Annotated in this window: 57 protein-coding genes and 1 riboswitch; of the genes, 22 read left to right on the forward strand and 35 right to left on the reverse strand. The window is 41.5% G+C overall.

Annotated features, from left to right (window positions below):
* Window positions 1–207: 207 nt before the first annotated feature.
* On the reverse strand, window positions 208–369 hold the full coding sequence (locus tag AC6CHU_RS18865) for a hypothetical protein (protein WP_201306581.1): 162 nt from the start codon (window positions 367–369) through the stop codon (window positions 208–210).
* Between the two features lie 15 nt (window positions 370–384).
* On the reverse strand, window positions 385–597 hold the full coding sequence (locus AC6CHU_RS18870) for a YozQ family protein (RefSeq protein ID WP_159868409.1): 213 nt from the start codon (window positions 595–597) through the stop codon (window positions 385–387).
* Between the two features lie 209 nt (window positions 598–806).
* Between AC6CHU_RS18870 and AC6CHU_RS18875 the strand changes: the two genes are divergently transcribed.
* Window positions 807–2,162: an IS1182 family transposase gene (locus AC6CHU_RS18875; RefSeq protein ID WP_251285007.1), complete on the forward strand. Its 1,356-nt coding sequence runs from the start codon at window positions 807–809 to the stop codon at window positions 2,160–2,162.
* Between the two features lie 134 nt (window positions 2,163–2,296).
* Here the strand turns inward: AC6CHU_RS18875 and AC6CHU_RS18880 are convergent, their stop codons facing one another.
* A complete protein-coding gene (locus tag AC6CHU_RS18880) occupies window positions 2,297–2,398 on the reverse strand; it encodes a YjcZ family sporulation protein (protein ID WP_197207005.1) in 102 nt (33 codons plus the stop codon).
* A gap of 352 nt (window positions 2,399–2,750) precedes the next feature.
* Between AC6CHU_RS18880 and AC6CHU_RS18885 the strand changes: the two genes are divergently transcribed.
* The 3 genes from AC6CHU_RS18885 to AC6CHU_RS18895 all read left to right on the forward strand — a co-directional run bounded on the left by AC6CHU_RS18885 (window position 2,751) and on the right by AC6CHU_RS18895 (window position 6,397).
* Window positions 2,751–3,968, forward strand: coding sequence for a NupC/NupG family nucleoside CNT transporter (locus AC6CHU_RS18885; protein ID WP_159868403.1), 1,218 nt, complete (start codon window positions 2,751–2,753; stop codon window positions 3,966–3,968).
* A 207-nt stretch (window positions 3,969–4,175) separates the two neighbouring features.
* Entirely contained in the window at window positions 4,176–5,660 is a 1,485-nt protein-coding gene (locus AC6CHU_RS18890; protein WP_159868400.1) for an aldehyde dehydrogenase family protein, read from the forward strand.
* Between the two features lie 137 nt (window positions 5,661–5,797).
* A complete protein-coding gene (locus AC6CHU_RS18895) occupies window positions 5,798–6,397 on the forward strand; it encodes an SCO family protein (RefSeq protein WP_159868397.1) in 600 nt (199 codons plus the stop codon).
* A gap of 38 nt (window positions 6,398–6,435) precedes the next feature.
* Here AC6CHU_RS18895 and AC6CHU_RS18900 read toward each other — a convergent pair whose 3' ends face one another.
* The 4 genes from AC6CHU_RS18900 to AC6CHU_RS18915 form a co-directional block, all read right to left on the reverse strand.
* Window positions 6,436–6,570 (reverse strand): hypothetical protein, encoded by a 135-nt coding sequence (locus tag AC6CHU_RS18900; protein ID WP_268891678.1) that lies wholly within the window; start codon window positions 6,568–6,570, stop codon window positions 6,436–6,438.
* A gap of 103 nt (window positions 6,571–6,673) precedes the next feature.
* A complete protein-coding gene (locus AC6CHU_RS18905) occupies window positions 6,674–9,043 on the reverse strand; it encodes a penicillin acylase family protein (protein ID WP_498122586.1) in 2,370 nt (789 codons plus the stop codon).
* A 19-nt stretch (window positions 9,044–9,062) separates the two neighbouring features.
* Window positions 9,063–9,446, reverse strand: a complete 384-nt coding sequence (locus AC6CHU_RS18910) for a MaoC/PaaZ C-terminal domain-containing protein (RefSeq protein WP_159868391.1) — start codon at window positions 9,444–9,446, stop codon at window positions 9,063–9,065.
* A complete protein-coding gene (locus tag AC6CHU_RS18915; protein ID WP_159868388.1) occupies window positions 9,439–9,891 on the reverse strand; it encodes a MaoC family dehydratase N-terminal domain-containing protein in 453 nt (150 codons plus the stop codon). The genes AC6CHU_RS18910 and AC6CHU_RS18915 overlap by 8 nt, the downstream gene beginning before the upstream one ends.
* A gap of 180 nt (window positions 9,892–10,071) precedes the next feature.
* Between AC6CHU_RS18915 and AC6CHU_RS18920 the strand changes: the two genes are divergently transcribed.
* A complete protein-coding gene (locus tag AC6CHU_RS18920) occupies window positions 10,072–11,691 on the forward strand; it encodes an ABC-F family ATP-binding cassette domain-containing protein (RefSeq protein ID WP_498122587.1) in 1,620 nt (539 codons plus the stop codon).
* Window positions 11,692–11,732: 41 nt separating this feature from the next.
* On the opposite strand, the gene AC6CHU_RS18925 is transcribed toward AC6CHU_RS18920, so the two are convergent.
* Window positions 11,733–11,870: a YuzL family protein gene (locus AC6CHU_RS18925; protein ID WP_159868382.1), complete on the reverse strand. Its 138-nt coding sequence runs from the start codon at window positions 11,868–11,870 to the stop codon at window positions 11,733–11,735.
* A gap of 104 nt (window positions 11,871–11,974) precedes the next feature.
* Between AC6CHU_RS18925 and AC6CHU_RS18930 the strand changes: the two genes are divergently transcribed.
* Window positions 11,975–12,220: a YkuS family protein gene (locus AC6CHU_RS18930; protein ID WP_159868380.1), complete on the forward strand. Its 246-nt coding sequence runs from the start codon at window positions 11,975–11,977 to the stop codon at window positions 12,218–12,220.
* A gap of 72 nt (window positions 12,221–12,292) precedes the next feature.
* Here AC6CHU_RS18930 and AC6CHU_RS18935 read toward each other — a convergent pair whose 3' ends face one another.
* The 7 genes from AC6CHU_RS18935 to AC6CHU_RS18965 form a co-directional block, all read right to left on the reverse strand.
* Window positions 12,293–13,468: a D-alanyl-D-alanine carboxypeptidase family protein gene (locus AC6CHU_RS18935; protein WP_498122588.1), complete on the reverse strand. Its 1,176-nt coding sequence runs from the start codon at window positions 13,466–13,468 to the stop codon at window positions 12,293–12,295.
* 392 nt (window positions 13,469–13,860) lie between these two features.
* Window positions 13,861–15,060, reverse strand: coding sequence for a DHH family phosphoesterase (locus AC6CHU_RS18940; protein WP_159868374.1), 1,200 nt, complete (start codon window positions 15,058–15,060; stop codon window positions 13,861–13,863).
* A gap of 101 nt (window positions 15,061–15,161) precedes the next feature.
* Window positions 15,162–16,487, reverse strand: coding sequence for a YjiH family protein (locus AC6CHU_RS18945; RefSeq protein WP_236566294.1), 1,326 nt, complete (start codon window positions 16,485–16,487; stop codon window positions 15,162–15,164).
* Between the two features lie 62 nt (window positions 16,488–16,549).
* Window positions 16,550–17,530: an agmatinase family protein gene (locus AC6CHU_RS18950; RefSeq protein ID WP_251283040.1), complete on the reverse strand. Its 981-nt coding sequence runs from the start codon at window positions 17,528–17,530 to the stop codon at window positions 16,550–16,552.
* Window positions 17,515–18,801 (reverse strand): imidazolonepropionase, encoded by a 1,287-nt coding sequence (gene hutI / locus AC6CHU_RS18955; RefSeq protein WP_159868365.1) that lies wholly within the window; start codon window positions 18,799–18,801, stop codon window positions 17,515–17,517. Before hutI ends, AC6CHU_RS18950 begins: the two co-directional genes overlap by 16 nt.
* Before the next feature lie 105 nt (window positions 18,802–18,906).
* On the reverse strand, window positions 18,907–20,568 hold the full coding sequence (gene hutU / locus AC6CHU_RS18960) for a urocanate hydratase (RefSeq protein ID WP_498122589.1): 1,662 nt from the start codon (window positions 20,566–20,568) through the stop codon (window positions 18,907–18,909).
* Between the two features lie 173 nt (window positions 20,569–20,741).
* Complete coding sequence (locus AC6CHU_RS18965) at window positions 20,742–22,226, reverse strand: response regulator transcription factor (RefSeq protein ID WP_159868359.1); 1,485 nt, start codon at window positions 22,224–22,226, stop codon at window positions 20,742–20,744.
* A gap of 148 nt (window positions 22,227–22,374) precedes the next feature.
* On the opposite strand from AC6CHU_RS18965, the gene AC6CHU_RS18970 reads away from it, so the two are divergent.
* Window positions 22,375–22,827, forward strand: coding sequence for a cupredoxin domain-containing protein (locus AC6CHU_RS18970; protein WP_159868356.1), 453 nt, complete (start codon window positions 22,375–22,377; stop codon window positions 22,825–22,827).
* Between the two features lie 41 nt (window positions 22,828–22,868).
* Here AC6CHU_RS18970 and safA read toward each other — a convergent pair whose 3' ends face one another.
* On the reverse strand, window positions 22,869–23,495 hold the full coding sequence (safA, locus tag AC6CHU_RS18975) for a SafA/ExsA family spore coat assembly protein (RefSeq protein ID WP_159868353.1): 627 nt from the start codon (window positions 23,493–23,495) through the stop codon (window positions 22,869–22,871).
* Window positions 23,496–24,257: 762 nt separating this feature from the next.
* On the opposite strand from safA, the gene AC6CHU_RS18980 reads away from it, so the two are divergent.
* Entirely contained in the window at window positions 24,258–25,319 is a 1,062-nt protein-coding gene (locus AC6CHU_RS18980; protein WP_498122590.1) for a hypothetical protein, read from the forward strand.
* Between the two features lie 37 nt (window positions 25,320–25,356).
* Here the strand turns inward: AC6CHU_RS18980 and nadE are convergent, their stop codons facing one another.
* Together nadE and AC6CHU_RS18990 are read right to left on the reverse strand one after the other, a co-directional pair.
* Window positions 25,357–26,178, reverse strand: a complete 822-nt coding sequence (nadE, locus tag AC6CHU_RS18985) for an NAD(+) synthase (protein ID WP_498122591.1) — start codon at window positions 26,176–26,178, stop codon at window positions 25,357–25,359.
* A gap of 27 nt (window positions 26,179–26,205) precedes the next feature.
* Window positions 26,206–27,663 (reverse strand): nicotinate phosphoribosyltransferase, encoded by a 1,458-nt coding sequence (locus AC6CHU_RS18990; protein ID WP_498122592.1) that lies wholly within the window; start codon window positions 27,661–27,663, stop codon window positions 26,206–26,208.
* Between the two features lie 389 nt (window positions 27,664–28,052).
* On the opposite strand from AC6CHU_RS18990, the gene AC6CHU_RS18995 reads away from it, so the two are divergent.
* The gene (locus AC6CHU_RS18995; RefSeq protein WP_498122593.1) at window positions 28,053–29,117 is read left to right on the forward strand and encodes a glycoside hydrolase domain-containing protein; all 1,065 of its coding nucleotides are present in this window, start codon (window positions 28,053–28,055) and stop codon (window positions 29,115–29,117) included.
* A gap of 26 nt (window positions 29,118–29,143) precedes the next feature.
* On the opposite strand, the gene AC6CHU_RS19000 is transcribed toward AC6CHU_RS18995, so the two are convergent.
* Window positions 29,144–30,073, reverse strand: coding sequence for a lysylphosphatidylglycerol synthase domain-containing protein (locus tag AC6CHU_RS19000; RefSeq protein ID WP_236566292.1), 930 nt, complete (start codon window positions 30,071–30,073; stop codon window positions 29,144–29,146).
* Window positions 30,074–30,611: 538 nt separating this feature from the next.
* Between AC6CHU_RS19000 and yidC the strand changes: the two genes are divergently transcribed.
* Together yidC and AC6CHU_RS19010 are read left to right on the forward strand one after the other, a co-directional pair.
* Window positions 30,612–31,400: a membrane protein insertase YidC gene (gene yidC, locus AC6CHU_RS19005; protein ID WP_498122594.1), complete on the forward strand. Its 789-nt coding sequence runs from the start codon at window positions 30,612–30,614 to the stop codon at window positions 31,398–31,400.
* A 109-nt stretch (window positions 31,401–31,509) separates the two neighbouring features.
* The gene (locus tag AC6CHU_RS19010) at window positions 31,510–32,064 is read left to right on the forward strand and encodes a YhcN/YlaJ family sporulation lipoprotein (protein ID WP_159868332.1); all 555 of its coding nucleotides are present in this window, start codon (window positions 31,510–31,512) and stop codon (window positions 32,062–32,064) included.
* Window positions 32,065–32,103: 39 nt separating this feature from the next.
* Here AC6CHU_RS19010 and AC6CHU_RS19015 read toward each other — a convergent pair whose 3' ends face one another.
* From AC6CHU_RS19015 to AC6CHU_RS19045, 7 genes are all read right to left on the reverse strand, one after another.
* Window positions 32,104–32,307: a DUF6501 family protein gene (locus AC6CHU_RS19015; protein ID WP_159868329.1), complete on the reverse strand. Its 204-nt coding sequence runs from the start codon at window positions 32,305–32,307 to the stop codon at window positions 32,104–32,106.
* Window positions 32,308–32,354: 47 nt separating this feature from the next.
* The gene (locus AC6CHU_RS19020; protein WP_498122595.1) at window positions 32,355–32,660 is read right to left on the reverse strand and encodes a hypothetical protein; all 306 of its coding nucleotides are present in this window, start codon (window positions 32,658–32,660) and stop codon (window positions 32,355–32,357) included.
* A gap of 25 nt (window positions 32,661–32,685) precedes the next feature.
* Complete coding sequence (locus tag AC6CHU_RS19025) at window positions 32,686–33,132, reverse strand: VOC family protein (RefSeq protein ID WP_159868323.1); 447 nt, start codon at window positions 33,130–33,132, stop codon at window positions 32,686–32,688.
* 108 nt (window positions 33,133–33,240) lie between these two features.
* Window positions 33,241–34,110 (reverse strand): gamma-glutamylcyclotransferase family protein, encoded by an 870-nt coding sequence (locus AC6CHU_RS19030; protein WP_498122596.1) that lies wholly within the window; start codon window positions 34,108–34,110, stop codon window positions 33,241–33,243.
* A 562-nt stretch (window positions 34,111–34,672) separates the two neighbouring features.
* A complete protein-coding gene (locus tag AC6CHU_RS19035; RefSeq protein WP_498122597.1) occupies window positions 34,673–34,828 on the reverse strand; it encodes a hypothetical protein in 156 nt (51 codons plus the stop codon).
* A gap of 158 nt (window positions 34,829–34,986) precedes the next feature.
* Entirely contained in the window at window positions 34,987–36,639 is a 1,653-nt protein-coding gene (locus AC6CHU_RS19040; RefSeq protein WP_498122598.1) for an AMP-binding protein, read from the reverse strand.
* 211 nt (window positions 36,640–36,850) lie between these two features.
* Window positions 36,851–37,645: a VOC family protein gene (locus AC6CHU_RS19045; RefSeq protein ID WP_159868311.1), complete on the reverse strand. Its 795-nt coding sequence runs from the start codon at window positions 37,643–37,645 to the stop codon at window positions 36,851–36,853.
* Window positions 37,646–37,855: 210 nt separating this feature from the next.
* On the opposite strand from AC6CHU_RS19045, the gene sda reads away from it, so the two are divergent.
* Complete coding sequence (gene sda, locus AC6CHU_RS19050) at window positions 37,856–37,987, forward strand: sporulation histidine kinase inhibitor Sda (RefSeq protein ID WP_035330849.1); 132 nt, start codon at window positions 37,856–37,858, stop codon at window positions 37,985–37,987.
* Window positions 37,988–38,383: 396 nt separating this feature from the next.
* Here sda and odhB read toward each other — a convergent pair whose 3' ends face one another.
* Window positions 38,384–39,637, reverse strand: coding sequence for a 2-oxoglutarate dehydrogenase complex dihydrolipoyllysine-residue succinyltransferase (odhB, locus tag AC6CHU_RS19055; protein WP_159868308.1), 1,254 nt, complete (start codon window positions 39,635–39,637; stop codon window positions 38,384–38,386).
* Window positions 39,638–39,703: 66 nt separating this feature from the next.
* Here odhB and AC6CHU_RS19060 point away from each other — a divergent pair, with 66 nt between their 5' ends.
* Window positions 39,704–39,856 carry a hypothetical protein gene (locus AC6CHU_RS19060; RefSeq protein ID WP_159868305.1) on the forward strand — a complete coding sequence of 51 codons (153 nt, stop codon included), beginning with the start codon at window positions 39,704–39,706 and terminating at the stop codon, window positions 39,854–39,856.
* Between the two features lie 2 nt (window positions 39,857–39,858).
* Here the strand turns inward: AC6CHU_RS19060 and sucA are convergent, their stop codons facing one another.
* Window positions 39,859–42,735, reverse strand: coding sequence for a 2-oxoglutarate dehydrogenase E1 component (sucA, locus tag AC6CHU_RS19065; RefSeq protein WP_498122599.1), 2,877 nt, complete (start codon window positions 42,733–42,735; stop codon window positions 39,859–39,861).
* Between the two features lie 839 nt (window positions 42,736–43,574).
* The gene (locus tag AC6CHU_RS19070) at window positions 43,575–43,814 is read right to left on the reverse strand and encodes a hypothetical protein (RefSeq protein ID WP_159868299.1); all 240 of its coding nucleotides are present in this window, start codon (window positions 43,812–43,814) and stop codon (window positions 43,575–43,577) included.
* A gap of 157 nt (window positions 43,815–43,971) precedes the next feature.
* On the opposite strand from AC6CHU_RS19070, the gene AC6CHU_RS19075 reads away from it, so the two are divergent.
* From AC6CHU_RS19075 to AC6CHU_RS19100, 6 genes are all read left to right on the forward strand, one after another.
* On the forward strand, window positions 43,972–44,151 hold the full coding sequence (locus AC6CHU_RS19075; protein WP_159868296.1) for an H-type small acid-soluble spore protein: 180 nt from the start codon (window positions 43,972–43,974) through the stop codon (window positions 44,149–44,151).
* Window positions 44,152–44,320: 169 nt separating this feature from the next.
* A riboswitch (SAM riboswitch) is annotated at window positions 44,321–44,436 on the forward strand.
* Window positions 44,437–44,512: 76 nt separating this feature from the next.
* Window positions 44,513–45,625: a methionine biosynthesis PLP-dependent protein gene (locus tag AC6CHU_RS19080; RefSeq protein ID WP_251283050.1), complete on the forward strand. Its 1,113-nt coding sequence runs from the start codon at window positions 44,513–44,515 to the stop codon at window positions 45,623–45,625.
* The gene (metC, locus tag AC6CHU_RS19085; protein WP_159868293.1) at window positions 45,622–46,806 is read left to right on the forward strand and encodes a cystathionine beta-lyase; all 1,185 of its coding nucleotides are present in this window, start codon (window positions 45,622–45,624) and stop codon (window positions 46,804–46,806) included. The genes AC6CHU_RS19080 and metC overlap by 4 nt, the downstream gene beginning before the upstream one ends.
* 4 nt (window positions 46,807–46,810) lie before the next feature.
* Entirely contained in the window at window positions 46,811–48,661 is a 1,851-nt protein-coding gene (locus tag AC6CHU_RS19090; RefSeq protein ID WP_251283049.1) for a bifunctional homocysteine S-methyltransferase/methylenetetrahydrofolate reductase, read from the forward strand.
* Window positions 48,654–52,100, forward strand: coding sequence for a methionine synthase (metH, locus tag AC6CHU_RS19095; RefSeq protein WP_251283031.1), 3,447 nt, complete (start codon window positions 48,654–48,656; stop codon window positions 52,098–52,100). The genes AC6CHU_RS19090 and metH overlap by 8 nt, the downstream gene beginning before the upstream one ends.
* 87 nt (window positions 52,101–52,187) lie before the next feature.
* Entirely contained in the window at window positions 52,188–52,742 is a 555-nt protein-coding gene (locus tag AC6CHU_RS19100) for an HAD hydrolase-like protein (RefSeq protein WP_251283030.1), read from the forward strand.
* 53 nt (window positions 52,743–52,795) lie between these two features.
* On the opposite strand, the gene AC6CHU_RS19105 is transcribed toward AC6CHU_RS19100, so the two are convergent.
* From AC6CHU_RS19105 to AC6CHU_RS19115, 3 genes are read right to left on the reverse strand one after another with little or no spacing between them, the layout of a single operon-like run.
* Window positions 52,796–53,131 carry a DUF3889 domain-containing protein gene (locus AC6CHU_RS19105; protein ID WP_159868281.1) on the reverse strand — a complete coding sequence of 112 codons (336 nt, stop codon included), beginning with the start codon at window positions 53,129–53,131 and terminating at the stop codon, window positions 52,796–52,798.
* 24 nt (window positions 53,132–53,155) lie between these two features.
* Window positions 53,156–53,299, reverse strand: coding sequence for a hypothetical protein (locus AC6CHU_RS19110; RefSeq protein WP_201306580.1), 144 nt, complete (start codon window positions 53,297–53,299; stop codon window positions 53,156–53,158).
* Between the two features lie 4 nt (window positions 53,300–53,303).
* Window positions 53,304–53,822 (reverse strand): hypothetical protein, encoded by a 519-nt coding sequence (locus AC6CHU_RS19115; RefSeq protein WP_159868278.1) that lies wholly within the window; start codon window positions 53,820–53,822, stop codon window positions 53,304–53,306.
* A gap of 165 nt (window positions 53,823–53,987) precedes the next feature.
* Here AC6CHU_RS19115 and AC6CHU_RS19120 point away from each other — a divergent pair, with 165 nt between their 5' ends.
* Window positions 53,988–54,287: a hypothetical protein gene (locus AC6CHU_RS19120; RefSeq protein WP_498122600.1), complete on the forward strand. Its 300-nt coding sequence runs from the start codon at window positions 53,988–53,990 to the stop codon at window positions 54,285–54,287.
* Between the two features lie 31 nt (window positions 54,288–54,318).
* Here AC6CHU_RS19120 and AC6CHU_RS19125 read toward each other — a convergent pair whose 3' ends face one another.
* A complete protein-coding gene (locus tag AC6CHU_RS19125; protein WP_159868272.1) occupies window positions 54,319–54,891 on the reverse strand; it encodes a hypothetical protein in 573 nt (190 codons plus the stop codon).
* 161 nt (window positions 54,892–55,052) lie between these two features.
* Between AC6CHU_RS19125 and AC6CHU_RS19130 the strand changes: the two genes are divergently transcribed.
* Complete coding sequence (locus AC6CHU_RS19130) at window positions 55,053–55,253, forward strand: hypothetical protein (RefSeq protein WP_159868269.1); 201 nt, start codon at window positions 55,053–55,055, stop codon at window positions 55,251–55,253.
* 41 nt (window positions 55,254–55,294) lie between these two features.
* On the opposite strand, the gene AC6CHU_RS19135 is transcribed toward AC6CHU_RS19130, so the two are convergent.
* Together AC6CHU_RS19135 and AC6CHU_RS19140 are read right to left on the reverse strand one after the other, a co-directional pair.
* Complete coding sequence (locus AC6CHU_RS19135) at window positions 55,295–56,122, reverse strand: aldo/keto reductase (protein ID WP_498122601.1); 828 nt, start codon at window positions 56,120–56,122, stop codon at window positions 55,295–55,297.
* Window positions 56,123–56,239: 117 nt separating this feature from the next.
* Window positions 56,240–56,446, reverse strand: a complete 207-nt coding sequence (locus tag AC6CHU_RS19140; RefSeq protein WP_159868263.1) for a zinc ribbon domain-containing protein — start codon at window positions 56,444–56,446, stop codon at window positions 56,240–56,242.
* A 150-nt stretch (window positions 56,447–56,596) separates the two neighbouring features.
* Here AC6CHU_RS19140 and AC6CHU_RS19145 point away from each other — a divergent pair, with 150 nt between their 5' ends.
* The gene (locus AC6CHU_RS19145; protein ID WP_498122602.1) at window positions 56,597–56,980 is read left to right on the forward strand and encodes a globin domain-containing protein; all 384 of its coding nucleotides are present in this window, start codon (window positions 56,597–56,599) and stop codon (window positions 56,978–56,980) included.
* Window positions 56,981–57,005 lie beyond the last annotated feature (25 nt).

Here is a 57,005-nt window from a genome sequence, read left to right on the forward strand (position 1 = left end):
AATAAAAACAAATTCCGCTTCATTTTGTGATTCTCTTTTCGGTTTGAACATGCCATCCACCATCCTAAGTAAAATTAATTATATTATATCAAATTAACGCGGTGAATTAATAAGGTTAATGATAAAAATAAAAGCTGTCGAGAGTTTCTCGACAGCCTGAGAAGATGTTTTACATCTTCTCTTTTCCAATTCAATTAGCGGTGCAGATTAATTTTCTTCATCCGTCCTCTTTCCTGCTTCGGGTTCACCAGGTGTCTGATTGCCTGTTGTAGCCTGATAACCCACCCGGTAAGAAGAAGTCCTCTTTTTTCGAAGAACTTCCGGCATTTTGTACTGACTCAGATCATCTTGAGCATCTCTCGGCGTCAAAGAAATGCCTCCTTTCTATTCTTCATCATACCCTTTACGGGGAATGGAAATATCCACCCCAACTACATCCTCAATTACCGCATCCGCCTGGCCTTCCATATAGGTGTCACTTACCTGCTCATGAGTTGTTGCGAGTCCGGATGAAAGCTGATCATTTCTTTTATAATCCTCAGCCTCATAATATCTGCCTGCAATATTTGTTCCATCGTTATTGTCTTTTTTAGTCATGCAAGATCCCTCCTTCTAAAATAAGAACTGTCCTTATTTTGGACATTAAACCGATTATCATACGATTCAAATTAAACTGATTGCCAGAAAACAAAAAATCTGCCCTTATAAAGGCAGATTCAGCTTGTAGACAAAGTCTGCTTTGCAGACCACGTCTACAAGCTTTTTTTGTATAATTAGATTGAAAAGATTTTTTGTGGGGGATTCAAATGTTATCAAAACACGTAGAAGATGGAAGAAATCAAATAGAAATGGTCGCTCTTGACCAATTAGTGCCTGAAGATCACCTGGTTAGAAAGATCGAACAAGCTATTAATTTTGAATTCATTTATGACCTAGTAAAAGATAAGTATAGCTTAGACAATGGGAGACCTAGTATTGACCCTGTTGTCCTTGTTAAAATGGTGTTCATTCAATATCTATTTGGCATACGCTCGATGCGTCAAACAATTAAAGAGATTGAGACCAACGTAGCCTATCGTTGGTTTATTGGGTATGGGTTCACAGAGAAAGTTCCTCATTTTTCAACCTTCGGTAAAAACTACGCACGACGCTTTCACAATACGGACCTTTTTGAACAAATCTTCTATCGTATCTTAAAAGAAGCCATGACAAAGGGATTGGTCGACCCATCAGTTGCTTTTATTGATTCTACCCATGTAAAAGCGAATGCGAATAAAAAGAAGTTTGAGAAGAAAATAGCTCGTGTTGAAACAAGAAGTTACCAAGCTCAGCTAGATGAAGAAATTAATATCGACCGTGAGGAACACGGAAAAAAGCCCTTCCCCCCACAGAATAAAGAAGAGTCAAAAGAAATAAAGGTCAGTACAACAGATCCTGAAAGTGGCTATTATGTAAAAGATGAACGGGAGAAATTATTTGCTTATTCATTTCATACAGCATGTGATTCTCGTGGGTTTATCTTAGGTTCTCTTGTCACTGGTGGAAATGTTCATGATAGTCGCATGTTAGACCAACTCGTCACTCAAGTCAGGGATAAAGTTGGAAAGCCTGAATCTATCGCAGTTGATGCTGGATATAAGACACCCCACATAGCAAAATTCCTTATGGATCAAGAGATTAGACCCGTTATGCCCTACACTCGTCCGAGAACAAAAGACGGATATCTTAAAAAGTACGACTACGTATATGATGAACATTTTGATTGCTATATTTGTCCTGAAGGACAAATCCTTCCTTACCGCACAACGACTAGAGATGGCTACAAACAGTACACTTCAAATCCACAAAAGTGTAAAGAATGCCCTCTTTTAGAACGTTGTACTCAAAGCCAAAATCACACTAAAATGATTCATCGGCATTTATGGCAGGGTTACATAGATGAAGTGGAACATCTGAGACATACCGAACTGAATAAAACGTTATATGCAAAGCGCAAAGAAACGATCGAACGTGTCTTTGCGGATGCAAAAGAAAAGCATGGCATGCGTTGGACGACCCTAAGAGGGCTTAAAAAAGTTTCAATGCAGGCGATGCTTACTTTCGCTGCTATGAACCTTAAGAAACTGGCAAATTGGACATGGCGAGGACCATGTCCAGCTTAATTATTGAGGTATGCCAACTGAAAAATATGATAAAACCCCAGTTTCACAAAATGAAACTGGGGTTTGTCTACGGTCTGAATCTGCCCTTATAAAGGCAGATTTTAAGCAATTTTATTTTACATGGTCATTATCCATTAATATCCCCAGCCGACGTAAGCAGCACCTACAATGATTAGAAGTATAAACAGGACAACGATTAAAGCAAAACCGCCGCCGCATCCTGCACCTGCACCCATTCCAACACCTCCTGACATCTAGTGACAGTGTATGAACATGATGTTTGTCCCGAATGGGCAGTTGTAACAGAGGAATAAAATAAAACCGAAAATTTTTTACTTTGCGGAATGAAGAAATGATTTGGGAAGAACGTTAAATAGCTGAAATTGTGAACAAAAATGGGAGATTTATCATGCAAACAAATTTGGAATGAAAAAAACTCTTTACTGCAAACGGATTCATGTTAAAATGGACATATACCAAGTTAGATGTCTGACGTCTATTCACAAACCTCTTTCTGCAGAGGTCTATATTTTTGATGTTTCGTAAAAACGTTTTCATTAATCTAAAATCAACAAATGAGGTGTCAACATGAGTTTTATCTGGGGTTTATTCGGTATTTTTACTGTACTGGGTATTGCTTTTCTACTTTCATCAAATCGTAAAGCGATTAATCTGCGTACAATTCTTGGCGGTCTTGCCATACAGTTTGCCTTTGCTTTTGCTGTACTAAAATGGGATCTTGGGAAAAAGGCACTGGAAAAATTAACTTTTGCAGTAAATGATATTGTAAGTTACGCCAATGAAGGTGTTAACTTTCTATTCGGAGGATTATTCCAGGAAGGTTCAGGTGTTGGGTTTGTATTTGCATTTCAGGTTCTGACAGTTGTCATTTTCTTCTCTTCCCTTATCTCTGTTCTATACTATACAGGGATCATGCAAATCATTATTAAGGTGATTGGCGGAGCCCTTGCTAAGCTGCTTGGGACAAGCAAGGCAGAATCCATTTCTGCAGCTGCCAATATTTTTGTCGGACAGACTGAGGCGCCTCTAATCGTTCGCCCTTTCATCAGCAAAATGACAAAGTCGGAATTATTCGCTATCATGACCGGCGGTTTAGCTTCCGTAGCCGGTTCTGTTCTGATTGGATATTCACTGCTTGGTGTTCCGTTGGAATACTTGCTTGCAGCAAGCTTTATGGCAGCTCCTGCCGGACTTGTTATGGCTAAAATGATGATGCCTGAAACTGAGAAATCTGAAACAACTGATGATATCAGCATTGAAAAGGATACACAATCTGTCAATATCGTAGATGCTGCTGCCCGTGGTGCAAGTGATGGTTTAATGCTTGCCTTAAATATCGGTGCCATGCTTCTCGCTTTCATCGCGCTGGTTGCTCTAATTAATGGCATTATCGGTTTTGCAGGCGGACTTTTTGGACTGGAAAACCTGACACTTGAAATGATCCTTGGCTTTATTTTCTCCCCAATTGCATTTGCAGTTGGAGTTCCATGGGCAGAAGCTGTACAAGCTGGCGGATATATCGGCCAAAAGCTTGTTTTGAATGAATTTGTTGCATACTCAGCATTTGCTCCTGAAATCAGCAATCTTTCTCCTAAGACTGTTGCAGTAGTAAGCTTCGCGCTTTGCGGATTTGCGAATGTCTCCTCTATGGCCATCCTGCTTGGAGGTCTCGGCAATCTGGCGCCTGACCGCAGGAATGATATTGCCAAGCTGGGAATCCGCGCTGTAATTGCTGGAGCGCTTGCTTCTCTATTAAGTGCAGCGATTGCAGGAATGTTAATTTAATAGTCTGATAGCATACTGGATAAAATCAGTATGCTATTTTTTTGGTATAAGGCGAGAATTGTCGAACATTATCTGAAAATTACTTTAATTCAGAGTTGATTTTATATTTTTATTAATGTTAAAGTAGTGATGTAAGCGTTATCAATAGTATTCTTCTAAAGTTTTGCAGCATGAAATACATAGACTACTATTTTGAGGAGGAATTATATGAGTCAGTTAACTGCAGGGTTAAAAGAAAAGGTAGAAAAGTTCTTAAGCGGAAAGAAGAAATTATATATCAATGGTGAATTTGTTGAAAGCAAATCACAGAAAACATTCGATACGTACAATCCGGCTACAGGAGAAGTTCTTGCTTCTGTTTATGAAGCTGGTGCAGAAGATATTGACCTGGCAGTAAAAGCAGCCCGAAAGGCTTTTGATGAAGGCAAATGGTCTAAAATGAGCGCTTCTAAGCGCAGCCGTCTGATGTACAAGCTTGCTGATCTTATGGAAGAAAACAGTGAAGAATTAGCACAGCTTGAGACACTGGATAATGGTAAGCCAATCCGTGAAACAACAAATGCTGATATTCCTCTGGCTATTGAGCATATGCGCTACTATGCAGGCTGGTCTACGAAGATTGTCGGACAGACTATTCCTGTCAGCGGGCCATTCTTCAACTATACCCGCCATGAAGCTGTTGGGGTTGTGGGACAAATCATCCCTTGGAACTTCCCTCTTCTTATGGCAATGTGGAAGCTGGGTGCTGCCCTTGCAACGGGATGTACGGTTGTTCTTAAACCAGCTGAGCAGACACCACTTTCTGCTTTATATCTTGCCGAATTAATGGATGAAGCCGGCTTCCCTCCTGGAGTTGTTAATATCGTTCCAGGCTTCGGAGAAACAGCAGGCCAGCCGCTTGTTGATCACCCGTTAGTAGATAAGATTGCATTTACTGGTTCTACTGAAGTCGGAAAACTGATCATGTCCAATGCTTCTAAAACATTAAAGCGTGTTACGCTAGAGCTTGGCGGTAAGTCTCCAAACATTATCCTGCCAGATGCTGATTTATCAAAGGCAATCCCTGGAGCTCTTAACGGTGTTATGTTCAACCAGGGACAGGTTTGCTGTGCCGGCTCCCGTGTTTTCATTCAAAAGAAGCAGTTTGACAATGTTGTAGCTGACATGGCTTCACATGCTAAAAAAATCAAGCAAGGTGCCGGACTTCATGCTGACACAGAAATTGGACCACTTGTGTCTGCTGAGCAGCAAAACAGAGTTCTCGGATACATTGAAAAAGGCCTGAGTGAAGGTGCTCAGCTTGTAGCCGGAGGAGATAAGCCGCAGGAGCAAGGCTACTTCGTCTCCCCTACTATCTTTGCTGATGTTAATGATGACATGACAATTGCAAAAGAAGAAATCTTTGGACCGGTCATTTCGGCTATGCCTTATGATGATATTGACGAATTAATTAACCGTGCCAATAACAGCGAATATGGTTTAGCTGCAGGAGTTTGGACTCGTGATGTGGCAAATGCACACTATGTAGCAAATAAACTCCGCGCTGGTACAGTTTGGGTGAACTGCTACAACGCGTTTGATGCTGCTTCTCCATTTGGCGGATACAAACAATCCGGTATTGGCCGTGAAATGGGATCATACGCTCTGGATAACTATACAGAAGTAAAGAGTGTTTGGATCTCAATGAAATAATAGCTGATTCAAAAAAGGAACCCCGCGGGGTTCCTTTTTTAATTGCATCTCCTTTTCCCTTTAATAAGTATAAGTTCACAGATTATCCATAGGATTTTTGATGGATATTATTTATCCTTATATTAGGAGGGGAAATAATGAAAAAAGTTTACATGGTTTCCGCTATTATCGTAATATTAGGCATTGCTGCAGGCATTTCTTTTTTTCTTATACGTGATATGACAGCAAAAATACCTGATCATATCACTCTTTTAACAGATGATGAAAAGGCATTCAACTTTGCAGAATCTGAGGATAAACTGAAGCTTGTTGAATTTATTTATACCCACTGTCCGGATATATGTCCGACAACTACCCAAAGAATGAATCTCCTGAAAAGTGATCTTATTAATGAGGGGGTATTCGGGGAGAAAGTGCAATTCATTACAGTAACGATCGACCCTTATAGGGACACCACAGATGTTTTAAAAAAATATAGAAAAGCCTTTGAAATCGAAAATGATGAAAATTGGCTCTTTCTTACTGCCAATCCAGATACACTAAAAAAAGATCAGGCAGAAATTAAAGAGCTCGCAAACACTTTCCAATTTCAATATCGTGATCCCGGTGACGGTTTCTATGTTCATAGCACTTTTGTGTATTTGCTTGACGAAAATAATAAATTTATCAAGAAATTCCCTATGGGAGAAGATTTTAACAGGAAAGAAGTTTTCAAAAAAATCATGAAGCAAATATAGAAAAAATGGCGGATTTTAGATCCGCCATTTTTTTAAACCTAGTTCGCAGAAGAAGATAAATTTTTGTTTTGGTCAATGAGCATTAAAGTTTTGGATCTTGGCTTTGAAAAGCTTACTTTAATACCGGATTTCTTTAATCGGTTTACTAAATCAACCAGCTGTTTTTTAGCCATCTAAAAAACTCCTTTTTCCCTGCCTGTATGTTTATTATTGTACATGAAATTTATGAAAAAACTATGAACAAAAAGAAACATTTTATGATATTTGGGTGTTTTTTCAAGGTTTTAGCAAAAGTGTATGCCTGGCTTTTTCTTCGGCGAGAGCTGTTTTATGATAAGAACCTTCTGCCCAGTCGGTCATCTGATCGTGGTACCACTGACTTAAAGGATGCCCTGATTGCCCTGGTCCCACCAGGTGAAAGGCAGTACTCATATTTTGTGTATCAATCACAAATCTCCAGGATCCTCCATGATTCACAGTGCCATCATCTTTATTGGCTGCTGCCTGGACAGTGACTGAGCTGCCGCCAACAGGAATCCGGCCCTCTCTATTAAACAAGTAGTTTAAAGGTTTGACACTTGAAAGAGGATGGGAAAAAGCTAATTGATGATAGTTACCCCATTTCCACTTAGACGGGCTGTTACCTTGCAGCTTTACGGCTTCCTTAACCGCATTACTCAATGATAGAGACAGGACTTTCTTAAGTCCCCCCTTCTCTTCAATCCAGATGCTTTCCCTGCCATTTGCTTCATTTCTCAATAATTCATCCACTGCCTGTTTTTGCCCTTTAAAGAGCTTCCTCATGTCCGATGAAATCTCTTTTTCAAAAAGAATATCGGATATGCTTTTCATCCAAAGATTGAAAATGAGAGGGGCTGCTTCATCCTTGCTGTCATAATAATCCCATTTACTGAGGATGAATAAAGCCTCTTCTTCAATAGCTGTTGAGGGTTCTTTCAATACAGAAAGAAACATCGGGATAAATTCCTCTGCCTGCAGGTTTTTCAGATCCATTTGCAGAGCCATCATGTCTTCAGCTGAAAGATCATCTTTGCTTTTTAGATATTCCTGAATGCGCATTTGCCGAAATGGCTGGGCCCAATCATGACTGATATGGTAAGGATAGCTGTCACCCGTAACCTTATTGTTTGCCGTTGAGATAAATCCTTCTTTGGGATTGATCACTTTAGGCAGCTGATCATAGGGGATATAGCCTTTCCATCCATATTCATCCGTCCAGCCAGGCACTGGAAGTAATCCGTCTCCTTTCTTTCTGATGGGGATTTTACCATTGGCTTTATACGCTATTGTTCCATCCGGTGAAGCAAAAACAAAGTTTTGGGCGGGAGTATGAAAATTCTCCAAAGCTTCCTCAAACTGATTCCAGTCTGAGGCTTTGTTCATTTTCAGAATAGCTTCGAGCTCTTTTGAAGGCTGAAGTGCCGTCCATTGCAAAGAAAGTAGGGTATCCTTGCCGCTGTCTGCAGCAAATTCTGAAATGACAGGTCCATGGCGGGTAATCGTTACTTTGTACCTGATTGTCTCATTTCCTTTTACCTTAATTGGTTCTTGTATTACTTCAGCCTTTTCCCATTTTCCATTAAAAAGAAACTCATTTTTATTGTCAGGATTCCTTTTTTCAATATATAAATCCTGAACATCAGGTCCTGTATTGGTAACTCCCCATGAAATATCTTTATTGTGGCCTAGGATGATACCTGGAATGCCGGCAAAAATAACGCCGCTGACGTTCATTTCCGGGGACTGCAGATGCATTTGATACCAAATGGAAGGTGTGCTGAGTGATAAATGAGGGTCGTCCGCCAAAATTGGCTTTCCGGATGCCGTTTTACTGCCGGCTGCCACCCAGTTATTGCTTCCGTTGAATTCTGGAGGTGTGGTGACAGATGCAAAGCTTTCTTCGATATTTAAATTTTGTTTTCCAATTATGTAAGGGGCTTCTTCCGGATAGGAGGGAAATAATTCATATGCTTTATCTTCCGGAAAATGCTGAAGGAGATAATAGCGGAATGCCTGGCTCTCCCAATGTCCGCCAAGATCATATGCCATGTATTTGCCAATAGTGAGCGAATCCACTGGAGTCCATGGTTCGGGATTATAGCCAAGTATGGAAAATTCAACAGGTAATTTTCCGTTTTCGGCAGCTTCTTTAATAAAAAGGTTAACTCCTTCCGCATACCAGCTTAAAATCTTTTTGGCATCGGGAGAGTATGCCTCATAGGATGCTTCTGCAGCTCTTCTAAGCCCAAGGGTCCTGAAGTATTTATCATTATCTACTGTAGCCTCTCCGATTACTTCGCTCAGCCTTCCCGATGCCTGGCGCCTGCTTAAATCCATCTGAAAAAGGCGATCCTGAGCCTGCACATACCCCTGTGCAATAAAAAGATCCCTTTCATTTGCAGCAAGTATGTGCGGGACCCCGTTGTCATCGCGATTGACTGTTACTTGATTAGAAATTGAACCTATTCTGATTTCACCCTCTATCTTAGGCAGAGAACGGGACAAGAACCCATAGGTAATGAAAAAGGCTGCAGCCAATACAACGAATATGATTGCAATGCTCCACAGCGAGTATTTCTTCCACTTTGATTTTGGCTGGTGCTGGACACTGATTTTGCCTTCCATATACATTCCTTCCCTTTTATTAAATTTTTACTTCGAACCGGCCGGAAAGCTTTTGCTCACCAGCTTCATTTTTTACTGATACTTCTCCTGTCACTCTTTTTTCGTCCTCCTCCCATCTTTCGCCGGTCAATTTGCCTTCAATTGTCAGCTTCTCGCCGGGGCGTGTCATTTTGCTGAAGCGCACTTTAAATTTTCTCAGGTCTTTTCTTGGAAACCACTCAGCCAGTGCTTCACCTGCCATTCCCATGATGAGCATCCCATGGGCAATGACTCCATCCAATCCCGCTTTTTCTCCTACCGGAACTACTGTATGAATCGGATTAAAATCTCCGGATGCCCCGGCATACTTGACTAGCTGTGTATGTGTGATTATGGGTTTTTGAATTTTTTTAAGCTCACTCATTTTTGTTTTCCCCTCTTTCTATAATGGTAGATTCTGAATATAGAACATCCCTTCCATCACTGTTTTTGTAATGAATACCGATTGTGATAAACCGAAGCTTCCTTTTTTCAAAAGAAGATATTAATTGAGGGGTCGCAGTTACTGTATCGCCAGCATACATTTCCCCTAAATAGCGGTATTCCTGACCGCCGTGCAGCACCTTAAGCGGGTCCAGTCCGAAAAGCTCAATTAAGGTTTCGAAGTCCAAGCCTCCCCACATCTCGATAGCTGTCGGAAATGTAGGAGGAATGGGAATATCCCGGTACCCCTCTTTTCTGGCAGCGCCGGCATCATAATAAATAGGATTGCTGTCTCCAATGGCTATTGCAAATTCCCTGATTTTCCCCCTTTCAATTGTGAAACTGAAAGGCTTTAACTTTACATCAGTTTTTAAAAGAGATTCCATAAATAATGCACGTCCTCTCGTTTTTTATAATCTTTATGTATTCGACTTTTTTCATCGGCTTCCTGTTAATTCTCAAAACTTTATTTAAGTCGTTACGCGATATTAGGAAGAAGGATTCGCGATTACGCGCTGAAAGTGGTATAATTTTAAGGATTATGTATTTGGAGGAATAAAAATAATATGATAACTGTCAGTAATGTAGGTCTTCGATACGGTGACCGCAAACTTTTCGAAGATGTTAATATTAAATTCACACCTGGGAATTGCTATGGCTTGATTGGAGCAAATGGTGCAGGCAAATCAACTTTTCTTAAAATTTTATCAGGTGAGATTGAGGCGCAATCAGGCAGTGTTCACTTAGGACCTGGTGAGCGTCTGGCTGTCCTGAAGCAGAACCATTTTGAATACGAGGAGTTTGAAGTATTAAAAGTAGTCATTATGGGACATGCCCGCCTTTATGAAGTAATGCAGGAGAAAGATGCCATTTATATGAAGGCTGACTTCACTGATGAAGATGGCATGAAAGCTGCCGAACTTGAAGGTGAATTTGCAGAGTTAAATGGATGGGAAGCAGAATCTGAAGCAGCTATTTTGCTGAAGGGACTTGGAATCGAAGAAGAGCTTCATGACAAAAAAATGGCTGATATTTCCGGTTCTGAAAAAGTAAAGGTTTTACTTGCACAGGCCCTTTTTGGCAAGCCGGATGTTCTTTTGCTGGATGAGCCGACTAACCACTTGGATATCAAAGCAATCCAATGGCTTGAAGAATTTTTAATCAACTTTGAGAATACGGTTATTGTTGTATCCCATGACCGTCATTTCTTAAACAAAGTATGTACCCATATTGCGGATCTTGACTTTGGAAAGATCCAAATCTATGTGGGTAACTATGACTTCTGGTATGAGTCAAGCCAGCTAGCACAAAGGATGGCTCAGGATGCCAATAAGAAAAAGGAAGAAAAAATCAAGGAGCTGCAAAGCTTTATTGCCCGCTTTAGTGCAAACGCGTCAAAATCCAAGCAGGCAACTTCACGTAAAAAGCTTCTTGACAAGATTTCATTGGATGACATTAAACCGTCCTCCAGAAAATATCCATATGTCGGCTTTTCACCTGACCGTGAGATCGGGAATGACCTGCTCCGGGTGGATGGAATCAGCAAGACGATTGATGGCGTTAAAGTCTTGAATAATGTCAGCTTCATCATGAATAAAGATGATAAAATTGCGCTAGTTGGCACGAACGAATTAGCGAAAACTATCCTATTTAAAATATTGACTGGTGAAATGGAGCCTGATGAAGGCACATATAAGTGGGGTGTTACTACCTCCCAGTCCTATTTCCCGAAAGATAACTCGGAGTTTTTCGAGAACTCTGATCTGAACCTTGTTGATTGGCTGCGCCAATTCTCACCTGCTGATGACAGTGAAAGCTTCCTGAGGGGCTTCCTTGGAAGAATGCTGTTTTCCGGTGAGGAAGTTCTAAAAAAAGCAAGCGTACTTTCCGGTGGAGAAAAAGTCCGCTGCATGCTTTCTAAAATGATGCTTAGCGGTGCAAATGTGCTTCTTCTCGATGAGCCGACCAACCACCTTGATTTGGAATCCATTACGGCATTGAATAATGGACTGATTAATTTCAAAGGCTCTTTGATTTTTGCATCACATGACCATCAATTCATTCAAACCATTGCCAACCGCATTATTGAAATTACACCTGCTGGCATTGTCGATAAGCAAATGACTTATGATGAGTATTTAGAAGACTCAGCCATTCAGAAACAAGTAGCTGAAATGTATCAGTAAACTGTAAAAGCAGGAGGAATAGCCTCCTGCTTTTACGTTTGTCAAAAGTCCTGTTTTTTGTTTTTATGGCGTGCAGAGGAAGCCTTTCTGCTGCCTGTTTCCATATTGGTTGTCCCCTGCCCTTCAACGTTTGGAGAACTCAATCCAGCATTTGAAGGGTCTTTTTTTCGTTTGCTCATCGTTAAACACCTCCTTTCTTACTTTTTCGTGTTCAGGCGATTTTTATCCATGGAATAAAAATCGGGTGCAAAAGCCAATCTAACAAACGGAGGAGGTGTTAACATTGACGAAAAGAGTAGCTGTTGAACAATCCTTAACAAATGTTTCTGAAGCGCTTCGCCAAAAAGGATATGATGTGGTTGACTTGAAGTCGGCGCATGATGCTGAGAACTGCACATGCTGTGTAGTGAGCGGTGTTGATTCAAATGTAATGGGTATGCAGGATGTTTCTACAAAGGCTTCTGTTATTGAAGCCAGCGGCCTGTCAGCGGAAGAGGTATGCAGCCAGGTTGAGCAAAGAATGCAATAACGGGTGATCCAAAGACTAAAGAAATATTCTTTAGTCTTTTTCAATGGTGCCTTCAATTAAAAAAGACGGGCTTTATACCCGTCTTCTCCTTCTTCTTGCTTTTTCTTTAAGGTTTTTCCTTAAAACAAGGATAAAGACCCCAAATAAAAATAGGGTTAATCCTGCTTTTCCATAATACCCAGTGGTTTCTTTTTCAGGCTCATCAGCTGTATTATTCAGCTGACTTGAAACCACTTCATCCTGTTTGTCCTCTACAAGCTTTACAGACTGAATAATCCTCCCGGTCTCATCCTTTATCTGCAGCTTTCCTTTTGCTGTAATGTTATCCTCGTAGTCCCCTTTAGGCAAAGTGATGGGTATAGTCTCACCGCCTGTCGTATAGGTTTTTCCATCAGAGGGAAAAACCTCAGTGCTGCTCAGTGCCGCAGTTTCAAAGTTGCTGTATCCATAATTCAAAAGGTTTTTCGTATCATTATAAATATCCCGCTTGTAATCAGCTTTTAACACAATGGCGGTTAACTTGATTGAATCATTTTCAGCAGAGGTAGCAAGAGTCTGTTTGGCTTCATCCACAAAACCGGTCTTTCCCCCTGTCACTCCCTCGAATGGTACCTCCCCTTTAAGCATTCTGTGATGAGTAAAAATGGTGGTATCCCACGACTTTCCTGTCCACTTCAATTCCTTTGTTCCGTAGATCTTTCTAAAGGTTTCATTCTTTAGGGCATAATTAGTCAAATTCGCAAGGTCTGCTGCGGTTGTATAATGGTTGTCATCATACAAACCGTGCGGATTAATAAAGTGGGTATTTTTTAAACCTGCCTTTTCTTCCAGATAGCGATTGAGATTCTCTGAGAAGGTTTGAATATTGCCGTCAAGATGCTCAGCAATCCCCCAGGCAGCATCATTCCCTGAATTAATAAGCATGCCCTGAATGAGTTTTTTTAAGGGAACCTGCTCCCCTTCCTCCAAATACACTCGTGTTCCTTCAGTCTCTGCAGCTTTTTTGCTGATTGTCACCATATCATTCAGATCGCCATTTTCAATGGCATAAATGGCTGTTGCTATTTTTGTCAAACTGGCCGGGTACATCTTTTTATCTGCGTTTTTGCCATATAAAACAGCTCCTGATTCAGAATCTGTAACAATGGCCGCTTCACTGATAATTTCAGGTTCTGCTGTTTCTTCAGCAGCAGTATATGAAGTTGGATAACATAGAAAAAGCAGTATAAAAGCAAGGAGTTTTCTCATAAATACACATCCAATTCAAGCCGATAATAAATCCATACTGATTGTATCAAACAATAGATGCATAGCCCTATCATATTTATAAATTGTTACATAATTGAAAATTTTATGCCGGAATTTGAGAAGTTTGATAATGAAAGGAAATTTTTTAAGTGGAAATGGTAGTTGATCGGGGGTGATAACGCCTATACAGGCGGGCTCTCAAGGGTATAGGTAATTAATCGGGAGAATAACGCCAGACTGGCGGGGTCTCAAGGAAAATGGTAACTAACTAACCGGGAGGAATAACGCCCAAAAAGCGGGCATCAACGAAAAATGGCAGTTAATTGAAACTAATTACCGGGTCTTCAAGAAAAATGACTGAATCTACAAAAAAAAGCAATCCAAACGGACTGCTATTTTTGCTGCTTTTTTTCCTTCATATAAAAACGCTTCAAGAATTCAACATAAATATCATCATGAACCAGCCATGCCTGGTACTTTCTTTTAATGTAATTTTCTGCTGTCTGGAAATCAGGGTAAGGTTCCTGCATTGGCTTTCCATTCAATTCAAGGATCCATTTGTTGTCCATTTCAGCAAAAATAAAAAATTTGTCTCCTTTCTTATTTTCGTATAGTGAGCCCTGCTTGGCGTTTTTATTATTGTATTTGTTTTTGAATGCATCCTGTCTCAAAGGGTCCAGGGGAAATATGTCTTGAACAAATAGTTTAAAAGCATCCTTTCCCATTGAACAGCCCGATGCTTTGGCATGTCCTCCCCCTCCATATTTTCCTGCCACGGCAGATACATCAACATGGTCATGGATTGTTCTGAAGCTGATTTTTTTGCCTCCGAGGTTTAAGATTGCAATGTAGTCCAGATGCGGATACTCTTTACCAAGTTCATTTCCCAGTTCTGAATGATAAGACTCTGCATGGACAACTCCTGCGCAATGTTCTCCGATGAACGTTTGTACAAGTTCCCGCTTCTTCCGTCTTACGTAACGCTCAATCTTTTCCTCTTCCATTTCAAGCAGTTTTTGTTCAAAATCATCAAATTCGAAAGTATCAGAGTTCATGATTCTATCGGTCATTTTTTCCTCAAATTCATCAATGGAAACCATGAAAAACAAATCATTCAAATTTTTTGCCTTCAAATTATCATTTTGGTCCCATTCCCAAGTGTCATACTGCCGCACAAGCTCGACAAATTCATCGAGGGCCTGCGATGGCTCAATCAGTTCATGCTCCTGAAGATACTCATACAACAAAGAAGTGGCAGCCGTGAGCCTGCCATCTTCATATTGCACCTTCACTCTCCCCCAGCTGTAATCATTAAAGTGAAGAGCTGTTTTGTGATGGTCAATCAATCTGACTTTTCCCCCGCTTTTTGCCAGATCATCAAGCCGGATCAAATTTTCGTCATTAACAGATAAATCCGTGATAATTAAGAAATCATCTTTTATATTTTTTTCGTTTTCCAGTAATTTTTCAATCTGATAATCAAGTCCCATTACAGAGTTATAGCGTACCTCAACATCTTTTCCAAACGCGATCTTGGCCACTATGCCGCAGCCGACGCCATCAAGGTCATTATGTGTATACAGCCTGTACAAATTCCATCACCTGCTATTCTTAGACTCATTCCTCTGTTAGTTTGGTTGTGGAGGAAAATTCTATGCGAAAAATCCCCGCTGAAGTGAGCGGGGATTTCCAGTTAAAGCAGCAAATAGGCTAGTGGAGCAGTAATCAGTATGGTCAGAATGGTTCTCTCTGTCCAGATGACAAGGAGCTGCGGAATGGTTATAGGAATTTCTGTTGATAAAATACACGGAACAAGTGCTGAAAAGAATATTATGGCTGATACAGAAACAACTCCGATTACAAATTTAGTGACCATTGCAGCCTCAGCTGCCAGCAAGGCTGGGAGAAACATCTCAGCAATTCCCACTGCACTTGCCTTGGCTGCCAATAATGGTTCGGGGAGTTGTACCAGAGCCGTAAAAGGATAAAAAATATATCCCAGCCAATCAAACACAGGGGTAAATTCAGCAAGAACGAGGCCGAATAAACCGACAGACATAATGGAAGGCAAAATGGACATTGTCATAACAAAGCCGTCTTTTAGATTATCCATGATGTTTTTCCATAATGAAGGTGACTGGGCAGCTGTATCCATCGCTTCTTTCCAGGCTGCCTGCAGACGGCTCCCCGTGAAGGATTCAACTGGAGGCTCCTGGCCATTGTAATATTCTTCGCTCATAGATTTTAGTGGCCAAATCCTAACGGTTATAGCTGTAACGATGAAAGTGACAGCAAACGTTGTCCAAAAATAGGTATTCCAGATTTCCATCAACCCCAGTGTTTTGGCCACAACAATCATAAACGTTGCGGAAACCGTAGAGAATCCTGTAGCAATAATGGCTGCTTCTTTGATAGTATATTTTCCTTCTTTGAATACCCTGTTGGTTATGAGCAGTCCGATTGAATAGCTTCCAACAAAAGAAGCAACTGCATCAATCGCTGATTTTCCGGGTGTTTTCCAGATCGGCTTCATGATCGGCTGCATGATGACACCGAAAAATTCGAGTAATCCATACCCAACAAGCAGTGCAAGAAATACAGATCCGATGGGAACAAGCAGTCCTACAGAGATAACGAGTTTGTCAAACAAAAAGGGTCCCATGCTCGGGTCAAATAGCCAGGCAGGACCAAAACCGAAAACAATCATGAAGGCGGTAATAAATCCGATCACTTTAAAAATGGAGAATACGATGTTTACCTTGTTTTTGTGCCAGGTTTTTGTCCAGAAAGGATAAATGGCGCCAAGCAGTATGACAAGCAAAGCATAGTAAGGAATTGCAGATGGTATGAAAGTTTGAATGGCAGAGACGAAATGGTCCAGCATGATAGAGGATTTATCATCAATGGTAACGGGAACAAAAAACATAAATAGGCCAATGGAGCTGAAAAGAAAAAACTTAACTTTGTTTTTAAAAGTGGCGTTGTGATTTAGTGCCGGCTGTTGAGATTGCCTTAACATTGTTTCTTTTTCCATTCTCATTCCCCCTCTTCAGTTTAAAGGCAAGGAGCAGTGTGTGCCCCTTACCTTCTGTTCAATAAGGCAGTCAAAAAGGTCAGAAATGTGTATGTGCCTGCTTTCACGGTTGGCTGTGCCTGGTGATCTCTTGTTGGGTCAAGGCAGACAATATCCATGGCTTCCGTTTTAGAGGAAAGTCCCGCAGTGTAAACGGCTGTAAATAGTTCTTCAGTAGTCATGCCGCCTGGTGTAGATGCGGGTACCCCTGGCGCAAAACCAATATCCAGCACATCCATATCAATCGTGACATAAATTTTATCCACTTTTGTTTCCAGCTGCCGGAGTGATTCTTTAACCGTTTCTTCCATTCCCCGTCTTCTGGCTTCCTTAAGGGTAATATAATTGAGCTTGTGCTCTTTAGCATAGTGGACGAGCGACTGGGTGTTGAAAAAGCCATGCAGGCCTATATTGTAGACATTTTCCCCTTTGATCTTATTATTCTGAATCAAATTTCGGATAGGAGTCCCATTGGTCGGTCCATGGTCTTCAAGACTCCGGAGATCAAGATGCGTATCCAGCTGGAGAATGCCGATTTCTTTTTCAGGCTCCAGTTCCTTCAGGCCGCTGACAAGCATGGCTGTGATGGAGTGATCTCCCCCGATCGCAATAGGAAATGAATCTGGAAATTGAGTCCTTACGTCTTTCATCGTTTGCTTAATATTGGCATGGCATTGCGGAATATCCGTGAAATGCATTTTCACGTCACCAAGATCAGCCACCTTCAGTTCTTGAAGATCACTTTCAAAATCCAAATTATATGTGGAAAAGCCTTTCCAGGACCTCCTGAAGGATTCAGGGAATTCAGATGCTCCTGATGCGCTTATCGATGAGCGGGAAAGAGGGACACCGAAAAGCACGACATCCCAGTTTTCTGCCTTCAAATCACCTTCCCGCTGGATTTGGCGTATCCATTCATTCACTTTTACGTCGGTTCCTAATTCGGATTGGGGCCAAAAAAACCCGGGAGGATTTATTGTTGGTAGCATAAACTTCCTCCCTTAACCACTACTTCCCCATTTTTTATCACAGTGTCCGTATGGTTCATGCCGTAGTGATATTGCATTTGCATGTAGTTCGGTACATTGAGCAAAAGCAGATCAGCCTTTTTGCCGGGCTCTATGCTACCCACTTCTTCGGCACGATTGATCGCATGTGCTGCATTAATGGTAGCGGCCGTAATGGCTTCAGCCGGTGTTAACCCCATATGCATACATGCAAGATTCATCATAAAAGGCATGGAGCAGGTTGGCGAAGAGCCTGGGTTGCAATCTGTTGATAATGCAACTGGCACGCCCTTATCAATCATGCGGCGTCCCCTGGCAGCTTCAGCCATTAGAAAAAATGCTGTGCCTGGAAGCAGCACACCGATTACTCCTTTTTCAGCCATCATTTCCATGCCTTTATCCGATGCTCTAAGCAAATGATCTGCAGAGATGGCTCCAACTTCAGCGGCAAGCTCTGCCCCCTCATAAGGTTCGATTTCATCCGCATGGATTTTCGGAGTCAGGCCGTACTTCTTTCCTGCTTCAAGAAGTTTTCTTGACTGTTCAGGTGTAAACACGCCTCTTTCGCAGAAAATATCGTTGAATTCAGCAAGCTTTTCTTCCGCGACTTTTGGTAGCATTTCTTCAATGACCAAGTTAATAAAAGCATCAGGATTTTCTTTGTATTCTGCAGGTACCGCATGTGCCCCCATAAAGGTGCGGACAACCTCCACCGGATGCAGCTCATCCGCTTTCCGGGCTGCTGTCAATTGTTTTCGCTCTGTTTCCCAATCTAATCCGTATCCGCTTTTTGCTTCAATCGTGGTAACTCCGTGCTTTAGAAAGCGATCAAGGCGTACAAGACTTGCATCTACCAATTCTTCTTCAGATGCAGTTCTGGTCATAGAAGTGGTGGCATGGATACCTCCGCCATTATTCATAATTTCCATATACGTCGCCCCGTTCAGGCGCATATTGAATTCCTCTTCTCTGCTGCCTGCATAAACAAGGTGTGTATGCGGATCAACTAATCCTGGAAGGAGGATTTTCCCTTTGGCGTTAATGATTTCAGCTTCGTTAAGCCTGTTTTGATATTCTGCTTCAAGTTCAGCAGTTGTCCCTGCGGATTTGATTCTTCCTTCTTCAACCCATACCGCCCCATCTTCAATAATAAAAAGCTCACTCATTTTTTCTTTAGTCAGCGGCTGTTTGGAGCTGCCCTTCATAGTAATCATTTGATTTGCCTGTTTGATAAAAATAGGTTTTGAGTGCATTTTTGTAGTGCCTCCTTAAAAAATGGAAGATCCAATCCGCACAAATATCGGATTGGAGAGCTTCCTCATCGAATAAATTATGTCGTATTTGCTAGTGTTAGAGCTTTATTTCATCATTGGAATGTTTACGCCTTTTTCTTTGGCCGTTTTAATAGCGAGATCATAGCCTGCATCTACATGTCGTACGATTCCCATTCCAGGGTCAGTAGTGAGGACACGTTCAAGACGCTGCTCTGCTTCCTTTGTGCCGTCTGCCACAATAACCATTCCTGCATGAAGGGAATAGCCCATTCCTACGCCGCCTCCATGGTGGACGGAAACCCAGCTTGCACCGCCGACTGCATTGATCAGCGCATTCAGGATTGGCCAGTCTGCCACTGCATCACTGCCGTCCTTCATGGCTTCTGTCTCACGGTTTGGAGAGGCAACTGAACCAGAATCCAGATGATCACGGCCGATAACAATCGGTGCTTTAAGTTCTCCGCGAGCTACCATATCATTGATGATTTTTCCAAATCTTGCGCGCTCCCCATAACCAAGCCAGCAAATTCTGGAAGGAAGTCCCTGGAATTGGATTTTCTCACGTGCCATTTTGATCCATTTGCAAAGGTGTTCGTTATCCGCAAATTCACGCAGGATTACTTCATCTGTTTTATAGATATCCTCAGGGTCTCCAGATAATGCTACCCAGCGGAAAGGCCCTTTTCCTTCGCAGAATAGTGGACGGATATAGGCAGGCACGAATCCAGGAAAATCAAAAGCATTCTCGATGCCTTCATCTTTTGCGACCTGACGGATATTGTTGCCGTAGTCAAATGTAACGGCGCCCTTCTTCTGCATATCCAGCATAGCCTGAACATGGACAGCCATGCTGGCTTTTGATTTCTGAACATATTCAGCAGCATCCTCCTTCCGCAGAACAGCTGCCTCCTCTAAAGAGTAGCCAATTGGAACATAGCCATTTAAAGGATCATGTGCAGAAGTCTGGTCAGTCAGGACATCAGGAATGAAGTTCATTTTAAGCATTTTTGGAAGAATTTCAGCTGCATTTCCTAATAGACCAATAGAAAGCGGACGGCCTTCCTGCTTTGCCTCTGTTGCCAATTTAATAGCTTCTTCAATTGTATAAACCTTTGTATCCAGATATTTAGTTTCTAGCCTGCGGTCAATGCGGTATTCATCCACATCAATGGCAATGCAGACACCATCATTCATGGTCACTGCAAGCGGCTGAGCTCCGCCCATTCCGCCAAGGCCTGCTGTCAAAGTTATCGTTTGTTTCAGTGAGCCGGAGAAGTGCTGTCTGCCAAGCTCTGCAAAAGTTTCATATGTTCCCTGAACGATCCCTTGGCTTCCGATGTAAATCCAGCTTCCGGCTGTCATTTGCCCATACATCATAAGGCCTTTCTTATCAAGCTCATGGAAGGTATCCCAGTTTGCCCAGGCAGGCACCAGATTTGAATTGGCAATCAATACTTTTGGTGCATCTTTATGTGATTTAAAGACGGCAACCGGCTTTCCGGATTGAACCAGAAGTGTTTCATCGTCCTCTAATTCATGCAGAGTTTTCACAATCGCATCATAGCAATCCCAATTACGGGTAGCCTTCCCAATGCCTCCGTAAACAACCAGTTCTTCCGGAATCTCTGCAACCTCTTTGTTTAAGTTATTCATTAACATGCGGAGTGCCGCTTCTTGGATCCAGCCCTTTGCATGAAGCTCACTGCCTTGATAATTTTTAATTTCTCTTTTTGTTTCCGCTTTCATTGTTATCCCTCCAATGTTATCTCATATTTAGATTTTATAATGAGAACTATCTGAAAAGTAGGATAATTAGGTTTGATTTTTTATAAAAATATAAGATTTTGGCAGTTGATTTTAATATTTTTTATACTTATATTGGTGTTTTTATAAATTAATACAAAAATAATAACCTCCCTTTACAAGGAGGTCTTATGCAGGCTTTTCCTAAATTGATTAGGCGGCATACCTTTAATTTTACTGAACACTTTATTGAAATATTGCTGATTTCGAAAACCGCAGACGGCTGAGATTTCTTTTATACTCATTTCTGATTCCAACAGCAGCTTGGCAGATTGCCTGATTCGGGTTTCATTGAGAAGCTCCCGAAATGACTTGCCGCATTTTTTTGCAAGTATTGAGCTAATATAATTGGGGTTTCGATCTGCGTATTCAGCTGCCCTTTCAAGGGTGACTGAAGAATCCCAGTAATTTGTCTCTATAAAAAATTGGACTCTGTCAGATAGATCCATCTTCAGCTTCTTATCAGATCGAATACTTTCAAAAATATAAGAAATGAAGCTGATCATTTCGTTAATAATCCGGTAAATCAATGGTGAATACAGGATCGTCTGGAATAAACGAAGGTATTCTTCCTCCATTTCTCCGTCGGCAAGCCGAAATGTCTTCATATGCCTGCGGATCTGTGCGAGAATACTGGTCAGCCGTATTCTGATAAGGCCTGGTTCCGGGTACGGATCTTCCAAAATAAGAAACTCTTTGGAAAACCATGATTTGATCGTTTCCAGATCAGCCTGATTCAGGAAATCAATCCAGCTGCTCTGTTCCTCGGGAGTTAAGAACGGATCTATCGATAGCCATTTAGGTATAGCGGCTTCCTCAATTACCTGATTGAACCCTCTGAAAAAAGTTAACTCCATCAGTTTTCGATTCGCATCATAATGGCTTTTGAGCGTATTCGGCCCTTCCTGAGCTGTATAAATGCTGATGGCAATTGGTTCTGCAGAGGTTTCCTGCCAATTCCTCATAAATCTGACGCTCTCCTCTTTCCAGGATACGCCCGAGTTTTCAGCAATGATCAGTACCATGTCACTTAAAATAAAATAATCGACCTGTTTATGGAAAGCATAGCTTTCCAGGAAATCATATAACTTTGGAAGCTCGAATATATTCTCCGTTTTTATTCCTATTGACAGAAAAGGCTCTTCCGGTTCCGGTGATTCTAAAAATATATCCTGATAATTAAAGGTTTTTTCCGTAACTATGGTGGAGTTATTTACAGCAGCTGCACTTTTCATCATTTGACGCCTATAAATGTTTCTTGCAGATTTTAATAAAATATCCGCTGAAATGGGCTTAAGTATTAAATCTGCTACACCCATGTCAATAGCTCTCTTTGCCTGTGAAAAGGTCGCTTCCATTGTTAGTGCAATAAGATCAGGCCCTATAATTTGAATCGTTTTTAAGAAAGAGCTATAACCATCTTCCTTTATCAGATCAAGTTCAAAAATCAGCAGATCGGGCTGAAACGTTTCGAGCTTTTTAATAAGCCCTGCTTCATCTTCGGCAGACTCCAATTCCCATGCGTTCATTGAAGATTTCAACAGCCACTCTATACCCTTTGTATCATACTCATCCCGATTGGCCACAAGTACTTTGTACATGCTGCCACATCCTTTTTTAATCTATTATGAAATAATATTTCAGCAGCTGTAAAGAATAAATCGGAAAAATCCTTCAAATAGTAGACAAGTTATGATGCCCTTCCTGCATATCTATATATGGACAACTATTTTTGGAAGGAGCATGAGCATGCCTTTTCTTGTATTAAAGAAACGAAGCATCATTGCATTTGTCATCATATTTTCAGTCATTGTTTCTGCATCTGTATGGTATTTTTCAAAGTCTGACAGTATGACGGTATTCAACCAGAATGAAACTGAAAAAGTCCGGGAAATTCATATGGTGACAGGAGAATTTAAAGCCAAGCTACCTGATGGAAAGGAAATTGAAGCCTACCGCTGGGATCCGGGAACCATTTTTCTCAAGAAAGGTGAAAAGGTAAACCTGAAAATTTGGGGAGTCAATGGAATGGAGCACCCTTATATTATCGAAGGAACTGATATCAAGGGTGTTGTAAAGAAAGCTGAGGAAACAGTAGTCCCACTTCAATTTGATAAAAAAGGTATATACCGGCTGATTTGCCTTACTCATCCGGATAAGGATAATAGCGGGCCTATGATTGCTTATATTGTGGTAGATTAATGCACAAAAAAGCACCGGATATTCTTCCGGTGCTTTATTATTTACCTCCCTATAAACATCTGTGTCCAATAGTGGCCATAACTTCCGCCCTGTGCATATCCCACACCGATTTCTGTGAAATTGGCGGAAAGGATGTTCTTGCGGTGACCTTCGCTGTTCATCCATGCCGTTACAACTTCCTGAGGTGTTTTTTGACCTGCAGCAATGTTTTCTCCAGCAGTTCTGTATGTAATTCCAAAGCTCCTCATCATATCAAACGGGCTTCCGTATGTAGGAGAGTTATGATCAAAATATCTCTTATTAATCATATCCTGAGATTTGTATCTTGCTACTCTCGCAAGCTCCCAATTTGATTTAAGCGGCTTTAATCCGTACTTTGCTCTTTCCTGGTTAACAAGCTGAACCACCTGCTCTTCAACACCTGTTGTGGCTTTTGAAAGAGTAGGGATATTCACCTTTTGCCCTGGATAGATGAAGTTCGGATTTGAAATCTGCCCATTGGCATTGATGATTTCAGGAACCCCAACCTGATACTTCATGGCAATCTTCCACATCGTATCCCCTGACTGAACCGTATGTACTGTTGATGCTTTTGCATCGAAATTGAATCCAAAGACAAGTGCGACAGACAACATTAAAATGAATGAAAGTTTTGATAGTGTTTTCATATTTATATTTAATCAGAAACTCCTGTTCTATTAAACAGGTAATTGTTGGGGCGGAATGTAAGAATTTCATAGTGTATGTTTTTGATGCGAAAACAATTCCAGTGAATCGGTTTAACGTGTGTGCGGTTATACACAATACCGTAAAGAGGTGTATGTTTGAGTATTAAGATGGCTTTGGTTCTGACGTGAAGCCGCAAACTGGTACTCGTAGAGTCTTATGTTGGACTGGGTTCTGACACAAATCTGCGATTTGCTTCATTTTGAGTTAAAAGTGTGCCGAGGTTCAAACACAAACTAGCAATCTGCCGCATTTAGAGTCCGAAGTTGCCCAATGTTCAGACACAAAACGGGGCTACGAGTCATTTTGTGTCAGAAGTTACCTAGGGTTCTGACACAAAACGGCGCTCTGAGTCATTTTGTGTCCAAAGTGGCCCGAGGTTCAGACACAAAACGGGGCCCTGAGTCATTTTGTGTCCAAAGTAGCCCGAGGTTCTGACACAAAACGGGGCCCCGAGGCATTTTGTGTCAGAAGTTACCTAGGGTTCTGACACAAAACGGCGCTCTGAGTCATTTTGTGTCCAAAGTGGCCCGAGGTTCTGACACAAAACAGCGACCTGCTGCATTCAGTGTCCGAAGTTGCCCAATGTTAAGGCATAAAACGGCGCCTCGCTTCATTTGGAGTCAGAAGCAGGCATTAATTCAACCTGATTTCCATATCACTCCACCCTCATTTAAGCTATAATTAAACCGAGGTGGATAATTATGACAAATGCTTTGAAAAGGCCAAAGTGGCTAGTGTTTGGTGTCCTTTTATCTATGATTCTATTTTCCAACTACATTCTGTACAGGACCACGCTCTTTGGTCCGGTGCCGGACGGAGCGGCGGTTGGCTCCCTGTTTGATTTGCTGGTTGTTGTCCCGCTGTTGACGTATTTCCTTATCCTTCGCAAAAGGTATTCGCTTAAGTATGTAGGGGCAGTTATTTTAGCAGGATACGCAGCTGCTTATTTTATTATCCCTTCCAGTCATTTTTCGCAGTTTGCCTTTCTGCCATATGTAATTGTTGTTTCCGAAGCGCTTTTTATTGGACTGGAGCTGTTTATTGCCTATAAGATACTTACCAAGCTGCCTGTACTATTAAAAGAATACCGGAGGCTAAACGGTATAAATTCTCTATTCCTCTTTAATGTTAAGAAGGCAGCCGAATCGCATTTTCCAAATAATAGGTTGGGAACTGTATTAATCACTGAGCTCGTGATGTTTAAATACGCCTTGTTTTCATGGAAAAAGAAGCTGTCTATAAAGAATGGAGATTGTTTCACCTATCATCAAAAAACAAGTGTAAATGCTGTGTACATTATGCTGATCCATGCGATAGCCATTGAATCCATCGGACTTCATTATTGGCTGCATTCGTGGAATGCCATTGTGGCTTATCTCATCTTACTGGCTAATATTTATGGCATTTTGTACTTTTTGGCAGAGATAAACGCCACCCGCTTAACCCCATTCGTACTTTCTGATTCTCATTTGCTGCTCCAGACAGGGTTCTCAAAAAGCATGTATCTTCCATTGGAAGATATTAAAGAAATCAGCTATTATGATGGTCCTGAAAAGTTTAGCAGACAAGAAATGAATGAGATATTTGATGCCAGAGCTCCAGATCTTATTCAGGAAAAGCCATTGTTCGAGATTGTGCTGAAGGGGCCGGCAGAATATGAGCTGATGTACGGAATAAAAAGAAAGGCAAGCCGCATTGTTTTAAATGTGGATGAACCTGAGAAATTTTTTCAGGAAGTTTCAAACAAATTAGCTCAAAAGTAAAAGGAAAATCCCTGAGGATTTTCCTTTTTGCATAGGCTTATTTCCACCAGTTATCGTGCATGGATGCAGGCATCTGGCGCTTATGTTCGGAAACGATGTAACGTTTTTCAATTTTTTCTGCGGCTTCCGGGCTTACTGTTTTGCCTTCGAGGTAGTCATCCAATTCATCATATGAAATACCCAGTTCCGTTTCATCAGCCTGTCCGGGCTTCTGGTCGAGAAGATCGGCAGTTGGCACTTTTAAGTAAAGTCTTTCTTCTGCCCCAAGCTCTTTTAGAAGAGCCTTTCCCTGTCTTTTAGTCAGGCCTGCCAATGGCAGGACATCTGCTCCGCCATCGCCATATTTTGTATAGAATCCTGTCACTGCTTCTGCTGCATGATCTGTTCCGATGACCAGCAAGCCGTATTGGCCGCCGATTGCATATTGGGCGATCATTCTCATGCGGGCTTTTACATTGCCTTTGTGATAGTCCTTTAACGGTTCTTCCGGTAATATGCGATCATATTCAGTTTTTACCTCATCAACTGCATTTTTAATGTTAAATACAACTTCACGGTCAGCCTGGATAAAAGAGAGCGCCACCTGTGCATCCTCTTCGTCCTGCTGTACACCATAGGGCAGGCGGACTGCCATGAAAGTTGCCTCTTTGCCTTCATTTCGCAGCTCTTCAACGGCAAGCTGCGCAAGTCTTCCAGCAAGAGTGGAATCCTGCCCTCCGCTTATGCCTAGTACATAACCTTTGGCATTCGTTTTGACAAGGTAATCTTTTAAAAATTGGATTCTTTTTTGGATTTCTTCTTTTGGGTTGATCACTGGATTTACATTTAAAGCTTCCATAATTTCTTTTTGTCTGTTCATTGCAGGTTCCTCCCTCTTCTTAAAGCTTCAGTTCTTTATATTTTGTTTTACCTGGCTGATCATGTTCATTTTATTATCCCAGCACTCCTGGCTCAGGTCGACCGGGTATTCCTCCGGATTTAGAGAACGGCGGTACTCATCCCATAAGACATTAAGATTTTCTTTAGCAAAATTCTGCATCTCTTTTAAGGATGGAACTTTATAGATAAGCTTCCCTTCCTGAAAAATCACTTTATGCAGTTCTCTCGCTTCGAAATTTGTAACAAATTTGCTTACAAACGTATGAACCGGATGGAACATCTTAAGCCTTGGCTCTGCTTGAGGATTCTCATGATCGAGTGCAATATAGTCTCCCTCTGATTTGTGGTTGTCTTTATTGATAATCCGATACACTCTCTTCAGGCCGGGGGTGGTCACTTTTTCCGGATTTCCGCTGATTTTTATTGTATCAGCCATCTTGCCGTCCTCATCTTCTATTGAGACGAGTTTATAAACAGCTCCTAATGCAGGCTGCTCATAAGCCGTGATCAATTTCGTACCTATGCCCCAAATATCAATTTTCGCTCCTTGTGCTTTAAGGTTAATGATGGTGTATTCATCTAAATCATTCGATGCGATGATCTTAGTATCAGGGAAACCTGCAGCATCCAGCATTTTTCTTGCTTCTTTGGACAAATATGCCAAGTCCCCGCTATCCAGTCTTATGCCTTTAAAGTTAATTTGATCTCCCATTTCCTGTGCCACTTTAATGGCGTTCGGTACTCCGGATTTGAGCGTGTCATACGTATCGACGAGAAAAACACAGTCTTTATGTGTCTGGGCGTATTTCATAAAAGCAGTATACTCGTCCTTATATGCCTGTACAAAAGAATGGGCATGGGTTCCTGCAGCTGGAATCCCAAATTTTTTGCCCGCTCTTACGTTTGATGTGGCATCAAAGCCGCCAATGTATGCTGCTCTTGTTCCCCAGATGGCAGCGTCCATTTCCTGAGCCCTTCTGGAGCCAAATTCCATTGCTGTCCCATCGCCAATGACTTCTTTTATTCGTGTGGCTTTTGTGGCGATCAAAGTTTGGTAATTTATTATATTTAATAGTGCTGTTTCAATGATCTGAGCTTCTGCCAGCGGAGCTTCTACACGCATAATTGGCTCATTGCCGAAGACAAGCTCTCCTTCTTCCATTGATTTAAGGGTTCCTGAAAAAGTCATGTTTTTCAGATAATCAAGGAAATCATCAGCATAATGCATCTCGTTTTTTAAGTACAGCAGGTCACTTTCGGTGAATCTGAAATTCTCAATATACTCGATTACCCGTTCGAGGCCCGCAAAAACACCATATCCATTCCCAAAAGGGAGCTTCCTAAAATAAACTTCAAAGACCGCTTTTCGATTATGTATCTTGTCTTCCCAATAAGTCTGAGCCATATTTATCTGGTACAAATCAGTATGTAAAGCTATGCTATCATCTGCAAATTCCGTGTGCATAATCGCAACCTCCTGTGACAAAACATCCTGAAAAATTTCCTTTTACTATTTAATATCCCCTATTCACACATTTCTCAACTTAAATGGCTGAAAAATTTGCCTATTATTTTAATAGTAGTGAAGTTCATAGCCTTAAGCAAATTTTTCAGCCTGAATATATACGGATATTTACCCATTCAGGACTTTTTTACACATTCTCCAATCGCCGTTCGTTTTATAGAACTACTGATATTATCCTGTTATAACACTCAAGAATTATTTCCCGAGGGTCACCTACTTCAGTGTTATATTAAAATAAGATACCATTCAACACTCCCCTTTTGATGCCAATCACCATCCCTCCGCCCTCCGCATAAGATGTCATGAATTGACAAGGAGGGCTGTGAGATATGGAAAGACGGGGCCTGTTGCCTTTCGTTGTGACCGCATTTTTTGCCGTAATGATTTCTCTCTTTGCTTTTTCGCTAATGGATTCAAAGGATGCAAAGACGCAAAAATCAGAAACCATTCCGGATGTCCAAAGCAAAAGCCATGACAGTGATATTTCGAATGAAGTAAAAAATAATATCAAAGGCAATAAAGCTAATATTAATAACTCAATCGACAACGATTTAAATAATGGCGAAGATAGCCAAATCGATAATAATGTGACGAATGATATTGAAGTCAATGTGGATGTTAATGTAACAAATACGATAAAAAATAAGGCTGATAAAAATCAGGACTCCAGTCAAAAAGGAAATGAAAAGGAAACCAGCAGCAGCGAAAAGAGTAAGGAAAATGACCGAAACGGCCAGTCTGGAGATGATGAAGTCGTTTGGGGTGTAGACTCCGCAAGTCTCACTACAAGCGACTTGCTTTCTTGTGTTCGTGAAAACTTTGGATCTCCTAAAGTATGGGGACGTTATTTAGGTGAAAAAGAAGGCGTATCAGCAGGTATTACACCTGAAGAGGCTGAACTGCTGAAGGAGAATGATATTAAATTACTTGTGATATGGAATCGATTTAATGATGCCACAGGGCTTGAAAATGGACAGAGTGAAGCAAAAGCAGCTGTTCAATTGGCAAAGGAGCTGGGAATCCCTGAGGGTGTCGCAGTTTTTGCGGATATCGAGCCTGATTATTCTGTAGACGCTTCTTTTATAAAAGGCTGGTATCAAGCCATGTCGGAATCACCTTATGAGCCTGGCATTTATGGAGTTTTTGAAAAGGAAAAGGACTTGAGAAAAGCTTTCGACCAGGCTGCAGCCGGAAACTCTCCCCTTCTTGAAAATACACTCATATGGACTGCTGCACCGAATAAAGGAATCACCGCCCAGACACAGGCACCTGAGTATAAACCTGAAGCTCCGGAAAACTCACTTATTGCAGGCTGGCAGTATGGAATTGAAGCAAAGGCATGCAATATTGATACAAACTTATTCAACAAAGACATTTTAGATATTCTTTGGTAAATAAAAAAGAGCCCCTTTAGGCTCTTTTATAGTTTAAAGCTGTTCTTTAGCATCCCGTTATTCCAAAACTGATTCATGATAAACGGCGTGCCGATAAACACTGGAACGATATAATAGCTGAGCCGGTAGAACATGAGAATTAGAAGACCCAGTTCTGATGGGACTCCCTGAGATTCCAGCCCTATCAAAAATACAAAGTCAAAGGATCCTATTCCCCCGGGGATCATACTTGCAATTCCAGCACAAGCAGAGATGATGACAATCGGGAATAAAACCAAAAATGGAATCGATACTTCCAGGGCTCTGGCGATTCCCCAGATACATATGATAATAAATAGCCACTCCAGCAATGAAACCGTCAGAAGTTCCCCTGCAAACCCCTTTTTGATGTGCTTCGTATTCCAAAAAGACGGCTTAAAGAAGTAGACGCCAAGCAGCAGCGGTGTGTAAGCAGCGACAGCCCATACTGCGAATTTTATTAGTTTTACGTCATCGTATAAATGTAAATCGGTAAATAAAACGACCCATGATAATATGGACAAGCCTGTTAGGTAAAACAGTGACAGCTTGGCAATTACTTTTATATAGGGTGTACTGCCTGTCAGGTAATCTTTATAAAAATAGGACCTGAGTGTAGCTCCTGCCACACCTCCCAGTCCGATAAAGTTAGAGAATGCGTTTGCAGATAGTGAATAAAATAAAAGCTTTTTTTTAGGAACTCTAATTCTGAAAAGCCTTTGCAATATTTCATCATAAAAATACATTGGAAAAAGGGCAACGAGCCCTAATAGAAGGATCAAAAATATTTTGCGCACCGTTAGCCGGTCAACATATAGCTCAAGGAGAGCCCAATTAAAATCAGTGAAAATCCCTTTTGCTTCAAGCATAACAAACAGCAAAATGAATAAGGGTACAAGGAGTTTGGCCAGCGTAATCATTGTTTTTTGTTTGAACAAGGACAAAATACCCCACCATTCATTTAGAGAACTAGAGATAATTTAATCTCCCTGATAGAGTGTATCATATAAAAGCTTAATATATATACTTTTTTACTATTATATTCCTATTTGGTGACAATAGAATGGACAAGAATTAAGATTTTTATAAATAGTTCGGTATCTGTGATTGTTAACAATACAGCGTTCAATTATACTTATTTATGTGAATAGAGGTGAACTTACATCTTTGAATTAGTAATTGAATCGTCTTTTATTTCATCAGACTATACTCTTTATTTAACCTATATCATTGGTTTAGCTGCAAAACTGTTAATCATATGGAAAATTAAGTCTGCATTCTATAATCCCGGATATTTTGGAAATGAGCAAAAGGAATTTGAAAAACTTCCGAAGTTTTGCATGAACCGGTCTTTAGTATGCGATTCGATTCAGTCGTGGATGGCAAAACTGATCCTGAAAAAAGGCGATCAAAGTGATGAGCCGGAAGGTCTTTCTCCTATTTTTTAAAGAAAAAATAGCGGGAGGTTTGCTCTTAATGAGAAAATATAAACTGTTGCTGGCAGTTGCCATGATCACCATATTGCCAATATTCTTATCTGCCTGCCAGGCTCAAGGAGGACAAGGAACAAGCTTTTTCCATCATTATTTTGTCAATCCGTTTGCATTGGCTATACATGGAACAGCTGTCTTCTTCCATGGCAATTTTGGTTTGGCCATTATCTTTATTACCATCATTATTAGAATGGTATTAATGCCATTAATGCTTAAACAATATAAAAATCAAAGCGTTATGAAAGAAAAAATGGATATGTTAAAACCGGAACTTGATAAAATACAGCAAAAGCTGAAATCAGCGAAAAAACCAGAGGAGAAGCAAAAGCTGCAGCAGGAAATGTTCGGCTTGTATCAGTCGCATGGAGTGAATCCTTTAAATGCAGCGGGATGTCTGCCAATCCTTATCCAAATGCCCATTTTAATGGGGTTCTATTATGCTATAAGAGGAAATCAGGAAATTGCGGCACATTCATTTCTCTGGTTTAATCTGGGTCATTCAGACATTTGGATCACAATCATTGCAGGCATAGTGTACTATCTTCAGTACCGGTTTACGCTAAGCAATATGACTGCACAATCACCGAAGCAAATGAAATTCATGGGTCTATTATCTCCAATAATGATTATGCTGGTTTCTTTAAATGCCCCGGCAGCTTTGCCGCTATATTGGACTGCAGGTGGAATCTTCTTAGTTTTTCAATCATGGCTTGGCAAGAGATTATATTCAAAAGAAAAAACGGATAATGTGCAGTTTATGTCAGAGTCATAAATACACAGGGAGCGGGCTTAATGCCATGCTCCCTTTTTGTTTAAATAATTGTGAATAACAGTGCCTCTTCTTGGAAAGATAAGGGTGAAAATGATAAGGAGGTAAGTGGATGATTAAGCGTAAATTACTAATCGCAGGCGCACTGTCAGCAGTATTACTTGGAGGCTGTGCCACGAATGACACGGATATGGATGAAACTGCTCAGAGAAACAGAGACCTGACAGAGCCGACGAAGGTGAACGACAGCAACTATGGCGAAAACGGACGCACAACCGAACCGGGAATTGATCTTACCCGTACCCGGACCGGCAATGATAATCAAAATGATTCTCCGAGAATGAAGGTTGCTGATAAAGCTGCCGATAAAATTACTGCTATACCAGAGATCGAGTCTGCGAATGTTATCGTGACAGACAATAATGGCTATGTTGCCGCACGCTTAAATGATGGAAATGGAGAATTGACAAAGGATATTGAAAAGAAGATTTCTGATCAGGTGAAAGCAGTCGATCAGGATATTGATAATGTATATGTTTCTGTTAATCCTGACTTTTATGACCGAATGGCAGGATATTCAGAGGACATTCGGGCCGGTCAGCCTGTAGAAGGGTTTTTTGATGAATTTACAGAAACTGTCCGCCGAATCTTCCCGACACAAAGGTAAAAAGAAAACGGCCCATTACAGGCCGTTTTCTTTATGTGCTTAAGCATCTTGGAAGTAGTCTTTATAAAAACCGCTTACTTTTCCTGAATTATCTACTATGAAATAAAATTCTTCCGTTTCATTTTTCACATCATAAATATTCCCTGCTGTTAAAGCCCGGTTTACAATGTATTTCGCTGCATCTGTGTGCACACATTTTACCTTTTTTAATGTTTCACGTTCCTGCCAGTTTAAATGAATCACCGTTGCCACTCCTTCAAAGTCTGCATTACTTATATGTTTAGTTTTTATTATAATGAATAGGAGCGGTTGTCTGCAACCGGATTATCGTTAGCAGCTGGCATTATTTTCATTATTTTTCTATATTGCTTGATTTTATCTGTCTCAAATGTATAAACTTCACCAGTTAGCGAGTTTTTCATTGTTACATAGTTAATTTCACAGATTTGGTCTATTCGTACAAATTCTAAATGATCATAATGGTCATTACCATATTCCACTTCATAAAAGCCATTATCTGCTAAAATTTCCATTTTGATGACCCTCTTTCTAAGATGATGGCAAAGGTTATATACCACCCGCTTAGCCTGTTTCAAACCACCAAATACAGTTTTGCACGATTTAGCTTATTTTTTCCCATTTACTCAGGTGCATTGGATTTAAGTAAGGTTTTGCCTTCCCCTCCAATACAGCGATATATTCTAATGAGTGGCCGTCCGGATCATAAAAGTAGACTGAGGCAGCCGGCATCCATGTATGGACTATCGGTTCTTCCGGTGATAGGCCAAAGCTTTCCCTGACTAGGATGCCTTTTTCCGTTAAAAACGGAATAACTTCCCGCAGCCTTTCAGCTGAAACAGAAAAGGCAATATGAATTTTCCTTATTGGGGTGTTTTTAGTTTCCCAGATCCCCAGCATGTTCTCTTTGTTTTCGCCAAGAAAGAAAAATGCTGCTTTTCTGTCTCCAATTGTATGCGCTAATTTAAAGCCGATTTTTTCATAAAACTTGATGCTTCTTTCCAGATTTCCTGAGTTGAGATGTGCTTCATATAATTTTGCACCCTGCATCGTAAGGTCCTCCCATTCATATTTAATCTGACTTTATTGTATTAAATATGAAAACCCTGCCATACAGAAAAAAGGATGAACTTGTGCTCATCCTTAAGTCTTACACTATTATGCATCCAACGAAATCTTAACTCCCAGTTTTTCCAGCTGCAGTTCTAGCTTTTTGTAATATTCATCACTTACTCTGCCTCTTGCGCCGCGGAGAATTTCAAAAGCGTAATGGTCTGGGGGTGGCAGCTCCCCTTTTTTATTATAGACATGGAAAGTCAGGACATCTTTGTACCATTTATCCCCTGCCCGGACATTTACAAAGGCAGGACGGTACCATTGCCCGTAAAAGCCTTCCCTTTGGAACAGGTATTCAACAGCTTCATAGGGAAGTTCATATAATACCCCTTCCGTGACTCCGCCATTTTCTATAATGTCTGCCCTTCCTCCATCATCCCTGGAGAACAGGTATTGCATTGAATAACCTTCCAGCACACCACCGCCGATAATCGTTTTGAAATGGTGATCTACCTTTGCCAGGCAAAACCGTTCATCATCCATGCAGGACCCATAAGCAAAATAATAGGTCTTCTCCGGTTTATCCTTCATTAGGCGGTAAAGCTTCCAATCTCCGTGAAGAATTGGTTCAGCCAGCAGGTCATCCCGTGACGAAATATAGACAAGGGCATTTACTTCTCCTTTATCCGTATGGACAGTCTGTTCTGCCCGATCGTACAAATTGTCTTTTCTGCCAGGAATATAATCCTCCAATTCATCCAGATCGGAAAAATGATCCAAATGGACTTCATAAAGCTCCCCATACACTTTTTGTTCCAGAGATGGCTTCATGGAGGGATAGCCAAGTCCAGTATCAAATAATTCACCGTATACCCATGCTTGCTCGGCAATGCAGGGACTTCCTTTTAGTACAAAGTGATTTGATTCATGCATTCTTAAGGTTCCATAAACAAACAATTTTTGTGAATTCATTTGCACATATTCCCCCTAAATTCTCTTTTTTTTTCTAGGCTTCCGTATAAAAATGTTTTTTTTCACTTATCAATGTTGTCTATTGATTGCAGCGAAGGGAGGCTCAAGCTTTCCGCGGAGCGGGCGCCCGAGCCTCCTCGACGCTGCGCGTCTGCGGGTTCTCACCTGTCCCGCTACTCCCGCAGGACATTGATTAAGCTTCCTTGAGTACACACCGCACGAAGAAAATGCGCATGCATTTTCGAGGATCTCGCACCTTCCGCTCCAATCAGCTCTGTAGATATAATACAAATAGCATCAAACATTACGAAAACAGCTTTTTTCTATTATAATAACATTTTTCTGAAGATTCTTTCCAAAAGTATTATTTCGTATTTTTTTTTAGTCTATCAATATTGCCCGTTGATTTCCATCCAGGCTGCTAAGCGTACTGGGCGGGGCGGTGAGTCTCATTGGCGCTGTGTGTCTGGCGTGTTCTCACCTCCATCCTGGATAATGAACATCAACTCAGAAAGCAACAAACTCTGCGAACAAGCCGAAAAAAAGACGGAGAACATCTCCGTCATCCTTGGCATTGGCAGGCATCCAATTTTTTAATTACCGGAAGCCTGCAGCAAATTGGTTTAGTTTTTGAGCTTTTAGGATGTGGCGTTATTGAATCCAATCCCCTCTGTTTATCCTTTAATAAAACTTCCGTTACATACATTTCATCATACATATACTCTCTCTCCTTTTCGACTATCTTTAATATCATTTTAGTTTCCCTTAAGCTTTATCACATTGGCTATGAGGAGGAGATATTTTGAGCCTTTTGAATGAAAGAAGATGGAAATCAAAAAACCTGCGGGAGGATTCCCCGCAGGTTACATACAGCTATTATTTTAATGTATTAGCATTCTCAATAACTTCTTTAGCTTGTTCACGCAATCTGAACTTCTGGATTTTGCCTGAAGCTGTCATTGGATATTCTTTTGTAAATTCTATATAGCGTGGGATTTTATGGCGAGAGATTTTCCCTTTGCAATAATTGCGAAGTTCCTCTGCTGTTAAGTCAGATCCTTCTTTAGCGATTACCCAGGCGACCACTTCTTCCCCATACACAGCATCTGGTACCCCAACCACCTGAACATCCAAAATCTGCGGATGTGTATAAAGGAATTCTTCTATTTCACGCGGATAGATATTTTCTCCGCCGCGGATGATCATATCTTTTAATCTGCCTGTGATTTTACAGTACCCGTTTTCATCCATTACAGCAAGATCCCCAGTATGGAGCCAGCCATCCCCATCAATGGCTTCTTTGGTAGCATCCGGATTTTTATAATACCCCTTCATGACATGGTATCCCCTCGTACACAATTCCCCCTGTACGCCAAAAGGAACCTCGTTATTGGTGCCCGGTGCTACAATTTTCACTTCCACATTTGGCAAAGCCCTGCCGACTGACTCTACTCTCAGCTCAATAGGATCATCTGTCCGAGTCTGGGTAATGACTGGTGATGACTCTGTTTGTCCATAGGCAATGGTTATTTCACTTGCTCCCATCTTTTCAATAACACCTTTCATAACCTCAATAGGACAATTGGAGCCGGCCATGATGCCCGTCCGCAGAGTGGACAGATCATATTTGCTGAAATCAGGATCATTTAATTCTGCGATAAACATTGTCGGCACTCCATGAAGGCCTGTACATTTTTCATCCTGGACCGTCTGCAGAACAGCTTTAGGACTGAATTCCTGCACTGGTAAAATGGTGGCGCCAACAGATATGCATGCCATCGTTCCCAGCACACAGCCGAAGCAATGGAAGAATGGAACAGGAATGCATAGGCGGTCATCTGTAGTTAATCGCATACAATTTGCGATATTATATCCATTGTTAACTATGTTATTGTGGGTCAGCATTACCCCTTTTGGGAATCCTGTCGTTCCTGATGTATATTGCATATTTATGGCATCGTCAGGGTCCAGGCTTTCCAGCCGCTCATCAAGTTCTATGTCTGAAACTGATTCACCCATCCGGATAATATCTTCCCAGCTGTAGGTTCCCGGAAAGCGTTTTTCCCCCATGACAATAACATTTTTTAAGAAAGGAAGTCTTTTGCTTTTCAGCTGCCCAGGCTCGGAATCCCTCAGTTCCGGTACGATACTGTACAGCATTTCTATGTAAGAGGTGTCTCTGAATTTTTCCATCAAAACAATCGTCGTACTGTCGGATTGCTTCAACAGATATTCCAGTTCAGCAGCTTGATAATTTGTATTTACAGTTACAAGGACAGCCCCCATTTTGCCTGTTGAAAACTGGCATGTGAGCCATTCTGGCGTGTTTGTTGACCATGCGGCAATATGCTCCCCTTTTTCAAGGCCCAGCTTCATAAACCCTTTGGCAGCGAGTCTGCAATAGTCATTAAATTCTTTATAACTCATGCGGAGCCCGCGATCGGCATAAACAACTGCTTCATGATCAGGGTGAAGGGCTGCTTTCTCCTCCAGGAGCTTCCCTACTGTTAGATTCAATAATTCCGTCATCCAGAAATCCTCCTTGGTATATGATAAAATCATTCTGCAAAAGATTCCTCTAAGATGCTGATATAAAACGCTTTCATTTTATGTTATCATATATTGCTGAATATTCAATATTTTCATATAGTTAGATTTTATAATTTTTTATAACCTGAAATCAAAAAAACTGCCCTTCATTAAGGAGCAGCAGGTTAAAGCAGAGACTTCGCTCTCAGTATTAAAAATAAAGCCCATTATATAGCGATATTTCCTTGCCAAGGCCTGGAGCTAATTGAACAGCAAAGGGCTTTTCACCCCTTTTTAAAAGGACCTCGCTTGTCCTTCCGACCCCGGATAATGGCTGGCAAAATATCATATTTACTGAACCAATAAGAATGGAGGCTCTTTTTTCTTTTCCGTCACTGCTAATGTAAACATCAGCTTTGGAAGCAGGAAGGATGTCCTGCCATCCTGATGCAGATTTTTCACAGTCATGTGAAGCGATATAAACGGCTGATATTTTTTTATTGCCAAGCTTCTCATCAATGAGACCGAGTTGTCTCAGTTCTTCAAATCGTTTATCATCTTCCATGCCCCAGTCAATGAAGAAAGGGTATTTATAATCGTGATTTTTCTTAATGAAGAGCATTTTCCAAGAAAGGATGCTTCCGTCCCCTCTCTTTCTGCTTCCATCAAAGATTGGAAGCGTCTCAATGCCCTTTTCCGTTAATTCAGCCTGAAGCTTTTCAATATTATTGGTTCGAAAACAAATTTGGCCGATCCCTTCTCCATTCGGGATTTCTTCAAATAGCTGTTTAATAAGCGGATTATCCGTTCTTGAGGCAATATCATTCTTTTCAATTGATAAAAACTCAAGGTATGAATGACCAATGTACAAAAGACTATTATAAGTCCCCCAGTTTTCATGGCTTCCCCCGGGGATTGCCATATATCCATAATCCCTCCATTTTTCAGCAGCAGCAGCCGGCTCACCCTTTATAAAATGCACAATATGATCAAGCGTCAGATTCATATGCAGTTTCTCCCTTTGTTCAAAGTTATAATAAATTTTACCTCTATGGGAAAACACAGTCTACTCTCAGCAGTTAAGAAAAGAATTTGCAGAAAAATGTCATCAGAATGTAATAAATCTTTTCTTTACAAGGGGTTCACAAAATCTTAATTAAGCTTTACAATAATAAAAAATAGAATATTCAATCCATTTAACCAGGAGGTATGCATAATGAAAATTATGAGTAATGAACAGCTGGTCGTCTCGTATCGTGATGCATTGAAATCGGGGTCTGAAAAGGAATGGATTAGGATATTAAAAACGGAGATTCAAAAACGGGGTTTAAGACCGTTTAAAGAGTAAATCTCAAATTCCATATTAGTTTGCCAAATACTTAGTGTATATGTAGAGCGGGAGCTATTCCCGCTTTTTTTATTATCTTCGGATGTATGCTGAAAGTTTATTTGCTTTCTTTATATTTTCATAGTCTTGTTCACTCAACACCCCTAATTTTTTCAGCACCGTACTATACTGCAGTATTTTCATCTGCCTTCTTGTCAAGTTTATCACCCGCTTTTTAATATACTATTCATAACCTGTACTTTGTTTCCTTAATGCAAATAATTTTCCATAGTAAAAAGCGAAGTCTTCCACAAACTGGTCCGCTGCAGTTAGCCGGCTGATATTAATGCTGCTTCACCCTATATATTGATATCTGTACAAAAAAACCAGAGCGTGACTCCGCTCTGGTTTAATATTTTATGCTTCGAATAGAAGGCTTTCCGGATCTTCAATCAGTTCCTTAACACGTTTCAGGAATGTAACTGCTTCTTTTCCATCAACAATACGGTGGTCATATGATAATGCGATATACATCATTGGACGGTTTTCCATTCTTTCAGCATCGATTGCAACCGGACGCAGCTGGATGGAATGCATTCCAAGAATACCAACCTGAGGCCCATTCAGAATAGGCGTTGACATCATGGAGCCAAATACACCGCCATTTGTGATGGTAAAGCTTCCTCCCTGAAGATCTGAAAGGGCAAGCTTATTGTCTCTTGCCTTAACAGCAAGGTCCATGATATCTTTTTCGATTTCAGCAAAGTTCTTGCGGTCTGCGTCACGGACAACCGGAACGACAAGACCTTCAGGAGCTGAAACGGCAATTCCAATGTCATAGAATTTTTTCAGTACGATCTCATTGCCTTGAATTTCAGCATTTAAGTAAGGATTTTTCTTAAGCGCTGCAACGACTGCTTTTGTGAAAAATGACATGAAGCCAAGCTTAACATCATTTTCTTCAAAGAATTTATCTTTCCGCTTCTTGCGAAGGTTCATAACATTAGTCATGTCCACTTCATTGAATGTTGTCAGCATGGCTGCCGTTTGCTGAACTTCTACCAGGCGATTTGCGATAGTCTGGCGTCTGCGGGACATTTTGATACGTTCCACTTCTTTTCCGCCTGAAGACTGTTCAGCAGGTTTGGATGCTGCTGCCGGTTTTGGTGCTGGAGCCTGCTGTTTTGCCTGATTTGGATTGAAGGATTCTACATCCTGAGTTCTGATACGGCCCAGTGGATCTGCTGTCGGAACCTGGCTCAGGTCAATGCCCTTTTCTCTTGCCAACTTGCGTGCTGCAGGTGAGGCGATTGGACGCTGTCCACCTGTTTTTTCTTCAGCAGCTGGCTCTGCTGGCTGCTCCTCTGCCTTCGGTTCTTCGGCCTTTGGCGCTTCAGGCTTTTCTTCCGCTTTTTCCGGTGCAGGTGCAGCTTGTCCGCTTTCGTTAACGACAGCGATGGTTTCACCAACATTCACTGTGTCGCCTTCCTGGGCTTTAATTTCCTGTAAAACTCCGCTGTGTTCAGAAATAATTTCAACATTTACTTTATCCGTTTCAAGTTCGACAACATAGTCACCTTTAGTAACTGTGTCGCCAGGCTGTTTCAGCCATTGTGCCACCGTACCTTCTGTAATGGATTCTGCCAATTCTGGAACTTTGATTTCTGCCACCTTAATTTCCTCCTTCTTGCTTGCATGTCAAAGTGAAAGTCAATCAGCGGGGGTTTTTCCCGCAGTTTGTCATCGCGTTCTCGTGTCGCTAGATCTCTGCCAGCGCTTCGATTAATCAAAGCTAAAAACCCGATTGGCTCAACTAAGCTGCTGCTCGGCATTGGCAAGTCTTACTTTATCTCACCAATCGGGCCCATACGGGATGCTGATTCCCGCTAATTCTATTTCGATTCAATTGTTTGAGTATTAATTTGGGAAGCTATCTGCCCGTTAAGCTTCGATAATGTTTCATCAATTATGCGTGCTTGTTCTTTCTTATGAACAGTCGGGTCACCCTCTGCCGGGCTGGATCGGCGTCTTCTGCCGATGTAGCTGACCTCGATATCACTGCCTGCAATTTCTTTCAGTCTAGGTTCAATGAAATTCCATGCACCCATATTCTTAGGTTCTTCCTGTACCCAAACCATTTCTTCCACATTCGGATAACGGGTTAAAATTTCTTTAATCTGATCCATAGGGAACGGATAGATTTCTTCTACACGTAAAATATGGAACCAGTCCTGCTCCGGATAGTTTTTCAGATTTTCAGCTAGATCAATTGTGATCTTGCCTGTTCCAAGAATTATGCGTTTCACTTTTTCATGATTTTGGCCTAATCCAGGCTGTTCAATTACGGATCGGAATTCTCCTTCGCTCAATTCCAGTCCATTTGATGCCACAGTCGGATTGCGCAGCAGGCTCTTCGGTGACATGATCACTAACGGACGAACTTCCTCTTTGCCAAGTATGGCAGCCTGTCTTCTTAGAATATGGAAGTACTGAGCTGATGAAGAAAGATTAGCAACAGTCCAGTTATTTTCAGCTGCAAGAGTCAGGAATCGTTCCAGACGCGCACTTGAGTGTTCAGGTCCCTGTCCTTCATATCCGTGCGGAAGGAGCATGACAAGACCTGATTTCTGTCCCCATTTGGCACGGCCGGCAGCAATAAACTGGTCAAACATTACCTGCGCTGCATTGGCAAAGTCACCATATTGAGCTTCCCATAAAACAAGCGTTTCAGGAGCAAAAACATTATATCCATATTCAAAGCCTACAACAGCCGCTTCAGATAAGGGACTATTATGGACAGCGAATGAAGCCTTAGCAGTTGAAAGTTTATGCAAAGGTGAATACGCTTTACCGGTTGTATGATCATGCAGAACAACATTTCTTTGAGCAAATGTTCCTCTCTCAGAATCCTGGCCAGTCAGTCTGACAGGTGTACCGTCAGATAAAATGGTTGCAAATGCCAGCGTCTCTGCAAGGCCCCAGTCAATCTTGCCGTCCCCTTCAAGCGCTTCCAGTCTGCGCTTCAGAATTTTGCCGAGTTTATCAAATACCTTGAAATCCTCCGGCCATTTTAACAATTCTTCATTAATTTGCTTTAGTTTATCAATTGGCACTGCTGTATTAATTTTTGGCAGGCCTTTTTCGACAGTTTCAGGAGGATCGGTTAACTCAGCCTGCTTCTTTTCTTTTGGCACTTTTTCATAGGCAGCCTTCATTCTTTCCAGAACTTCGTTTTGAACGCTTTCAGCTTCCTCTTTGCTGATGATCTTCTCATTTAGAAGCTTATCAGCATACAGCGCTTTCACGGTTGGTCTCTTGCGTACAATATTATACATAAGCGGATTCGTCGTCATTGGCTCGTCCATCTCGTTGTGTCCAAAACGGCGGTATCCGATTAAATCGATCAGGATATCTTTCTGGAATTTAGCACGATACTCGCAAGCAATTCTTGCCGCTGCAACGACTGCTTCTGGTTCGTCAGCATTTACATGCATAATTGGCATTTCATATCCCTTGGCCAGATCACTTGCATATCTGGTAGAGCGTGAATCATGAGATTCTGTAGTGAAGCCGATTGTATTATTGGCAATGATGTGAATCGAACCGCCTGTGTTATACCCGGTCAGCTGTCCGAGATTAAGTGTTTCAGCTACAATACCCTGCCCTGGGAATGCTGCGTCTCCATGAATAATAATGGATAAAGCAGCTTTTGGATCTACCTCCGGGTAACCGGCCTTTGTTCTGTTGTCCTGTGAAGCTCTTGTATATCCTTCAACAAGGGAGCCTACAAATTCAAGGTGGCTTGGATTGTTAGCTAATGTCAGTCTGGCTATGGTTGTATTCTCATCTTTGATTTGTTTATCAAGACCCAGATGGTATTTAACGTCACCTGTCCAGCCGTAATTGATTCCAATGGATCCTTCAGAAGGAACCAGTTCCTTATTTGGCGCATGCTGGAATTCCGCAAAAATCATTTCATAAGGCTTTCCAAGCACATGGGCAAGAACATTCAGCCTGCCTCGGTGAGCCATGCCGATGTTAATTGTTTTCGCACCGTCAGAAACGGATTCAGAAACAATTTCATCCAGCAGCGGAACCATTGTATCAAGGCCCTCAATGGAGAATCTTTTCTGACCGACAAAAGTTTTATGAAGAAACTTTTCAAATTCCTCCACTTCTGTCAGTCTTTTTAATACTTTTAGCTTTTCCGCTTTTGGCATAGACAGCTTGTGGCTGTTGGCGCCTATTTTGCGGCGAAGCCAGTCTTTTTCGTTTTCATCAAATATATGCTGGAATTCAAAAGCAATGGGTCCCATATAAGCGCTCTTCAGGAATTCGATTGCTTCAAGTCCGTTGCGTAAAGGATATGTGGCATCTTTAGTTATGACACCAGCAGGGATCTCTTTTAAGTCATTTTCAGTTAAGCCATATTTGCTTAATTCAAATAAAGCAGTTTCTGATTTATTGTTTCCCAGCGGATAAATATCGGCAGCCAAGTGGCCATATGTACGAATATTATCAGCCAGGCGAATAGCAGCTAGTGTTTTTTCAATCTGTCCGGCATTCATTTGCTGATTTGCTGATGAAGACAGTGGTGCGGTTTCTTCGCTCATAAGAGGGGAACCGTTTTTTTCAAAGTACTCTTTCATTTCAGGATCAATCGACGACGGATCCTCTAAATATCTTTCATAAAGCTCAATAACGTAGCCAAGGTTCGGGCCATGAAATCCCTGTTCAAAAGGTCCCTCACCATTCGTTGGCTTTTTCATGGAAAATTACCTCCATAACTGTTTTGTAAGTAAATAATTTAATACGTTTTTTCTTCCTAAAAATACAATACCCATCATTTGAACGCATTAACAATTCATTTTTACGAATAATAATATTTTTCAGAGGATAAAACGTTTCCATAGTTATTCTAACACGGAAAATCTACTTGTACAAAGATAAAAACATGAATATAGTGGAAAACTATTAAAAAATTTTTTTAGCAATTACTTATTCTAAAAAAATAATTTGTAAAAGGTTACACCTTTATAAATATGAAATAACCGGGTGGCTTTTTGATTTTTGGAGTTCATTTATTTGTTTAGGCTCTTTTTTCAAAAATTGTTGTTTTTTGTTTATGAATTCTGCCCGTTGATTTCCACTCCAGTCACTTGCTTTCCGCGGGGAGGAAAGTGAGCCTCCTCGGCTGCGCCTCCGGGGTCTCACACTTCCCTCTCCTACCGCAGGACATTGAACAAGCTTCTTCGAATCAACAACGCACGAAGGAAATGCGTCAGCATTTTCAAGGATCAAGTGCCCACAGCGAAGATCAACTCAGCAAATTATACTAAGTTATGCAAAAGCAACAAACTTTAAGAAAACAGCCTTTCCTTAAAATAGTCCACGCTGATTTAAAAAGCAACCATCTGCTTTAAGTGGGAAGAATCTTAGCTCCTTAAGCTTTGCTTTCAGAGTCTTCTGCTCCCTCTTTTCCTGCAGAACATTGAATAAGCTTATAAGACATCCCGCTAAGAAATCCAATGCTTTTTATAGGGTCAAGTGCCATTCAATACCAATTACTAACTGAAGCCAAAATAAAAAAGCCGACATGGCGTCCGGCTTAAAAAGTCTCAACTAAGTTAATGTAAATTTGTTTTGCTGCATTTGCTTTTTTTCTGTTTTCTTTTAGGGAAGATTCAATTGCTTCTCTCGTTTCCACAGGAAAATCAAAATGGCCGCAAGTTGTACATTTTTCAAACATTGAACCAGAAACATTTACTTCAATGCCATCCAGGGTCTGGAAAACTGCAGGACCTTCGGATTCGGCAAACCGGTGGCGGCAGTGGCTATGTTCGCGCATATTAGCTTCCCTCCAAGAAAAATGTCATTTGTTCCATTATAAAACAAATATTCTGAACTTTAAAGCGATCTACCTATAACAGTTTATGCCAGATAAAAAGAATAATTTGTATCTTTTTTAGACACATTAAAGTTATTCAAATTCAGGAGGTTTTTCCATGAACATTGGCAGAGCCAAAGAGATTGCTGAGTCTGCTGAAATGCACAATGTTACTTTAAATGGAGTTCCGATCATCATTCAGCATGTAGATGAGCAGACTAAGACAGCACGCATTTACACTAAAGCAGATTCTGAAAAAGAAATGGATGTGCCGGTTAACGATTTAATTGAAGAATGAATAGCCTAAAAAAACTTTCCGATCTGTTAAGGAAAGTTTTTTTAGTCCAGGACTTTGCTTACCCCCCCTGGACTCTTGCTGAATATTTTTTATAACATGAAATATTCAAAAAAGTATTGACTGTTAACGGTTTACTGTAGTAAAGTTTAGAGAAAATTTAATAATTGATTTCTTATCCAGAGAGGTCGAGGGTAAGGCCCGACGACGCCTCAGCAACCTTCAATCATTTTTTTGATTGAAAAGGTGCTAATTCCTGCAAGTTTTCAAAAACTTGAAAGATAAGAAGAATGGCTGTTCACATTAAAAAGTCTTCTTCTTATAGAAGGCTTTTTTTTATTATGACGAAGGAGTGTTTATGAGCATGTATAATATTGACACCAAATTAGCGCAAATTGGAAACAGAAGCGAATCCGCAACAGGTGCAGTCAATCCGCCTGTTTACTTTTCCACCGCTTACCGCCATGAAGGCATTGGCCAGTCTACTGGCTTCGACTATAGCCGAACAGGCAATCCGACCCGCCAGCTGCTTGAACAGGCAATCGCCGATTTGGAAAAAGGCGATCAAGGATATGCCTGCAGTTCAGGAATGGCGGCTATACTTACTATTCTCTCACTCTTTCAATCAGGTGATGAATGGATTGTATCCAAAGATCTATACGGTGGTACCTACCGCTTGCTTGAACAGGGCTTCAAAAAGTGGGGACTGGAAAGCAAATATGTGAATACCAGCAATCCTGAAGTTGTTGAAGAGCTTATCACTGAAAAAACAAAAGCTATATTTCTGGAAACCCCAACTAATCCCTTGATGGAAGAGACAGATATTGGGCTGATAGCTGACATCGCAAAACGGCATAATGTTCTCCTGATCGTGGATAACACATTTTATACCCCCCTTCTTCAGCAGCCGCTAAAGCTTGGAGCTGATATTGTCATCCATAGTGCTACAAAATACCTTGGCGGCCATAATGATGTCCTTGCTGGGTTAATTGTCGCAAAAGGCAAGCAGCTATGTGAGGAGCTTGCTATGAACCATAACGCTGCTGGTGCAGTCCTTAGCCCATTTGATTCATGGCTTTTAATCAGAGGCATGAAGACACTTTCTCTTCGCATGGAACGGCATGAGAAAAATGCCAGGGAACTGGCGGCTTTCTTATCAGGACATGAATCCGTTACGGATGTTCTATATCCAGGCAAAGGCGGCATGATTTCGTTCCGGGTACAGGATGAATCCTGGGTGAATCCTTTTCTGCAGAGCCTCTCCCTTATCTCCTTTGCTGAAAGCCTTGGCGGAGTCGAGAGTTTTATCACCTATCCCGCAACACAGACGCATGCGGACATCCCTGAAGAAATCCGCAAGGAAACAGGTGTCTGTAACAGGCTTCTGCGTTTCTCGGTTGGAATCGAAAATGCAGAAGATTTGAAGGCAGATCTAGAACATGCTTTTGCAAAGGTTGTAAAGGAGGCAGTGCGATGAGCTCAAACTATACATTCCAAACGAAATTGCTTCACAATAATCATAAATTCGATCCGGAAACAGGAGCTGTCAGTGTACCGATCCAGCATGCCTCCACCTTTCATCAAAAAGATATTGATGTATTTGGAAAATATGATTACAGCCGCAGTCTGAATCCAACAAGGGAAGCTCTTGAAGAGGTCATTGCGGAGCTTGAAGAAGGAGTCAGAGGATTTGCCTTCTCTTCAGGAATGGCTGCCATTTCTACAGCTTTTCTCCTCTTATCACAGGGAGATCATGTTGTCATAACAGAAGACGTATATGGCGGGACCTATCGCATGACTACCGAAGTCCTGTCCCGTTTTGGCATTGAGCACACATTTGTTGATATGACAAACCTGGAGGAAGTGAAGGAAGCCATCCGTCCCAACACAAAGGTTTTCTATGTTGAGACTCCTTCCAATCCCCTGCTGAAAGTAACTGATATACAGGCCATCAGCCAACTTGCCAAGCAGCATGGAGCCCTGACATTTGTGGATAATACCTTTCTGACCCCTGCCCTGCAAAAACCGCTCTCTTTAGGTGCAGATATCGTGCTTCACAGCGCTACCAAATTTTTATCCGGACATAGCGACGTCGTGGCAGGCCTGGCGGTTGTGAAAGACCCGGAATTAGGAGCAAGACTTTCCTTCCTCCAGAATTCCTTTGGAGCTGTTCTGGGTGTTCAGGATGCCTGGCTTGTCTTAAGAGGCATTAAAACGCTCCAGGTAAGGCTTGACCAGTCTGTGAAATCAGCTGAGAAAATTGCCCGTTTCCTTCATGATCATCCGGAAGTAAAGAAAGTTCATTACCCGGGCTTTGCCGAGCATCCCGGCTATGAAATCCAGAAAAAACAGGCTGTGAATGCAGGTGCTGTTCTTTCTTTTGAACTTGAAGATGAACAGGCAATGAGAGCATTTGTGGAAAATGCAAAAATTCCTGTTTTTGCAGTAAGTCTGGGAGCAGTTGAATCCATCCTCTCCTACCCTGCCAAAATGTCGCATGCAGCCATGCCTGCACCTGAAAGAGAACAGCGCGGAATTACAGACAGTCTTCTCCGTCTGTCTGTTGGACTGGAGAGCGCAGATGATATTATAGAAGATTTCAAGGCAGCGTTATCTGCTGCAGAACAATCAAAACAATCGATTTTACAGCGGGGGTGATACGATGAGTTTCCTGGATAAATTAAAGAATGAAATCATCATAGCAGATGGCGCGATGGGAACTCTCCTCTACTCCTATGGCACAGACAGCTGTTTTGAAGAATTGAATCTTTCTCAATCAGAACAAATTCAGCATATCCATGAAGCGTACATAGGCGCGGGGGCTGATTTGATCCAAACCAATACGTATGCGGCCAATTATCTTAAACTGCAGCGATATGGCCTTGAAGACTCTGTGAAAGAAATAAACGGTGCTGCTGCCCGGATCGCCAAAAAAGCTGCCGGTGGCCGCGCGTATGTTGCAGGTACAATTGGCGGGATAAGAGGGTTTAAGCCAAACATGATCACACTGGAGGAAATAAAAAGAAGCTTCCGTGAGCAGCTTTATTGTCTGCTGCTGGAAGGTGTGGACAGCATCTTGCTGGAAACGTATTATGATCTTGAAGAACTTGAGACGGTTCTGGCTATTGCCAGAAAAGAAACCGATTTGCCGATTATCGCACAGGTTTCTCTTCAGGAAGCAGGTGTCCTGCAGAACCAGACTTCCATTTCTGATGCGCTGGCAAGGCTCGACGGCATTGGCGCGGATGTAGTGGGAATCAATTGCCGGCTTGGTCCCCATCATATGCTGAAAACACTCGAAAGTGTACCTTTGCCAAAGCATGCCTATCTGTCTGCATATCCAAATGCCAGTATTCCTGCTTATACGGACGGCAAATTCCATTATGAAGGTGATGCAGAATATTTCCGGCAGTCTGCAATTGAATTTCGGAATCAGGGCGTCCGCCTGCTTGGGGGCTGCTGCGGAACAACACCTGATCATATCAAGGCATTTGCTGATGTTCTAAAAGGACTTCCGCCAATCGAGGAAAAAGAGATCAAAGCAGTTAATAAGGTTATCGTTTCAGAAAAAACGGAATCATCAAGAGAGCTCCCTCCCCTTCAGGATATTGTCAGAGAAAGGCCATCGGTGATTGTTGAGCTCGATCCGCCAAGGAAGCTTGATACTGCCCGCTTTTTTGAAGGTGCCAAAGCATTGAAGGAAGCTGGTATTGATTCTATTACTCTTGCGGATAATTCTCTTGCTTCCCCAAGGGTATGCAACTCTGCACTTGGCTATCTTGTCAAACAGCAGACAGGATTGCGCCCTCTTGTGCATGTAACCTGCAGAGATCGAAACATTATCGGGCTTCAATCCCATTTAATGGGACTGCATGCCCTTGGTTTAAATGATATTCTTGCTGTAACAGGAGACCCGGCCCGTGTCGGTGATTTTCCGGGAGCCTCTTCCGTGTATGATGTATCTTCATTTGAATTGATTAATATGATCAAGCAGTTAAATGAAGGATTATCTTTTTCAGGGAAAGACTTAGGCCAGAAAGCAGCCTTTTCTGTTGCGGGTGCATTTAACCCCAATGTCCGTTCATTGGAAAAAGCTGTTGGAAGGCTGGAAAAGAAAATTGAACACGGTGCAGATTATTTCATTTCACAGCCTGTTTTTTCTGAAGAGAAGCTGCTTGAGGTTCATGAAGCTGTGAAAGATTTAAAAGCACCTGTTTATATAGGCTTAATGCCTCTTACCGGCAGCCGTAATGCGGAGTTTCTTCATAATGAAGTTCCGGGAATCAAGATCTCAGACAGTATTAGAAACAGAATGGCCTCTTTAAAGGATGATCCTGCAAAAGCCGGCGCTGAAGGCATTGCCATTGCCAAGTCGCTTATCGATGCTGCGGCAGAGCTGTTTAATGGCATTTACCTTATCACTCCATTTATGCGCTATGAAATGACTGTCGAGCTATCAAACTATGCCCGTGAGACAACCGAACGGCTTTCAAGGAGGAAACAACATGCGTAAACCATCACTGCAGGAGCAGTTAAAAAAGAAAATCCTGATTATGGACGGAGCAATGGGCACCATGCTTCAGAGAGCCAATCTTTCGGCAGATGATTTCGGCGGCGAGGAATATGAAGGCTGCAACGAGTATTTAAACGTAACGGCACCCTCTGTGATTGAACATATTCATCTAGAATATTTAAAAGCTGGTGCAGACATTATTGAAACCAATACTTTCGGTGCAACCAGCATTGTTCTCGCAGATTATGATCTGGAAGAAAAAGCATATGAATTGAATAAAATTGCTGTAGAAATTGCCAGAGAAGCCACAGACCGCATGTCAACTCCTGAATGGCCGAGATATGTTGCTGGCGCCATGGGACCTACGACGAAAACGCTGAGTGTAACAGGCGGTTCTACATTTGAAGACATGATAGCAGCTTACGAGGAGCAGGCCAGAGGATTAATCGAAGGCGGTGCAGACCTTCTCCTCCTGGAAACCAGCCAGGATATGCTGAATGTAAAAGCTGGATTTATCGGCATCGAAAAGGCATCAGAAAAGACAGGAATTAAACTTCCTCTGATCGTTTCCGGAACGATTGAACCGATGGGCACAACCCTTGCAGGCCAATCGATTGAAGCCTTTTATATTTCGCTTGAACATATGCAGCCGCTGGCAGTTGGACTCAACTGTGCGACAGGACCCGAGTTCATGCAGGACCATATTCGTTCCTTGTCAGGATTGGCTTCTACAGCTGTCAGCTGCTATCCAAATGCCGGATTGCCTGATGAAGAAGGACAGTACCATGAAACACCCGAATCATTGGCGAGCAAGCTTGAGGGGTTTGCCAAGGAAGGCTGGCTGAATATTGTCGGCGGCTGCTGCGGTACCACCCCGGAACATATTCAGTCAATTGCTGAGTCGGTAAAAAATTATAAACCACGTAATTATGAGGGCAATTCCCTTCATAAAGTGTCCGGAATCGAACCTCTGATTTATGACGACCCGACCTTAAGGCCCATTATGGTCGGAGAGCGTACAAATGTTATTGGCTCACGCAAGTTTAAAAGGCTGATTGCTGAAGGAAAGTTCGAGGAAGCGGCTGAGATAGGCCGAGCCCAGGTTAAAGGCGGAGCCCATGTTATTGATATTTGCCTGGCAGATCCTGATCGTGATGAAATGCAGGATGTTGAAAACTTTATCAAGGAATTAGTAAAGAAAATTAAAGTCCCTCTTGTCATTGATTCAACTGACGAAGCAGTTATCGAGAAGGCACTCACCTATTCACAGGGAAAAGCCATCATAAATTCGATTAACCTCGAGGATGGCGAGGAAAGATTCGAGGCAATCGCACCGCTTATCCAACGCTATGGTGCGGCTGTAGTGGTAGGAACAATTGATGAAGAAGGAATGGGTGTTTCGGCGGAACGCAAACTCGAAATTGCAAAGCGTTCCTATGATCTGCTTGTAAATAAATATCATATCCCGCCCCAGGATCTAATTTTTGACCCTCTCGTCTTCCCTGTCGGCACAGGAGATGAACAATACATCGGGTCTGCTAAGGCAACGGTAGATGGAATCAGACTTATTAAAGAGGCTCTTCCGGAGGTACAAACCATTCTGGGTATCAGTAATGTATCATTCGGCCTCCCTCCTGTCGGCAGAGAGATATTGAATTCGGTATTTCTATATCACTGCACCCAGGCGGGACTGGATTATGCGATAGTGAATACGGAAAAGCTTGAACGATTTGCTTCCATTTCCAAGGAAGAGGTTTTAATGGCCGAAAAACTTCTTTTTGAGACTACGGATGAATCACTTGCTGTCTTTACTGATTTTTATCGTGATAAGAAAAAAGAAAGCAAGAGTGTTCTGCCGGATATGACATTGGAGGAACGACTCGCCTATTATATTCTCGAAGGAACTAAAGAAGGGCTCCTGCCTGACCTTGATTTGGCACTGGAAGCATACCCTGCTCCTCTGGATATCATTAATGGGCCTTTAATGAATGGCATGAAGGAAGTAGGAAGATTGTTCAATGATAACCAGCTGATTGTTGCAGAGGTTCTTCAAAGTGCAGAGGTAATGAAAGCTTCTGTTGCTTATCTGGAGCCGCATATGGAAAAAGATGCTGCACAATCTTCGTCAAAGGGTAAAATCATCCTTGCAACCGTTAAAGGAGATGTCCATGATATCGGTAAAAACTTAGTTGATATCATTCTCAGCAATAATGGTTATGAAGTGATAGACCTGGGAATTAAGGTAACTCCTGCTGAACTTATTGAAAACATCAGGCGCGAGAATCCGGATATGGTCGGCCTTTCAGGTTTGCTTGTTAAATCTGCTCAGCAGATGGTCATTACGGCACATGACATGAAGCAGGCTGGAATTGATATTCCGATTTTAGTTGGGGGGGCTGCACTCTCAAGAAAATTCACAGATACAAAAATCTCCAAGGAATACGATGGGCTTGTCCTGTATGCAAAGGATGCCATGAACGGGCTCTCATTAGCCAATCAGCTTCAGGAGCCCGAAGAGGCGGAGAAACTGCGAAGCGAGCAGGCTGAAAAACAGGCAGCCCTGCTGAATGCAGTACCTTTTGACCGGGGATCGGTTGCAGTTGCAGTAAGGCCTAAACCAACTGTCAGCACAAAGGTGCCGGTTTTTGTTCCAAAGGATTTAAAGCGGCATCTGCTGAAAGCATACTCCCTTTCGCATATCGAGCCCTATATTAATAAGCAAATGCTGATTGGCCATCACCTTGGCTTAAAAGGAAACCTGCAAAAGCTGCTTGCTCAAAAAGATGAAAAAGCCATTAAAATTAACACAATGGTTGATGAATTGATTGCTGAAGCTAAAGAAAACAACTGGATAGAGCCAAAAGCCGTTTATCAGTTCTTCCCTGCCCAGTCTGATGGCGATAAGGTTCTTATTTATGCAGAGGATGAAAAAACGGTCATCGAAACATTTGAGTTTCCGCGCCAGGAAACAGAGCCATTCTTATGTCTGGCAGATTTCCTTAAATCAAAAGAGAGCGGTCAAATGGATTATGTATCGTTCTTTACTGTGACAGCCGGGAAAGGGATCCGCAATATAGCAGATCGATTAAAAGCTGAAGGCCGATTCCTGGAAAGCCATGCCCTGCAGTCCCTGGCTTTAGAGACGGCCGAAGGTCTTGCTGAGCTGATCCATCGCCAGATCCGTGATCGCTGGGGTTTCCCAGATCCGGTTGAAATGACGATGAAAGACCGTTTTGCAGCGAAATACCAGGGGCAGCGCTTTTCGTATGGCTATCCTGCATGTCCTGAGCTTGAGGACCAAAAAAAGCTGTTTAAGCTTATTAGCCCTGAGGATATAGGTGTTCAGCTTACTGAAGAATGTATGATGGAGCCTGAAGCCTCGGTATCTGCGATGGTATTTGCCCATCCGGAAGCCAGATATTTTAATGTATTGAGATAATGGGATACCCGGCAAAAAATTGCCGGGTATTTGCCTTTGCCCTTTCTCAGACTTTACAATGTATACATAGCAAGGAGGTTGATTTTTATGAATGTTCTTTGGGATTTAGATGGCACGATTCTGGATACTTGGCCTACTTTGGTTCAGGCTTTTATCGGCATTTCCGGCAAAGAACTCAAACCCGAGGAAGTTCTCTTGCCCCTTAAAAACGGGACAGCTTATCAAAGATTTGATGTTCCTCCTGAAAAAATTAAAGATTTTCGTAAATTGGAAGCAGCTATTAAGCATAATGAGAAGCCATTATTCCCATATGTAAGAGGTATATTAGAACGAAATAACGTAAACGTGCTCGTTACCCATCGAAACCGTCATTCCACAGAGGAGCTGTTGGAGTATTGGAATCTCACAGCCTATTTTGAAAAAGTGATCTGTCCGGAGTATGATGGTTTTTCCTTAAAGCCGCATCCGGAATCTTATGAATATCTTCACCGGCGTTATCATATTGATTTGGCCATTGGCGACCAGGATACAGATTTAATTCCTGCCAGACAAATCGGCATAAAAACCTGTGCGTTCCGCAATCCGAACCCTTATGCAGACTTCTCCATTGATTGTTATTCAAAATTTGAATTTGAGAATTAAAAAACCAGGGACTTCTCATTGAAGAAGTCCCTGGTTATATTCTGAGGGCAGGTTTAATTGGCCGATTTTCGAGTATTAATCCTGATAACTCTTTCTGTTTTTGAATCAAATTCAATATCAATATACAAACCGAACTCTTTGCCGCCATCCTCTATCCACAGCTTGAACTTTTCGATCTCTGTCGTCTGCCTCTTTTCTCTGCCAATATGCAAATAATCAAGGATTTTAGCCCTTGGGTATTTCTCTTTCGCTGTCTCCATAGCCAGTCTGCCCCATTTTGCATATGCTGGTTCCGGTCTCTCTGCATAGGCTTCTCCGGTCAATGCCCGTATGGGAATGTATTCTGTTACAAGCATTAATACCATAAGACTGATCATTAATTTCTTCATCTTAAACCTCTTTTCGGAAAGCTTCTAATCGCTATTGATGTTATTCATAGTTTCTTCCTTCATTCGTTCTTCCTCTTCTTCTACACAAATATAAGCAATTTGCTCTTCCATAAGATGGTGGAGAATATCTTTATCATCCGTACAGGAAACGTCTTTTCTTTTTTCCATTACTTCACTCCTCGCTTTCATTGTAGGTGGATTTACTGAATGAGTTTTTAATGGCTTCAGCTGACGCAGATAACACCTTTTTATCCAAAAATGCCAAATGAAAAACATACATTAATATTGACTTAATAATGAACAGCATAAATAGCTGCAGCTGTGAAAAACGGAGAAGCTTCCAAATCCCCATCTTTTTGAACCAAGTATAAAATGGGTAGGCAAAAAAAGCATCAACCACAGCATTCAAAAGAATATACATCAATGGCCTTCCATAAGTCAGTTTTAAAATCCAGATGGACCCTGCAAAAAATGGTCCTAAAACCAATGGAAATTCACCGCTGAGCTTTGAGTGCAAACGAGTTTTAATTGTCCACCATTTGTTCTTTTCAGCAATAATTCCTTCTATCAATACATATAACCCCATAAAGGTTGCTGCCGGATAAAATCGTTTAAAATCCTTCTTGCCTATAAATGGAACAGTCAGCCAGGAAAGGATAATAATAAGCACCAAAAACAGCTTCTTTTTCATCTTACCCCACCTTTTTTTAAAGGTTTTGTATTTAGAGGGAATTTATTCATCCTTTCTGCCTTGTCTAATGAACTTTTTTAGAAATTGGCTGAAAATCGTGTTTTGAAAGTTCCGATATGTGTAATAGATTAACAAGCATAGAAGGAGCTGATCTGCATGCTAACCATGTACAAGTGTAAAAACTTCAATAAAACCGGCAAAGTTCTGCTCCCCTGCAAGTGGCGCAGCCAATTTGGGCTTTTGCCGGGAAAACTGGCGGAATTACGCTTCGATCATGACCAAATTATTATTGAAAAAGCCAATTTGGATTCAACCCACAATAAAAGACTTATTTCTGACAACGGCTCCATCCATATCCCAAAAGAGCTTCAGCAGCTGCTGGAAATAACAGAGGAGGAAGAATATTGCCTTTATATTGATGAAGAAGATGAAAGTTTTATCCTTAAGATGATAACAGAAGACTAAAAAGCTGCCGCCAATTTCCCAGCAGCAGCTTTTAGCAGATATCTTTTCCCGTTAATTTCGTAAGTGCTATGCAAAACTTTTCCCATCCATTAGGAAAAGCCTGAATCCCCTGACTCTCAAAGATATTTTCCTTTGTAACCAGCTTTACGGACCATGTCACACTATCCAAAATTATTCCCGGATTTTTGTATTCCTCCTGCCACTTCCAAATTTTCAGCCGATATAATTCTTTCTTAAATTCTTCAATGCTCCCTGACACTGCCGGCAGCTCATTTCTTGATGAGAACGAACTTAAATGCCATTCAAAGTAAACAAAACGGCCGTTAATGAAATCCACTTCAATTTTGTACCATGGACCTGGATAGCCCCCGATACTTACACTTAAAAGAATTGGATCTTTATCGGGGTCAATCGTAACTATATTATTTTTAATATGAAAGAGCTCTCTTTTCCTGCTGATCACTGATTTTACATGTGATAATTCAACAGGTTTCGTGCTGGCTCTCTGATAATTATTTTGCCTGTTCATTTCATCCAGCAAAGAAGGGATTGATATAGCCCCCTTTTTCTCCAGGATGTCCAAAATATTCTCAAAAATGCTCATTGTGTGTTCCTCCATTGAAAAGCAGTGTGGATTTATGTACGAAAGAATGTTTTCTTCCTTAATATCCTTTTTTTCGCCTGTACAAACATTTTGAGGAACTATAGGGGATAGTGAATAAATGATGCCTGCTCATTGCACGCTATGAATCAGGAGGTGCAGCCATGGATCCACTAAAACCAGGAAGCCAAAAACTGCCGGATTTTAAAGAACTGGATGATCGAATGATTGCAAAACATACTTCTGGGCCGACACTGGTAATAAAGACCAATCTTGACCCGGATAATTCAACTGAAGATAATCCTTACTACAAGAATAAAACCGAAAACGATTCAGAAGACTTTCGAGAGTATTTTGAAGAATAAAAGGAAACCGGCAGGCTTGTGTGCCTGCCGGTTTCTCGTATTTAAAAATTGAAGTTGTCGGGGTCCGGACCTATTCGTCTATTTTCTTTTAAGCTGCTGATTTTGTCCATATCCTCTGAAGAAAGCTCAAAGTCAAATATATCAGCATTTTCAATGATGCGATGTTCTTTTACAGATTTGGGGATTGTCACAATTTCATTCTGCAGATCCCATCTTAAGATTACCTGTGCAATTGATTTGCCGTACTTTTGGCCAATTTCCTTCAATGCTGCATTTTCAAGAAGCTCTCCCTGTGCGAGCGGTGACCATGCTTCTATCTGAATGTCATGATTCCTGCAGAAGTCCCTAAGCTCAGACTGACTGAGTAAAGGGTGAAGCTCTACCTGATTGACCATTGGCTTTATCTCAGCATCCTTCAATAGATCTTCCAGATGATGAATATGGAAGTTGCTCACACCAATTGCCTTTACTCTCTTCTCTTTATATAGAGTTTCAAGGGCTTTCCATGTTTCTTTATATTTCCCTTTCACAGGCCAGTGAATCAGGTAAAGGTCGATATACTCAAGACCCAGCTTTTCAAGACTGGTTTCAAATGCATTGATTGTGGAATCATAGCCCTGGTCAGAATTCCAGACCTTCGTGGTAATAAAAAGCTCTTCCCGAGGTATGCCAGCTTCCTTAATTGCCTGGCCTACGCCCTCTTCATTCTGATAGACCGCTGCCGTATCAATGCTTTTATATCCTGCTTTAATAGCTGATTTAACTGACTGGACAACTTCGTCTCCGTTCTCAACCTTAAAAACACCCAGTCCCAGCCAAGGCATTTTGACACCGTTATGTAATGATGCAGCAGATTGTAAATTTTCCATTCTTTCACCTCTTTTATCAGATTGGGTACTGGATAATTTTCTCACATTTCTTTCGGTTAACAAAATTTTTTGCTTAAAAAAACATTGCCGTATGAGGGCAATGCTTGATAAATATATTTAGCCTCCGAAGAAAAAGTCCAGAACATTTCCGGCAGTGGAAGAGTTTTTATTATAAAATTCTGAATACCCGCAGTTTTTACAGTAAACGACCAGAAATCGGTTATGCTGAACATCAAACATTTTGGAAAGTCCAGTACCAGTCATGGCAACTTCTTTTTGGCCGGCGTCACTGCTTCCGCACTTGATACACCCTTTTCTTTCCATACCCTCACCCTTTCAAATGCTTTCTTAATATATACGTGCTAATCGAAACAAGGTTTCAATAAAATTTTACTGTGATTTATATCACATTTTATGTAAGGTAAGTACTATATACTTGTATTAAAATAATGGATTACGAGCAGGTGAAAAAACGTGCAAGAGTTTAAAACACTATTTGAAGAATTAGGCGGAACTGAAACTATAGACAAACTTGTTGAGGCGTTTTATCCGCGTGTGTATGCAGATCCCGTTTTAAGTCCCCTATTTGAAGGAGACATAGAGGAAATTAAGCGAAAACAAAAAATGTTTCTAACCCAATTTCTTGGAGGACCGCCACTTTACAGCCAGGAGTTCGGTCCGCCGGCTATGAAGCAAAGACATCTTCCATTTGAAATTACCTCATTAAGAGCGCAAAGATGGCTTGCCTGTATGAAGGAGGCCTTTAAGGCGGCTGGTCTTGAACAAAATCCTGCTTCTGTCCTTTTCTATGATCGATTAATGCAGGTTGCAGCAATTATGGTAAACAGTCCAGAATGAAAAAAGGACCTTCCGTCCGGAAGGT

It is taken from the genome of Cytobacillus sp. GQ23, from assembly GCF_059758675.1.

What these genes read in the sequence shown, in the direction of transcription:
- AC6CHU_RS18950 (WP_251283040.1), bottom strand. Translation starts at nt 17,530, where the DNA reads ATGCTACCAACAATAAATCCTCCCGGGTTTTTTTGGCCCCAATCCGAA.
- AC6CHU_RS18980 (WP_498122590.1), top strand. Translation starts at nt 24,258, where the DNA reads ATGACAAATGCTTTGAAAAGGCCAAAGTGGCTAGTGTTTGGTGTCCTT.
- AC6CHU_RS19080 (WP_251283050.1), top strand. Translation starts at nt 44,513, where the DNA reads ATGTATAATATTGACACCAAATTAGCGCAAATTGGAAACAGAAGCGAA.
- AC6CHU_RS18920 (WP_498122587.1), top strand. Translation starts at nt 10,072, where the DNA reads ATGATAACTGTCAGTAATGTAGGTCTTCGATACGGTGACCGCAAACTT.
- AC6CHU_RS19110 (WP_201306580.1), bottom strand. Translation starts at nt 53,299, where the DNA reads ATGGAAAAAAGAAAAGACGTTTCCTGTACGGATGATAAAGATATTCTC.
- AC6CHU_RS18970 (WP_159868356.1), top strand. Translation starts at nt 22,375, where the DNA reads ATGCCTTTTCTTGTATTAAAGAAACGAAGCATCATTGCATTTGTCATC.
- AC6CHU_RS18875 (WP_251285007.1), top strand. Translation starts at nt 807, where the DNA reads ATGTTATCAAAACACGTAGAAGATGGAAGAAATCAAATAGAAATGGTC.
- AC6CHU_RS19045 (WP_159868311.1), bottom strand. Translation starts at nt 37,645, where the DNA reads ATGAATCTGACGCTTGATCATATTGTGCATTTTATAAAGGGTGAGCCG.
- yidC (WP_498122594.1), top strand. Translation starts at nt 30,612, where the DNA reads ATGAGAAAATATAAACTGTTGCTGGCAGTTGCCATGATCACCATATTG.
- AC6CHU_RS19070 (WP_159868299.1), bottom strand. Translation starts at nt 43,814, where the DNA reads ATGCGCGAACATAGCCACTGCCGCCACCGGTTTGCCGAATCCGAAGGT.
- AC6CHU_RS18925 (WP_159868382.1), bottom strand. Translation starts at nt 11,870, where the DNA reads ATGAGCAAACGAAAAAAAGACCCTTCAAATGCTGGATTGAGTTCTCCA.
- metH (WP_251283031.1), top strand. Translation starts at nt 48,654, where the DNA reads ATGCGTAAACCATCACTGCAGGAGCAGTTAAAAAAGAAAATCCTGATT.
- AC6CHU_RS18900 (WP_268891678.1), bottom strand. Translation starts at nt 6,570, where the DNA reads ATGGCTAAAAAACAGCTGGTTGATTTAGTAAACCGATTAAAGAAATCC.
- AC6CHU_RS19090 (WP_251283049.1), top strand. Translation starts at nt 46,811, where the DNA reads ATGAGTTTCCTGGATAAATTAAAGAATGAAATCATCATAGCAGATGGC.
- AC6CHU_RS19130 (WP_159868269.1), top strand. Translation starts at nt 55,053, where the DNA reads ATGGATCCACTAAAACCAGGAAGCCAAAAACTGCCGGATTTTAAAGAA.
- AC6CHU_RS19125 (WP_159868272.1), bottom strand. Translation starts at nt 54,891, where the DNA reads ATGAGCATTTTTGAGAATATTTTGGACATCCTGGAGAAAAAGGGGGCT.
- AC6CHU_RS19105 (WP_159868281.1), bottom strand. Translation starts at nt 53,131, where the DNA reads ATGAAGAAATTAATGATCAGTCTTATGGTATTAATGCTTGTAACAGAA.
- AC6CHU_RS18895 (WP_159868397.1), top strand. Translation starts at nt 5,798, where the DNA reads ATGAAAAAAGTTTACATGGTTTCCGCTATTATCGTAATATTAGGCATT.
- AC6CHU_RS18885 (WP_159868403.1), top strand. Translation starts at nt 2,751, where the DNA reads ATGAGTTTTATCTGGGGTTTATTCGGTATTTTTACTGTACTGGGTATT.
- AC6CHU_RS18870 (WP_159868409.1), bottom strand. Translation starts at nt 597, where the DNA reads ATGACTAAAAAAGACAATAACGATGGAACAAATATTGCAGGCAGATAT.
- AC6CHU_RS19115 (WP_159868278.1), bottom strand. Translation starts at nt 53,822, where the DNA reads ATGAAAAAGAAGCTGTTTTTGGTGCTTATTATTATCCTTTCCTGGCTG.
- AC6CHU_RS18935 (WP_498122588.1), bottom strand. Translation starts at nt 13,468, where the DNA reads ATGAGAAAACTCCTTGCTTTTATACTGCTTTTTCTATGTTATCCAACT.
- AC6CHU_RS19135 (WP_498122601.1), bottom strand. Translation starts at nt 56,122, where the DNA reads ATGGAAAATTTACAATCTGCTGCATCATTACATAACGGTGTCAAAATG.
- AC6CHU_RS19040 (WP_498122598.1), bottom strand. Translation starts at nt 36,639, where the DNA reads ATGACGGAATTATTGAATCTAACAGTAGGGAAGCTCCTGGAGGAGAAA.
- nadE (WP_498122591.1), bottom strand. Translation starts at nt 26,178, where the DNA reads ATGAACAGACAAAAAGAAATTATGGAAGCTTTAAATGTAAATCCAGTG.
- sda (WP_035330849.1), top strand. Translation starts at nt 37,856, where the DNA reads ATGAAAATTATGAGTAATGAACAGCTGGTCGTCTCGTATCGTGATGCA.
- AC6CHU_RS19025 (WP_159868323.1), bottom strand. Translation starts at nt 33,132, where the DNA reads ATGCAGGGTGCAAAATTATATGAAGCACATCTCAACTCAGGAAATCTG.
- AC6CHU_RS19140 (WP_159868263.1), bottom strand. Translation starts at nt 56,446, where the DNA reads ATGGAAAGAAAAGGGTGTATCAAGTGCGGAAGCAGTGACGCCGGCCAA.
- AC6CHU_RS19075 (WP_159868296.1), top strand. Translation starts at nt 43,972, where the DNA reads ATGAACATTGGCAGAGCCAAAGAGATTGCTGAGTCTGCTGAAATGCAC.
- AC6CHU_RS18910 (WP_159868391.1), bottom strand. Translation starts at nt 9,446, where the DNA reads ATGAGTGAGCTTAAAAAAATTCAAAAACCCATAATCACACATACACAG.
- AC6CHU_RS18905 (WP_498122586.1), bottom strand. Translation starts at nt 9,043, where the DNA reads ATGGAAGGCAAAATCAGTGTCCAGCACCAGCCAAAATCAAAGTGGAAG.
- metC (WP_159868293.1), top strand. Translation starts at nt 45,622, where the DNA reads ATGAGCTCAAACTATACATTCCAAACGAAATTGCTTCACAATAATCAT.
- AC6CHU_RS18915 (WP_159868388.1), bottom strand. Translation starts at nt 9,891, where the DNA reads ATGGAATCTCTTTTAAAAACTGATGTAAAGTTAAAGCCTTTCAGTTTC.
- AC6CHU_RS19100 (WP_251283030.1), top strand. Translation starts at nt 52,188, where the DNA reads ATGAATGTTCTTTGGGATTTAGATGGCACGATTCTGGATACTTGGCCT.
- AC6CHU_RS19035 (WP_498122597.1), bottom strand. Translation starts at nt 34,828, where the DNA reads ATGTATGATGAAATGTATGTAACGGAAGTTTTATTAAAGGATAAACAG.
- AC6CHU_RS18890 (WP_159868400.1), top strand. Translation starts at nt 4,176, where the DNA reads ATGAGTCAGTTAACTGCAGGGTTAAAAGAAAAGGTAGAAAAGTTCTTA.
- AC6CHU_RS18880 (WP_197207005.1), bottom strand. Translation starts at nt 2,398, where the DNA reads ATGGGTGCAGGTGCAGGATGCGGCGGCGGTTTTGCTTTAATCGTTGTC.
- sucA (WP_498122599.1), bottom strand. Translation starts at nt 42,735, where the DNA reads ATGAAAAAGCCAACGAATGGTGAGGGACCTTTTGAACAGGGATTTCAT.
- AC6CHU_RS18995 (WP_498122593.1), top strand. Translation starts at nt 28,053, where the DNA reads ATGGAAAGACGGGGCCTGTTGCCTTTCGTTGTGACCGCATTTTTTGCC.
- AC6CHU_RS18965 (WP_159868359.1), bottom strand. Translation starts at nt 22,226, where the DNA reads ATGTACAAAGTACTTGTGGCCAATCGGGATGAGTATGATACAAAGGGT.
- hutI (WP_159868365.1), bottom strand. Translation starts at nt 18,801, where the DNA reads ATGCACTCAAAACCTATTTTTATCAAACAGGCAAATCAAATGATTACT.
- AC6CHU_RS18990 (WP_498122592.1), bottom strand. Translation starts at nt 27,663, where the DNA reads ATGCACACGGAATTTGCAGATGATAGCATAGCTTTACATACTGATTTG.
- safA (WP_159868353.1), bottom strand. Translation starts at nt 23,495, where the DNA reads ATGAAAACACTATCAAAACTTTCATTCATTTTAATGTTGTCTGTCGCA.
- AC6CHU_RS19030 (WP_498122596.1), bottom strand. Translation starts at nt 34,110, where the DNA reads ATGAATTCACAAAAATTGTTTGTTTATGGAACCTTAAGAATGCATGAA.
- AC6CHU_RS19120 (WP_498122600.1), top strand. Translation starts at nt 53,988, where the DNA reads ATGTACAAGTGTAAAAACTTCAATAAAACCGGCAAAGTTCTGCTCCCC.
- hutU (WP_498122589.1), bottom strand. Translation starts at nt 20,568, where the DNA reads ATGAAAGCGGAAACAAAAAGAGAAATTAAAAATTATCAAGGCAGTGAG.
- AC6CHU_RS19010 (WP_159868332.1), top strand. Translation starts at nt 31,510, where the DNA reads ATGATTAAGCGTAAATTACTAATCGCAGGCGCACTGTCAGCAGTATTA.
- AC6CHU_RS18945 (WP_236566294.1), bottom strand. Translation starts at nt 16,487, where the DNA reads ATGTTAAGGCAATCTCAACAGCCGGCACTAAATCACAACGCCACTTTT.